General features: G+C 56.1%; 65 protein-coding genes, 1 tRNA gene and 1 rRNA gene (1 of these 67 only partly in view). 37 read left to right on the top strand and 30 right to left on the bottom strand.

Going from position 1 to position 54840, the window contains the following annotated elements; genetic code table 11:
* On the top strand, positions 1–124 hold the end of the coding sequence (locus HXY31_RS04455) for an NAD(P)-dependent alcohol dehydrogenase (RefSeq protein WP_292640156.1). It extends 923 nt beyond the left edge of the window; 124 of the gene's 1047 nt are visible here — the last part of the coding sequence; the start codon falls outside the window, past its left edge; it ends in the stop codon at positions 122–124.
* On the opposite strand, the gene HXY31_RS04450 is transcribed toward HXY31_RS04455, so the two are convergent.
* Complete coding sequence (locus HXY31_RS04450) at positions 125–898, bottom strand: CBS domain-containing protein (RefSeq protein WP_292640173.1); 774 nt, start codon at positions 896–898, stop codon at positions 125–127.
* 98 nt (positions 899–996) lie between these two features.
* On the opposite strand from HXY31_RS04450, the gene HXY31_RS04445 reads away from it, so the two are divergent.
* Positions 997–1458, top strand: a complete 462-nt coding sequence (locus tag HXY31_RS04445; RefSeq protein WP_292640153.1) for a cupredoxin domain-containing protein — start codon at positions 997–999, stop codon at positions 1456–1458.
* Here HXY31_RS04445 and HXY31_RS04440 read toward each other — a convergent pair.
* From HXY31_RS04440 to HXY31_RS04425, 4 genes are read right to left on the bottom strand one after another with little or no spacing between them, the layout of a single operon-like run.
* The gene (locus tag HXY31_RS04440; protein ID WP_292640150.1) at positions 1455–1967 is read right to left on the bottom strand and encodes an RDD family protein; all 513 of its coding nucleotides are present in this window, start codon (positions 1965–1967) and stop codon (positions 1455–1457) included. The two genes, HXY31_RS04445 and HXY31_RS04440, sit on opposite strands and share 4 nt — an antisense overlap.
* 42 nt (positions 1968–2009) lie before the next feature.
* Positions 2010–2693, bottom strand: coding sequence for a VIT1/CCC1 transporter family protein (locus HXY31_RS04435; RefSeq protein WP_292640148.1), 684 nt, complete (start codon positions 2691–2693; stop codon positions 2010–2012).
* Positions 2694–2732: 39 nt separating this feature from the next.
* Entirely contained in the window at positions 2733–4055 is a 1323-nt protein-coding gene (locus tag HXY31_RS04430) for an APC family permease (RefSeq protein ID WP_292640145.1), read from the bottom strand.
* Positions 4052–4474, bottom strand: a complete 423-nt coding sequence (locus tag HXY31_RS04425; RefSeq protein ID WP_292640142.1) for a universal stress protein — start codon at positions 4472–4474, stop codon at positions 4052–4054. Before HXY31_RS04425 ends, HXY31_RS04430 begins: the two co-directional genes overlap by 4 nt.
* Before the next feature lie 97 nt (positions 4475–4571).
* On the opposite strand from HXY31_RS04425, the gene HXY31_RS04420 reads away from it, so the two are divergent.
* The 4 genes from HXY31_RS04420 to HXY31_RS04405 all read left to right on the top strand — a co-directional run bounded on the left by HXY31_RS04420 (position 4572) and on the right by HXY31_RS04405 (position 6633).
* Positions 4572–5120 (top strand): CBS domain-containing protein, encoded by a 549-nt coding sequence (locus tag HXY31_RS04420; RefSeq protein WP_292640138.1) that lies wholly within the window; start codon positions 4572–4574, stop codon positions 5118–5120.
* 1 nt (position 5121) lies between these two features.
* Complete coding sequence (locus tag HXY31_RS04415; protein ID WP_292640135.1) at positions 5122–5571, top strand: universal stress protein; 450 nt, start codon at positions 5122–5124, stop codon at positions 5569–5571.
* Between the two features lie 36 nt (positions 5572–5607).
* Complete coding sequence (locus tag HXY31_RS04410; RefSeq protein ID WP_292640132.1) at positions 5608–6195, top strand: hypothetical protein; 588 nt, start codon at positions 5608–5610, stop codon at positions 6193–6195.
* 96 nt (positions 6196–6291) lie between these two features.
* Positions 6292–6633 (top strand): nuclear transport factor 2 family protein, encoded by a 342-nt coding sequence (locus tag HXY31_RS04405; protein ID WP_292640129.1) that lies wholly within the window; start codon positions 6292–6294, stop codon positions 6631–6633.
* On the opposite strand, the gene HXY31_RS04400 is transcribed toward HXY31_RS04405, so the two are convergent.
* Entirely contained in the window at positions 6630–7088 is a 459-nt protein-coding gene (locus HXY31_RS04400; RefSeq protein WP_292640126.1) for a universal stress protein, read from the bottom strand. The two genes, HXY31_RS04405 and HXY31_RS04400, sit on opposite strands and share 4 nt — an antisense overlap.
* A gap of 97 nt (positions 7089–7185) precedes the next feature.
* On the opposite strand from HXY31_RS04400, the gene HXY31_RS04395 reads away from it, so the two are divergent.
* The gene (locus tag HXY31_RS04395; RefSeq protein ID WP_292640123.1) at positions 7186–7464 is read left to right on the top strand and encodes a hypothetical protein; all 279 of its coding nucleotides are present in this window, start codon (positions 7186–7188) and stop codon (positions 7462–7464) included.
* Here the strand turns inward: HXY31_RS04395 and HXY31_RS04390 are convergent.
* A complete protein-coding gene (locus HXY31_RS04390) occupies positions 7461–7910 on the bottom strand; it encodes a hypothetical protein (protein ID WP_292640121.1) in 450 nt (149 codons plus the stop codon). The genes HXY31_RS04395 and HXY31_RS04390 overlap by 4 nt on opposite strands.
* A 168-nt stretch (positions 7911–8078) precedes the next feature.
* Between HXY31_RS04390 and HXY31_RS04385 the strand changes: the two genes are divergently transcribed.
* Positions 8079–8237 (top strand): hypothetical protein, encoded by a 159-nt coding sequence (locus tag HXY31_RS04385; RefSeq protein ID WP_292640118.1) that lies wholly within the window; start codon positions 8079–8081, stop codon positions 8235–8237.
* On the opposite strand, the gene HXY31_RS04380 is transcribed toward HXY31_RS04385, so the two are convergent.
* The gene (locus HXY31_RS04380) at positions 8238–8675 is read right to left on the bottom strand and encodes a CBS domain-containing protein (RefSeq protein WP_292640116.1); all 438 of its coding nucleotides are present in this window, start codon (positions 8673–8675) and stop codon (positions 8238–8240) included.
* 93 nt (positions 8676–8768) lie between these two features.
* Here HXY31_RS04380 and HXY31_RS04375 point away from each other — a divergent pair, with 93 nt between their 5' ends.
* The gene (locus HXY31_RS04375; protein ID WP_292640113.1) at positions 8769–9197 is read left to right on the top strand and encodes a hypothetical protein; all 429 of its coding nucleotides are present in this window, start codon (positions 8769–8771) and stop codon (positions 9195–9197) included.
* Between the two features lie 134 nt (positions 9198–9331).
* Here HXY31_RS04375 and HXY31_RS04370 read toward each other — a convergent pair whose 3' ends face one another.
* Both HXY31_RS04370 and HXY31_RS04365 read right to left on the bottom strand, forming a co-directional pair.
* On the bottom strand, positions 9332–10129 hold the full coding sequence (locus HXY31_RS04370; protein WP_292640110.1) for a PAC2 family protein: 798 nt from the start codon (positions 10127–10129) through the stop codon (positions 9332–9334).
* Between the two features lie 33 nt (positions 10130–10162).
* A complete protein-coding gene (locus tag HXY31_RS04365) occupies positions 10163–10864 on the bottom strand; it encodes an adenylate/guanylate cyclase domain-containing protein (RefSeq protein ID WP_292640108.1) in 702 nt (233 codons plus the stop codon).
* Positions 10865–10981: 117 nt separating this feature from the next.
* Between HXY31_RS04365 and HXY31_RS04360 the strand changes: the two genes are divergently transcribed.
* Complete coding sequence (locus tag HXY31_RS04360; protein ID WP_292640106.1) at positions 10982–11542, top strand: hypothetical protein; 561 nt, start codon at positions 10982–10984, stop codon at positions 11540–11542.
* 4 nt (positions 11543–11546) lie between these two features.
* Here HXY31_RS04360 and HXY31_RS04355 read toward each other — a convergent pair whose 3' ends face one another.
* Positions 11547–11720 (bottom strand): hypothetical protein, encoded by a 174-nt coding sequence (locus HXY31_RS04355; protein WP_292640104.1) that lies wholly within the window; start codon positions 11718–11720, stop codon positions 11547–11549.
* A 121-nt stretch (positions 11721–11841) separates the two neighbouring features.
* Positions 11842–12477 (bottom strand): DUF4443 domain-containing protein, encoded by a 636-nt coding sequence (locus HXY31_RS04350; RefSeq protein WP_292640171.1) that lies wholly within the window; start codon positions 12475–12477, stop codon positions 11842–11844.
* A gap of 116 nt (positions 12478–12593) precedes the next feature.
* Here HXY31_RS04350 and HXY31_RS04345 point away from each other — a divergent pair, with 116 nt between their 5' ends.
* From HXY31_RS04345 to HXY31_RS04300, 10 genes are all read left to right on the top strand, one after another.
* Positions 12594–12809 (top strand): CbtB domain-containing protein, encoded by a 216-nt coding sequence (locus tag HXY31_RS04345; protein WP_292640101.1) that lies wholly within the window; start codon positions 12594–12596, stop codon positions 12807–12809.
* A gap of 12 nt (positions 12810–12821) precedes the next feature.
* A complete protein-coding gene (locus tag HXY31_RS04340) occupies positions 12822–13544 on the top strand; it encodes a CbtA family protein (RefSeq protein ID WP_292640098.1) in 723 nt (240 codons plus the stop codon).
* 31 nt (positions 13545–13575) lie between these two features.
* Complete coding sequence (locus HXY31_RS04335; RefSeq protein WP_292640096.1) at positions 13576–13989, top strand: SRPBCC family protein; 414 nt, start codon at positions 13576–13578, stop codon at positions 13987–13989.
* Positions 13990–13995: 6 nt separating this feature from the next.
* Positions 13996–15231, top strand: a complete 1236-nt coding sequence (locus HXY31_RS04330; RefSeq protein ID WP_292640093.1) for a glycosyltransferase — start codon at positions 13996–13998, stop codon at positions 15229–15231.
* Between the two features lie 75 nt (positions 15232–15306).
* Positions 15307–15612, top strand: a complete 306-nt coding sequence (locus HXY31_RS04325; protein WP_292640090.1) for a DUF4364 family protein — start codon at positions 15307–15309, stop codon at positions 15610–15612.
* Positions 15613–15658: 46 nt separating this feature from the next.
* Positions 15659–16861: a trypsin-like peptidase domain-containing protein gene (locus HXY31_RS04320; RefSeq protein WP_292640087.1), complete on the top strand. Its 1203-nt coding sequence runs from the start codon at positions 15659–15661 to the stop codon at positions 16859–16861.
* 33 nt (positions 16862–16894) lie between these two features.
* Positions 16895–18064: a 7,8-didemethyl-8-hydroxy-5-deazariboflavin synthase CofG gene (gene cofG / locus HXY31_RS04315; RefSeq protein ID WP_292640085.1), complete on the top strand. Its 1170-nt coding sequence runs from the start codon at positions 16895–16897 to the stop codon at positions 18062–18064.
* Positions 18048–19298: a 5-amino-6-(D-ribitylamino)uracil--L-tyrosine 4-hydroxyphenyl transferase CofH gene (gene cofH, locus HXY31_RS04310; RefSeq protein ID WP_366933076.1), complete on the top strand. Its 1251-nt coding sequence runs from the start codon at positions 18048–18050 to the stop codon at positions 19296–19298. Before cofG ends, cofH begins: the two co-directional genes overlap by 17 nt.
* Before the next feature lie 47 nt (positions 19299–19345).
* Positions 19346–19479: transfer RNA gene (locus HXY31_RS04305), tRNA-Trp, on the top strand.
* Positions 19480–19667: 188 nt separating this feature from the next.
* On the top strand, positions 19668–20126 hold the full coding sequence (locus HXY31_RS04300) for a hypothetical protein (protein ID WP_292640081.1): 459 nt from the start codon (positions 19668–19670) through the stop codon (positions 20124–20126).
* Here HXY31_RS04300 and HXY31_RS04295 read toward each other — a convergent pair.
* Genes HXY31_RS04295 through HXY31_RS04285 form a run of 3 tightly spaced genes read right to left on the bottom strand, consistent with a single transcriptional unit; the run spans position 20123 to position 22172 of the window.
* On the bottom strand, positions 20123–21319 hold the full coding sequence (locus HXY31_RS04295) for an NAD(P)-dependent oxidoreductase (RefSeq protein ID WP_292640079.1): 1197 nt from the start codon (positions 21317–21319) through the stop codon (positions 20123–20125). The genes HXY31_RS04300 and HXY31_RS04295 overlap by 4 nt on opposite strands.
* Before the next feature lie 38 nt (positions 21320–21357).
* Complete coding sequence (locus tag HXY31_RS04290; RefSeq protein ID WP_292640077.1) at positions 21358–21654, bottom strand: hypothetical protein; 297 nt, start codon at positions 21652–21654, stop codon at positions 21358–21360.
* 50 nt (positions 21655–21704) lie between these two features.
* Entirely contained in the window at positions 21705–22172 is a 468-nt protein-coding gene (locus tag HXY31_RS04285) for a pyridoxamine 5'-phosphate oxidase family protein (protein ID WP_292640075.1), read from the bottom strand.
* 59 nt (positions 22173–22231) lie between these two features.
* Between HXY31_RS04285 and HXY31_RS04280 the strand changes: the two genes are divergently transcribed.
* A complete protein-coding gene (locus HXY31_RS04280; protein WP_292640073.1) occupies positions 22232–22447 on the top strand; it encodes a hypothetical protein in 216 nt (71 codons plus the stop codon).
* On the opposite strand, the gene uvrC is transcribed toward HXY31_RS04280, so the two are convergent.
* The 4 genes from uvrC to HXY31_RS04260 form a co-directional block, all read right to left on the bottom strand.
* Positions 22434–24035, bottom strand: coding sequence for an excinuclease ABC subunit UvrC (gene uvrC / locus HXY31_RS04275; RefSeq protein WP_292640070.1), 1602 nt, complete (start codon positions 24033–24035; stop codon positions 22434–22436). The genes HXY31_RS04280 and uvrC overlap by 14 nt on opposite strands.
* Positions 24032–26887, bottom strand: coding sequence for an excinuclease ABC subunit UvrA (gene uvrA, locus HXY31_RS04270; RefSeq protein WP_292640068.1), 2856 nt, complete (start codon positions 26885–26887; stop codon positions 24032–24034). Before uvrA ends, uvrC begins: the two co-directional genes overlap by 4 nt.
* A complete protein-coding gene (gene uvrB, locus HXY31_RS04265; RefSeq protein WP_292640066.1) occupies positions 26887–28866 on the bottom strand; it encodes an excinuclease ABC subunit UvrB in 1980 nt (659 codons plus the stop codon). The genes uvrA and uvrB overlap by 1 nt, the downstream gene beginning before the upstream one ends.
* A gap of 68 nt (positions 28867–28934) precedes the next feature.
* Positions 28935–29357, bottom strand: coding sequence for a hypothetical protein (locus HXY31_RS04260; RefSeq protein ID WP_292640064.1), 423 nt, complete (start codon positions 29355–29357; stop codon positions 28935–28937).
* A gap of 260 nt (positions 29358–29617) precedes the next feature.
* On the opposite strand from HXY31_RS04260, the gene HXY31_RS04255 reads away from it, so the two are divergent.
* The gene (locus HXY31_RS04255; protein ID WP_292640062.1) at positions 29618–31225 is read left to right on the top strand and encodes an asparagine synthetase B; all 1608 of its coding nucleotides are present in this window, start codon (positions 29618–29620) and stop codon (positions 31223–31225) included.
* Here HXY31_RS04255 and HXY31_RS04250 read toward each other — a convergent pair.
* Positions 31222–31779, bottom strand: a complete 558-nt coding sequence (locus HXY31_RS04250) for a helix-turn-helix domain-containing protein (protein WP_292640059.1) — start codon at positions 31777–31779, stop codon at positions 31222–31224. The two genes, HXY31_RS04255 and HXY31_RS04250, sit on opposite strands and share 4 nt — an antisense overlap.
* Positions 31780–31888: 109 nt before the next feature.
* On the opposite strand from HXY31_RS04250, the gene HXY31_RS04245 reads away from it, so the two are divergent.
* Positions 31889–32215 carry a hypothetical protein gene (locus tag HXY31_RS04245; protein ID WP_292640058.1) on the top strand — a complete coding sequence of 109 codons (327 nt, stop codon included), beginning with the start codon at positions 31889–31891 and terminating at the stop codon, positions 32213–32215.
* Here HXY31_RS04245 and HXY31_RS04240 read toward each other — a convergent pair.
* Positions 32181–32525, bottom strand: coding sequence for a phosphomannose isomerase type II C-terminal cupin domain (locus HXY31_RS04240; RefSeq protein WP_292640056.1), 345 nt, complete (start codon positions 32523–32525; stop codon positions 32181–32183). The two genes, HXY31_RS04245 and HXY31_RS04240, sit on opposite strands and share 35 nt — an antisense overlap.
* A gap of 503 nt (positions 32526–33028) precedes the next feature.
* On the opposite strand from HXY31_RS04240, the gene HXY31_RS04235 reads away from it, so the two are divergent.
* The 5 genes from HXY31_RS04235 to HXY31_RS04215 are packed head-to-tail and all read left to right on the top strand — an operon-like array spanning position 33029 to position 43249.
* Positions 33029–38677: a hypothetical protein gene (locus HXY31_RS04235; RefSeq protein ID WP_292640054.1), complete on the top strand. Its 5649-nt coding sequence runs from the start codon at positions 33029–33031 to the stop codon at positions 38675–38677.
* Positions 38601–39275: an HD domain-containing protein gene (locus HXY31_RS04230; protein WP_292640053.1), complete on the top strand. Its 675-nt coding sequence runs from the start codon at positions 38601–38603 to the stop codon at positions 39273–39275. The genes HXY31_RS04235 and HXY31_RS04230 overlap by 77 nt, the downstream gene beginning before the upstream one ends.
* Before the next feature lie 52 nt (positions 39276–39327).
* On the top strand, positions 39328–40206 hold the full coding sequence (locus tag HXY31_RS04225) for an electron transfer flavoprotein subunit beta (RefSeq protein WP_292640051.1): 879 nt from the start codon (positions 39328–39330) through the stop codon (positions 40204–40206).
* On the top strand, positions 40203–41381 hold the full coding sequence (locus tag HXY31_RS04220; protein WP_292640049.1) for an electron transfer flavoprotein subunit alpha/FixB family protein: 1179 nt from the start codon (positions 40203–40205) through the stop codon (positions 41379–41381). The genes HXY31_RS04225 and HXY31_RS04220 overlap by 4 nt, the downstream gene beginning before the upstream one ends.
* Positions 41378–43249, top strand: a complete 1872-nt coding sequence (locus HXY31_RS04215; RefSeq protein WP_292640047.1) for an FAD-binding protein — start codon at positions 41378–41380, stop codon at positions 43247–43249. The genes HXY31_RS04220 and HXY31_RS04215 overlap by 4 nt, the downstream gene beginning before the upstream one ends.
* Here the strand turns inward: HXY31_RS04215 and HXY31_RS04210 are convergent.
* Positions 43246–43797: a thioredoxin family protein gene (locus tag HXY31_RS04210; protein ID WP_292640044.1), complete on the bottom strand. Its 552-nt coding sequence runs from the start codon at positions 43795–43797 to the stop codon at positions 43246–43248. The two genes, HXY31_RS04215 and HXY31_RS04210, sit on opposite strands and share 4 nt — an antisense overlap.
* Positions 43798–43877: 80 nt before the next feature.
* On the opposite strand from HXY31_RS04210, the gene HXY31_RS04205 reads away from it, so the two are divergent.
* From HXY31_RS04205 to HXY31_RS04180, 6 genes are all read left to right on the top strand, one after another.
* The gene (locus HXY31_RS04205) at positions 43878–44069 is read left to right on the top strand and encodes a hypothetical protein (RefSeq protein ID WP_292640041.1); all 192 of its coding nucleotides are present in this window, start codon (positions 43878–43880) and stop codon (positions 44067–44069) included.
* Positions 44070–44100: 31 nt separating this feature from the next.
* The gene (locus HXY31_RS04200) at positions 44101–44469 is read left to right on the top strand and encodes a hypothetical protein (protein WP_292640038.1); all 369 of its coding nucleotides are present in this window, start codon (positions 44101–44103) and stop codon (positions 44467–44469) included.
* Complete coding sequence (locus tag HXY31_RS04195; protein ID WP_292640037.1) at positions 44462–44821, top strand: hypothetical protein; 360 nt, start codon at positions 44462–44464, stop codon at positions 44819–44821. Before HXY31_RS04200 ends, HXY31_RS04195 begins: the two co-directional genes overlap by 8 nt.
* Positions 44822–44855: 34 nt before the next feature.
* Positions 44856–46193 carry a tRNA (N(6)-L-threonylcarbamoyladenosine(37)-C(2))-methylthiotransferase gene (locus HXY31_RS04190; RefSeq protein ID WP_292640034.1) on the top strand — a complete coding sequence of 446 codons (1338 nt, stop codon included), beginning with the start codon at positions 44856–44858 and terminating at the stop codon, positions 46191–46193.
* Between the two features lie 94 nt (positions 46194–46287).
* Complete coding sequence (locus HXY31_RS04185) at positions 46288–47247, top strand: hypothetical protein (RefSeq protein WP_292640033.1); 960 nt, start codon at positions 46288–46290, stop codon at positions 47245–47247.
* A 32-nt stretch (positions 47248–47279) separates the two neighbouring features.
* Positions 47280–47462 (top strand): hypothetical protein, encoded by a 183-nt coding sequence (locus tag HXY31_RS04180; protein ID WP_292640030.1) that lies wholly within the window; start codon positions 47280–47282, stop codon positions 47460–47462.
* Here the strand turns inward: HXY31_RS04180 and HXY31_RS04175 are convergent.
* The gene (locus tag HXY31_RS04175) at positions 47452–47595 is read right to left on the bottom strand and encodes a hypothetical protein (RefSeq protein ID WP_292640027.1); all 144 of its coding nucleotides are present in this window, start codon (positions 47593–47595) and stop codon (positions 47452–47454) included. The genes HXY31_RS04180 and HXY31_RS04175 overlap by 11 nt on opposite strands.
* A gap of 124 nt (positions 47596–47719) precedes the next feature.
* On the opposite strand from HXY31_RS04175, the gene HXY31_RS04170 reads away from it, so the two are divergent.
* Positions 47720–49555, top strand: a complete 1836-nt coding sequence (locus HXY31_RS04170) for a hypothetical protein (RefSeq protein WP_292640025.1) — start codon at positions 47720–47722, stop codon at positions 49553–49555.
* Here HXY31_RS04170 and HXY31_RS04165 read toward each other — a convergent pair.
* The 4 genes from HXY31_RS04165 to HXY31_RS04150 are packed head-to-tail and all read right to left on the bottom strand — an operon-like array spanning position 49552 to position 51949.
* Complete coding sequence (locus tag HXY31_RS04165) at positions 49552–49935, bottom strand: 50S ribosomal protein L31e (RefSeq protein ID WP_292640023.1); 384 nt, start codon at positions 49933–49935, stop codon at positions 49552–49554. The two genes, HXY31_RS04170 and HXY31_RS04165, sit on opposite strands and share 4 nt — an antisense overlap.
* A gap of 8 nt (positions 49936–49943) precedes the next feature.
* The gene (locus HXY31_RS04160; protein ID WP_292640021.1) at positions 49944–50102 is read right to left on the bottom strand and encodes a 50S ribosomal protein L39e; all 159 of its coding nucleotides are present in this window, start codon (positions 50100–50102) and stop codon (positions 49944–49946) included.
* A gap of 43 nt (positions 50103–50145) precedes the next feature.
* Positions 50146–50586, bottom strand: coding sequence for a DUF6328 family protein (locus tag HXY31_RS04155; protein WP_292640020.1), 441 nt, complete (start codon positions 50584–50586; stop codon positions 50146–50148).
* Between the two features lie 34 nt (positions 50587–50620).
* The gene (locus HXY31_RS04150; protein ID WP_292640018.1) at positions 50621–51949 is read right to left on the bottom strand and encodes an aspartate aminotransferase family protein; all 1329 of its coding nucleotides are present in this window, start codon (positions 51947–51949) and stop codon (positions 50621–50623) included.
* Between the two features lie 77 nt (positions 51950–52026).
* On the opposite strand from HXY31_RS04150, the gene HXY31_RS04145 reads away from it, so the two are divergent.
* Entirely contained in the window at positions 52027–52179 is a 153-nt protein-coding gene (locus tag HXY31_RS04145; protein WP_292640016.1) for a hypothetical protein, read from the top strand.
* Here the strand turns inward: HXY31_RS04145 and HXY31_RS04140 are convergent.
* Positions 52171–52431, bottom strand: a complete 261-nt coding sequence (locus HXY31_RS04140; protein WP_292640014.1) for a hypothetical protein — start codon at positions 52429–52431, stop codon at positions 52171–52173. The two genes, HXY31_RS04145 and HXY31_RS04140, sit on opposite strands and share 9 nt — an antisense overlap.
* A 76-nt stretch (positions 52432–52507) precedes the next feature.
* Between HXY31_RS04140 and HXY31_RS04135 the strand changes: the two genes are divergently transcribed.
* Positions 52508–52960 carry a RidA family protein gene (locus HXY31_RS04135; protein ID WP_292640012.1) on the top strand — a complete coding sequence of 151 codons (453 nt, stop codon included), beginning with the start codon at positions 52508–52510 and terminating at the stop codon, positions 52958–52960.
* Here HXY31_RS04135 and HXY31_RS04130 read toward each other — a convergent pair.
* Both HXY31_RS04130 and HXY31_RS04125 read right to left on the bottom strand, forming a co-directional pair.
* Positions 52957–53919 carry a DHHA1 domain-containing protein gene (locus tag HXY31_RS04130; RefSeq protein ID WP_292640169.1) on the bottom strand — a complete coding sequence of 321 codons (963 nt, stop codon included), beginning with the start codon at positions 53917–53919 and terminating at the stop codon, positions 52957–52959. The genes HXY31_RS04135 and HXY31_RS04130 overlap by 4 nt on opposite strands.
* A 207-nt stretch (positions 53920–54126) precedes the next feature.
* Positions 54127–54840: ribosomal RNA gene (locus HXY31_RS04125) — 23S ribosomal RNA — on the bottom strand; the annotation flags it as partial.

Genomic DNA, 54840 nt, shown 5'->3' with positions numbered 1-54840 from the left:
GCTTGCCAGGCAGGGCAAGGTGAAGCACTCCCTTGCGCCATTCAAGCTGGAGGACATAAACGGCGCAATCGACCAGCTGAAGGCAGGCAAGATAGCCGGCAGAGCCGTGATAACTCCGAACTAGTCACTTCATCACAAGGTCCCACGGCGTCAGTATCTTGTACCCGATGAAAATGCACGGCGTGCAGACATCCGACAGCAGACTTGCCGCAGTGCTTGTGCTCTCATCTGGGTTCATCACCCTGCCCTTGTAGAACTCTATGTGCGACAGAGGAACGTCGTCGAGCGCGGAAAAGCCGCGCTCTTGCACAAGCTGCCTGGCCTCGTGGCTCAGCAGGAACTCGAGCACCCTCCTGTCGTTAATGAAATAAGGGCCGTCCGGGCGCATCGTCACGAGGTTGCGCACGGCCTTGTCGACCATGAACCTCAGGGCTTCCACCACGCCCATATTCTCCTGGACTGCAGTGATCGGGGAAGCCAGCTGAACCGCCTTGCGGGTCTTGTCCGCTATTCCAAGCAGGTCGCGGATTGAAAGCGACGCCACGATCTTGCCGCCTGTGGCAACGGGCATGAACGCAAACCTTGTCTCTGAAAACATGGACAGCGCGTCTTTGAGCGGCGAGTCGGCGTCAAGGGGTTTTTCAAGCGGCTCGCCTATCTCGCCTGCGCTGGCGTCAAGCCACCTTTCTTTTTTCCCAAGTATGTGTTTTGCAAGATGCTTGCCTCCTATCCTGCCAACCAGCCTGCCTGCGTCAAGCACGACCAGCCCATCGGCATAGATCTGGGGTCCCACCGCAAGGAACGTCGCGGCGTGAAAAAGCGAGTCAGCGGGACTGACATAGAGGAGCGGCCGGCGGAATATCTGGGGCGCGGCGGCCTTTATGGAAATGTCCTGCATTTCTACCACGGGGATAGGGTGGGATGATAAACCCTATGAACATTGTGCATTGCACTGCATTCACGCTCCTAATATAGAAAAATAGAGCTTTTCTCCACATGGCAGGAAACGCAATCGCTTATGCGGCAATCGGAATAGCTGCGGCGGCAATCGCCGTGGCGCTGGCCGCATCGGCAAGCATAATGCAGGTGCAGGACCAGATCTCGGGGCTTGTGCCTGCGGCGGCAGAACCGCAGACGCGCGAGTTCTACCTCTTTTCAGAAGTGGACGAGAGCATAAACGAGGACGAGCTGGGGATACCTCCTGACAAGTTCTCCCTTGAAGAGATTACTGTGAACAGGGGCGACAGGGTTGTCATCCACTTTTACAACCTAGAGCCAGAAGAGACGGAGGAAAAGCACAGCTTCACCATGGCAGACCACTACCAGACGCACAACGACGTGGACGCTAGCGACAACAAGACAATAGAGTTCGTGGCAGACCAGAGCGGGGTCTTCCAGTACCAATGCATCTACCACCAGCCGACGATGAGCGGGAACCTCGTGGTTCTCTCACCCTAATCTTTTTTGTAGGTCGTACCAGGCTCGCCGTAGCCTTCCTTTATTTTCACTACAAGTGTGTCGCTTGCGCGGTTGAAGATGCGCTGGCGCCTCTCGTTTGTGAATATCCAGCCGAGGATCACGTCAATCGGCAAAAGAAAAGCCTTGCCAAAGCTCTGGATGGCGACGTTTCTGGTGCTTGCAGGCCTGCCCGCCAGGTCGACTGTCTTTATCTTGAGCACCATCTTGCCTATCGACTGCCCCCGCGTGGACTCGAAGAACGTCCAGTACGCGAAAAACACGGTGCTTGTTATGGCATAGCTCACAGGTCCATTGAACGGCCCGGGGCCAAACCAGCGGTCAATCCTGTCAAAGTCGGCTGTGAACCAGAACGGGAACGCCGCTGCCGCAAAGACGGCGCCGAGCGCGACCTGGACTATGATAAAGTCGATGAGCCACGCAAAGAACCTGTCGCTCCAGCTGGCAAGCAGTATCTCCTGGTTTGAACTTGCAGGCGCCTCCGAAGACATACGGCTGATATTGGCGTCCCGACCTTATAACAAGTGCGGACGCTATATCAGCTGGTTCAGAAGGTAGCCTGCCACAAACGCCACGACTGCGGCAATCCCGCCCACCGCAAGCGTGCCGGCGCCCGACCGTACAAGCGACTTTTGCAGTATCCTGCCCTTGACCGCGCCAATGGTGAAAAACGCGACCCCTGTGAACACCGACGAGTACACGAAAGCATCCACCGCGGTGGCAATCGCGCCGAGCGCGTACATCGCCATGAAGGGCACAAGCGGGATGACGCCAATCGCGTTGAACGCTGCAAATGTCGTAACGGCAGTGTCCCTGGGCCTCCTTGCGTCGTCTATCAGTCCAAGCTCCTCCTTCATCATCGTGTCGACCCACACCTTGCGTCGGGACGTTATTATGCGCACTATTTCTTCGAGTATCTCGTCCTTGAACCCCTTGCTGGCATAGATGTCGCGGATCTCCTGCCGCTCCTGGTCTGCCAAGTTGTCTATCTCCCACTCTTCGCGCTGGCGCGCCCGCTCGATGTACTCTTTCTGCGACTTTGTCGCCAGATAGTTCCCGATTGCCATCGAAAAGCCGTCGGCAAAGAGGTTTGCAAAGCCCAGGATGAGCACTATTGCCGGCGAAAGCGACGCGCCGACGACGCCGGCGACCACTGCAAAGGTCGTGACCGCACCGTCGGTTGCCCCGTACACAAAGTCTTCAAGGGACCACTTCATGCTGCGCTCCTGTAGTTTGGCGTAAAGGCAAGATAAACACTACCTCTTCGGCCTGTAGAATAAGACTGCCGAGCCTGCAGCCGCGACACCTGCGGCGGCTGTCATCCAGTCAAACTGGGTGAGCATCCAGAGGGAGGTGGCAAGGCCGAGGCCTGCCAGGATGGGGAACCTGCCTATTGTGCCGGGGGTCCGAAAGGGCCTCTCCAGATCCGGCTTTTTGTACCTCAGCCATATGAGGGACAGGTTGACAAGGGTGTAGACCATGAATATGCCAAAGACGGCCACCCTTGCCACTGCATCTATCCTGCCTGACGAAACCGCGACGACTGCCGCCGTCAGGACCATGGCTGCGATGACCGCCCTTGCAGGGGTTCTTGTCTTCGGGTGGATGGTGGAGAGCGAGAAAGGGAGGGCGCGGTCGGCGGCCATGCCAAATATTATGCGCGAGCCGGCCACAAGCAGCATCAGCACCGTGTTGGTGGTTGCAAACAGGCCTATCGATGCAAGCATGATGACGCCGACCCTGCCAAACGCCTTTTCGGCGGCAAAGGCAAGCGGTGCATCAGACTGCGAGAGAGCCTCCCAGCCCACCAGCGCGACTGCGGAGACTGCTACCAGGATGTAGATGACGGTCGTGACTGCGATGGATACTACAAGGGCGACAGGTATGGTCCTTCTGGCATTCTTGGTCTCCTCTGCAATGTTTGCAAGGTTTTCAAACCCAAAGTATGCAAAAAAGATGAGGCCGGCAGCGCCCACTATCGCTCCAAACGCGACCGGGAGCGATGTCACGGACGGCGGCATCTCGTAATAGTCGGTGCTTCCCGGAGAGCCCAGAAACAGGCCGGCGCCTATTATGGTGGCAAGGCCTGCGACCTCGATTATAGCAAAGACTGCGTTAGTCCATGTCGACTCGCGGATTCCGATAAAGTTTACCGCTGACAGGACCGCGACAAGCGCAACGGCTGCAAGCAGGCGGTCTGCCTGGGGAACAAAGCTTGCAAAGTAGCCAGCAAAGCCGATGGCAACGGCGGCTGCAGACACTATTGCAACAAATATGATGAGCCAGCCTGCAACAAACGCAAACAGGTTGCTTCCAAACGCGTTCTTGACAAAGACGTATTCTGCAGCGCTCTTTGGGAACATGGACGAAAGCTCTGCATAGGAAAGGCCGGTGAAAGCCGCTATCGCGGCTGCAAGTGCAAACGAGATCCACGTGGCGTTGCCTGCTATACCTGCGACGTCCCCGATCAGGACGTAAATGCCTGCGCCAAGTATGAGGCCCGTACCGTACATGACGGCTTGAAAAAGCCCGATGCTCTTTCGCAGCTGGGCCCCTGCCGCCGCGGCATTTCTAGTCATTTCACAACCAAGACCGGAACTTTAGAGTTCTGCACGACGGCGCTTGACACGCTCCCAAGGAGCATCCCTTTCACGCCCCCGCGGCCCCTGCTGCCTACCACCACAAGGTCTGCCTCCTCCGCATGCGCGGTTTCAAGTATCACCTTTGCGGGGTGGCCCTTTGCAAGCCTGGTCTCTGCCTTGACGTCCTTCCTGTCGGCCTCATGGGCATAGTCGGCAAGTATCATCTTGGCTTCCCTCTCAAGTATCCTCACAAACCTGGCAGCAGTCTCCTTCCGCTGGCCTACAAGCATGGGCGGCTGGACGACGCACAGCACCACCAGGCTTGCGTTGCTTGCCCTTGCCAATTCTGCCGCGGCGTCAAACGCGCGCCTTGCACACTCTGACCCGTCCACGCCTACGAGTATCCTGGAAAACATCTACGTGCATTACCATCATGTCTTATTTTACGCCTTTGCATATAGTGCATTGCAGTGCACACGCGCACGATATAACGGCCCGCACCAAATAACAGTCATGCAGTCAGACTATCTTGAAAGCAGGGCGGCAGACGCGGCCGAGGAGGCCGTCGTTTTGGACGAGTCAGTCACGGTGGCAGAAGCGGTCAAAGTGATGAGGGAAAAAGACGTTTCAAGCGTGTTTGTCAGCCGCAAGGGCGAAAAGATACCCGTCGGCATCGTGACAGAGCGCGACGTGCTTTACAGGGTGGTTGCGGCAAACATGGGGCCGTTCAAGATAACACTAAAAGATGTCATGAGCTCGCCCCTTGTGACTGTGAGCGACAGCGCGACTGTACGGGACGCGGTGACGCTCATGCGGAGCAAGGGCATAAGGAGACTTCCAGTTATTCGCGCAGGCGAGATGGCCGGCGTCATCACGCTCAAGACCGTGGTAGGCAACATACCGAGCAAGAGCATAGAACTCGCGCACATCGAGGACAAGAAGGCCAAGACTGCCTGCCCTTATTGCGGCTCCAAGTTCGACGACAATGAAGACCTCTCAAAGCACATCGACAGGATCCACCTTGGGAGCGGCCTGCTTGAAGGCGACCTGAGGCAGTGGTGACATGTACAGGAAGATCCTGGTCCCTCACGACGGCTCAAAGTATTCTGCAAGGGCCGCCGAAAAAGCGATGGAGCTTGCAAAGATGTCAGGCGCAAAGATAGTGTTTGTCAACGCGACCGTGCTCCCGTCGCTTGTCTACACGTTCCAAGACGCGGCAAACGCGGCAATAAACGATGCTGCCCAGCAGCTCGTCGAGGCTTCGGAGGACTCGGCTACAAGGATGCTAAAAGAGCAGGTAGCGGCAAGCAAAAAGAAGGGCCTCGAGGCGTCCTTTGTGCACAGGGTGGGCGACCCTGCCCAGGTCATACTTGAGGCTGCAAGGGCTGAGAACGCGGACTTGGTAGTCATGGGGAGCAAGGGGCTTTCCGGCCTCTCAAAGCTCAGGGCGCTTGGGAGCGTGACCCGCAAGGTCACAGAACACTCTCCCTGTCCCGTCCTAATAGTCCACTAAACGCTTTTAACCTACCGTAGGGCAAAATCTGATTGCATGTCAGAGGAAGAAACTCGCCAGCACAAGACCCGCAGCGTCACCTTCAGAGTGGATTCTGCAGTGATAGACGAGATGCAGGCAGAAGCTGACAACCGCGAGATATCGCTCAACGTGCTTGTGAACCAGGTCCTCAAGAGGTACACCGAGTGGGACAGGTTCGAGAACAAGGTCGGTATGATGCCGGTCCCAAAGGCGATGCTCCTTACAATCATCGACAAGTCGATTTCGCTTGCCAAGGAGGAGGGCATAAAGGACATCGCTGCCTATCGTGACGAAATAATCAAGCACGCGGCGCAGATGGCCTTTGAAATAATGAAGGACACGGTGCTCTTCATGAAGAAAAAGTACAACCTCTGGGTGGTGCTCGACGTGCTTGAAGAGTACATGAAAGTCTCTGGCATTCAGGCCGACCACCGCATTGAAGGCTCGCGCAACCACGTGTTTGTGGTCCAGCACGACCTTGGGGAGAACTGGTCGCTTTTCACAAAGGAGCTTTTGAGCCTGATATTTGAAAAGCTTGCCAGCATCAAGGCCGAGATAACAGTCACGCCGAACACGACGGTGGCTACTGTCATCTTTCGATAAACGACATACCCTGCAAGACAGTGCAGACCTAGGGGTTATCTATTCTTAAAGACAACCTTATTCAGGAAGATGCCTCTGACACGCAACATTACCGAAATGAGCAATGAGGAGATAGTGAGGAGATACTTCAAGCTCATCGAATCCAAGAACCTCCCGGACTTGGTTGACATGTTCGATTACGACGCGGTCCTGAAAGAGCCGTTCAGCAAGATGCCCGAGCTTAAAGGGAGATCGGAGATATCCGCGTTCTTGAAGGTCGCGCTCATGGCAAACTCGGACATGCGGCGCAAGCTGGAGGTAAAGTCAAGCGACAAGACCGGCAAGACACGCGCGCTCGTTACGTTTGAAAAGGGGGACAAGCTGAAGGGCCAGTTCACCTTTGACATCGACCCCGTGACAAAAAAGATAAGGGCGCTGAAGATAGAGTTTCTGACCTAGCGGATTATCATCACTGGGCAGTCAGCCGTTTCAGAAACCTTCCTTGCTACGCTTCCAAGCGCCTTTAGCTTGTCTGCTCCTTTCAGCTGTCGGCTTCCTATCACTATCGTGTCTGCCTTGACGTTCCTTGCGGTCTTGACAATCTCGTCTGCAGGCGAGCCTACTCCAAGGACAAAGTCCACCTTGACGCCCTTTTTCCTTACTTCCTCCAGCCTCTTTTTGAGCATCTGCTCTGCGCCTGACTTCAGTATCCTCACAAGCTCTGCCTTTGCGGCTTCAAGCGACGTCCTGTCGCTGATAAAGCCAAGCGTGGCGCTTGGTGGCACGAACCTGCTGTCCACTATGTGCACTATTACCATCTCGGCGCCAAGCGCCTTGGCAAACTCGGTTGCCCTGGCAAGGGCCCTGTCCGACATCTCCGTCCCGTCATGCGGTACTAGAATTCTGCCTGTCATGGCCGGATTTTCGCGAGGCGGGTATTTACGCAAACGGATTGTACTGCAATGCAGTGCAATCTCTGGACTTAATTATCGGGCCTGCCTGATAGAAGGCATGACAGAGTCTCCTGAAAGCCGGGTGGAGCCTTACGAGGGCCTTGACGAGAAGCAGCGCAAGATGACAGGAGAGCCGCTGCCAAAAGCCATCGTGGAAATATGCGACGGGTGCCACTGGTGCGCGACCTGCATAAACCAGAAAGGCGCGCTTGGCAGGTGTCCAATGTGCAACAGGAAAACCTCGACTATAAAGATGGACATAGACGAGGTGTGCTATTTTGAAGAAAAGAACGGCAACGTCACGCTGAGGTTTGAAAGAAAGCTACCTATGCGCTAGTCAAACGCCGTGACCTTGACGGCCCTAATCTGTCCCAGAGGCTCCCTTGAATCGTCCATGTAGTCGTAATAGTTGTAGACCGCCTCGCCGGGCGACTGGAACGATATGACGTCCGTTTCGCCGGGCCTGAGCACCTTTGTCGAAACGCCGACGCCGTCTATGTACAGCATGTGCGGTCTGTCGTCCTCGTTTATCACCGTGAGCTCGAGCGCATAGTCGCCGGTCCGCATTATCATCGTGGGGTTGACCTGCGCTATGCCCTTTATTCCGACAAGCGCGGTCTTGCCGTCGACTTCCCGGAAGGCAAGCGTGTTCTCGGTCTTTTCAGGGAGGAATATCTGCACGTGCCTGACGCCCCCTCCACTCACGACAACGAGCAAGATTGCAAACGCCGCTATGGTGCCTGCTATCGCTATCATCACAAACTTGCCGTCGCTCATCTTCAAGCCCGAAGCCCTGCTCATGTGTGTTCATTCGCGCTTTGCGTATTTAGGGAGCAAGAACGCGTTGCAATGCACTGCATACCCGGCTTTCAAATACAAAACAGCCAAAAGCAAAGCCATGACAAAACTCGACATGGATAGAGCGTTCAGGCTGCAGGGAGCGTGTGCGCCATGACCAGGATGCGCCAGCCCCACAGCTTCCACGAAACCCGGGAGCACCGCCCCGAGACTGCCTGCTCAAAGTGCGGGACAGAGACTCCAAAGGTCTGCGAATGGTGCGGCGCCTGCGAGGCGTGCCACACAGGACCCAGGCAGCAGGAGAGGTTCTGACTATAAGTCAAGCACTGCCTTGAGCGACCCGTAGCGGTTGTAGTCGTCTGCAAGTATCCTGGCGAGCTTTTTGGCAATGTCTGTAGCAGAGATGACACCTGCAAGCGAGCCGTCATCTTCGATGACTGCCAGCCTCTTTATCCTGTTTTTTGCCATCACACTTGCTGCAGTGTCAACAGAGTCGTAGGCCTTGACCGCTATGACCGGCGAGGACATTATCTGCGAGGCAGGGATCTCGCCCGGCTTTCTGTCCTTGGCGGAGACCTTCTTGAGCAGGTCGCGCTCTGTTATGATTCCTGCAGGCTTGCCTTCTGCCGTGATTATGACCGACCCCGTCCTGCTCTTTGCCATCACCTGCGCGACGTCAAGCGCCGTCGGCTTGGACTCCTGCCTTACCGTGACTGCGCCCCTTGTCATTATCTCGCTTACTACGCTCATGCGTCAGAAGGTTCGTCGCATGTTCTTAATATGTGTGCAGAGCACGGCGCTGCGCTCTGCAACCATAAATAGCCAATCGTGCCGAGTCACCCCATGGCCATAGAGTGGGACTCGCTCATAGTCGAGATGGCCATACTTGCCGCGATCATCTACGGCGCGGTATGGCTCGAAATAAACATAGACAAGCGCAAGATCCGCAGGGAGGAAGCTTTAGCCAGACGCCAGATAGTCCAGTTCGTAACAGACGACCTGAACGGCAAGCTGCGCTTCATAGACGAGTCTCTGCAGTACGGCGACTTCAAGCCGTTCTTTACAGACATGTGGGACGCGATACTCCTGGGCGGCAAGCAGACACTTCTGCCGTTCGAGGTATTCAAGAGCCTCCAGCACACGTACTCGTGGATGAAGTACTACAACAACGAGCTGGACCAGAACGGCGGTGGCAAGGACTCCATAGAGACGCTTGCGGAGGTCAAGAGGTCGATAGGCCAGTCGCTCGAGGTGCTTGCAAAGAGCAAGTAATCGATTTTTGACATCCTTGCTTTCCAGTGGAGATGTGCAAAAATGATGCAGCGTGCACCATTTTGAGCACGAAAAAATGGTGCAATTTTAAAATGCGTACATGGGCGTTCTACCGCCATTTCCAATGGAAATAATTACTTGTAGATGCGCTCGGTCTCGGGCCTGACCTCGCCTTTCTCGTACTCCTGTATCATCTTTTGCTGCATCTTCAAGAGCTCTTCGAGGTGCTTCTTTATGGTCTCGGCCTCTGCCTTGAGCTGGCCCGTGTCCACCTTTGCAGCAGGCACTATGGACCCGAGGGCTTCCAGGATTATTGCAGCGCCTCCCGGGTCCGGGACCTCGCCCAGCGACGGCACGAACATGCCCCTGCACGTGATGTTGTTTGCGACGCAGGAGGACAAAAACGCGCCGCCTATTCCTACAACAAACGCCGTCGCAGGAATCCGCGCCGGCCCGTTTTTCTCCACTGCCTCGCTGTCGGCGTTCTGCAGCAAAAAGGCGCTCCTCTGCGTGAGGCTTGAGGGGCTGATGTTTGAAGGGGATATGCCGCCAAGCACGGTGACGTCGGTCGCGCCCTCGCCGGCGAGCCAGTCGATGAGCGCCCTGACTATGGGGCGCACGCCCCTTGCAAGGATGGGCACCTCGCACAGGATGGCGCACACCGTGCCTTTCTGGTTTGCGTATATCCGAAACGGGTGGCGCAGCTTCTTGCCCACAAAGAGGGCGCTTGCCATGATGTATTCAGAGTCCACAAAGGCCACCTGGTGCATCTCCATCTGCTCTATCACGTGGTTGATGCAAATCGAGCCTACCATGCCGTTGTCGGGAAACCCTGCAAGTACCGCGGGCTTTTGGAGCTTTATTTTCGCAGAGCCTATGGGCGTGACGTGGGCGCCCTCGCCGTCGCTCTCTGGGACTCTTCTTTCTGGCACGAGATGTCAGCGGCGCCGAAAATTATAAAGTTTCTATAGCGTCAGGTAGAGCCTGTAGCGCTTCTTGTTCTGGTCCACGTAGGACCACATCGACTCGTCGACGTCGTACTGCACAAACGACTTTGTGACTTCCTGGGGCAGGTTGTCATGCACTGCCTGGCCCATTATTATCCTGTCAACAGGCACGACTGCGAGCATCTTTGCAGCCATGCTGATGCTAGAACCAATGATGTCGATGTGCGAGTTTTCAAGGCTCTTTCCATAAAGCACGACAAGCACGTCGCCAAAGTCTATAGACACCTTTACGCGCAGCTCAGGAAGGCCGTGCGAAAAGAGCGCCGGCGCAATCGCGCTGTGCACGACTTCAAGCATCATCTTGCCGCATTCAAGTGCATGCAGGCATGCCTGCCTGCTGTCGTGCTCTGCCGGGAAAATCGCTATAACTGCGTCGCCCACGTATTTCAGCACGTACCCTCCAAAGTTTGCCACCACCATGCTCATCTCCTGCGAGAAGAGCTGGAGCACAAGCGCCAGCTTGTCAGACGGCAGCGAAAGCGTCAGCCGAGTCGAGCCGTCTATGTCGACGTAAAGCACAGCTACGCTTGTCTTGGAGTTTGCGTGCCTGCGCAGGTAGCGCTTGCACGCAGCTGTCGACAGGTCTATCTGGACGCCCTTTTCTATGGTCTGCACAGCCCTTGCGTGGATCTGCTTCATGTCAAGAGTCGGCGAGATCAATTTGGTGCTTCGAGGTACCTGCGTGCCTGCGAGGGTAAAAAGATTTGGCCGTTGCCTGCAGGGGGCAGGTGTAGAACTTCCACAAGACATATCTCTATGTCAAATGCGTAAAGCGCAATGAAAAACGCCAAACTGGCAGTGGTTCTTGCCCTGAGCACCGTGCTTGTGGCAGGCGTGGTTTTTTCGACGGCGCTTGCGGCAAACGTTGCCGACGCGCAGGGCGACAGGATGAACATGCGCGACCGGATTCACGCCACCGTCAACGACGGGAGGAGGGGCGTGGCAGTCGGCGTGATTTCAAGCGTGCAGACAGACTCGAGCGGAAACGAGTGGCTGGTCTACGGTCCGTGGAGGATGGTGCTCATACCAGCTGCAGACGAGGCGGCAAGCCCGGACATGATCTTCACAAGCGGCTTTACCATGGTGATGAAGGACGGCACAGCAAAGCACAGGCACCAGATATACGACTTTAGCCTGAGCGAGTGGACCGCAGACGAGACTTCTGTGACGTTTGAAGGAACGGCCACTATAACACAGAGAGATGGGCCGGTCGAGGACGTTCCTGTGACCATCAAGATCCTGAACGACAGCGTCGCCGAGATCTCGATAGACACAAGCGTCATAGACCACTTTGGCGAGTCGCCAATCTACGGTATGGTCCTGAGGTCAAACCTCTAGGGGCCTATCCTTCCTTTTTTTCTCTTGCCTTGTCAGCGCCTTTCTGCGCGGCCTCTTTGGCGCCGTCATAAGCCTTGGTTCCAACTTCGGCACCCTTTTCTATCCCCTTCTTGCCAAGCTCCGCGCCCTTTTCGACGCCCTGCTCGGCGGCTTCCTTCAGCTTCTTCAAGAAACCCATAACCCGGAAAGCCCCGTTCAAGTATATTAAATTGAGCGAGATTTTCTCTAGGGTCTTTCTGGTGGTATATAACTATCAGCTTTACCTGCGGCACCCTGCATAAAGAGCAAGGCCCGTGATTCTAGGAGTGCTTTTCATGAGCCGTTATCGTGGCAAGCGCCGCGTCCTTGGCTGCAAGCTCTGCAACTCTGCTATTGTCGGCGCTTCCGATTATTATGGCGTCGCCGTCCTGCGGCCGCAATTTTTCGACCAGCTCCTTGCGCAATGACGGCTCTTTTCTTAGTGGGTCGTGGCTGCTGTCAGGCATCACGAACCTGCCTTCTTTGTACAGGAGGGTCGTCGCGCCCGTGGCGCCCATCCTTATGGCGGCATCGCGCTGCTCCAAGCCTGTTCCCACTGCAAATCCAAATTCTTTGAGCAAAACAGCATAGTTGTGCCTGCCAAGCGCTACCGGCGACCTTGGAAGCGCCATCTCCGCCGGCATCGCAGACATGATGCCCTGACAAACAGCCCTGCCCTTTGCAGTCATGCGCGTCCCGCCGTTTGACGTTTCCACGAGGCCTCTCATCTTCATGTGCTTGACAAGGGTCTTTGCTGCGCCTCCGCCGAGCCCGAGCCTTTTGCACAGCGCGTCGCGGCTTGCACGCCCTTGCTGCTGCATCAGCTGCAGCGCGACGAGGACGTGGACTGCGCCAAACGACAGGAGCCTGCTTGGCGCGTACCTCGTCGCCACCTTTTCAAGCGCCCTGACGTACATGTGCACAATTTTCGTTGCGCGCCGTGCGATTTATTCATTGCACCCGGGTTGGATAAACCGTCCAGTTGGACAAACCATCTCATTATTTATATAACACCGAGATTATCCCGAACTGAATGTCATTTACCGATCAGATTACAAGAGCTGCTGCGGGCGTCCCCAAGATAGCTGTTGGCGTGCTCCTCGGCATACTCGTGCTCGGCGTGTTTGTGATGGGCTTTGACCAGGGCCAGCTTTTCAGTGTGGCGCAGGGCGAGCAGGCGTACGAGGACATGTGGATGCACGAGTTCTACCACGACATGAGACACGCCGCAGGGTTTGCATGCCACTAGGCTGACTGCGGCATGAAGGCCCTCACTTTTATTGCCATCACCCTTTTGTCCGGACTTGTTGCCGGCACCGTTTTAGGACTTGTCAATCAGGGCGTCGTCGAGCCGTACCTAAGCGCCGCAATCGACCTTGAAAACCAGGCCGCCACTGCGGAAGGCGAGATAATCAACCCGTCAGAGTTTGCCACGTACAGGATCTGGCAGAGGTCAGGCAGCATTGCCGCAGGCGCGGTCCTTGGCATGTCGCTTGGCGCGCTGTTTGGAATCGTGTTTGCCTACGGCCGCAATGCGCTCCCGGGCTCTACCAACCTACAAAAGGCTCTTGCGCTTGCAGGCATTATGTGGCTTGCGCTGTATCTTGTCCCTGCGCTCAAGTACCCCGCAAACCCGCCGGCAGTAGGCGACCCCGAGACGATATACCTGAGGCAGGGCCTCTACATTGCGATAATTGCCATCTCTGGCTTTGCGGCCCTTGCGCTTGGAATCGCATACAAAAAGATGCCTGTAAAGTCGCGCAGATTCCTTGCACCGGCGATATACACTGCAACAGTCGCGGCCGCGTTTTTCGCGCTGCCGGCAAACCCGGACGCGGTGAACGCGCCTGCAGACCTTGTCGGCGCCTTTAGGATTGCGTCGGGCGCGACCATGACTATGTTCTGGCTCGTGCTTGGCACGGTACTCGGTGCACTGTGGGACAGGACAAAGCCCCACGAGGCTGCAAGGATAAAGGCGCTCTAGGCAAATATAGCGGCTGGGGAGAACAACTGGCATGGCTACCGTAAACGTCAGCCGCGAGATTGCAGCACCCCTTGACAAGGTCTGGGCGGTGATATCAGACGTGGACAACGAGGCCCAGTACTGGCACGGCACCAAGGCAGTCAAAAACATCAGCAAGGAGGGCAACGTCATAAAGCGTGAGGTGATAATCGCGTTCAAGGATTCAAAGACGATGCAGACAGTCACGCTCAACCCAAACACTTCGATTGAAACCAAAATAACAGATGGCCCGATAACCGGCACGAGGCTTGTTACCCTGAACGGTTCTGGGAACAAGACAAGGGTCGATGTCGTATGGGATTTCAAGCTGGGGGGATTTTTAGGGATGTTTTCGGGCATGGTGAAAAAGCACATCAACGAAGGGACCGAGCAGGCGCTTGAGCGCATAGCCAAGGCAGTAGAATAGCGGGACATGGAACCAGCGCTCGACCTGGGCATAGCCACAGTCAATATCGCCCTTGCAGCAATCCTTGCAGGGATATTTGGCGTGTGGGTCTACTTCCTTGCCTACATGTCAAAGTCGTTCCGGCTTGCGCCAAAGTTAGAGTCGTTTGACCGCAGGGCAGGTGTCGGCCACCCCAAGGTGAGCGTGATACTCCCGGCAAGAAACGAGGAAAAGTACATCGCAAGGTGCCTCGACACGCTCCTTGCGCAGGATTATCCAAACTTTGAGGTGATAGCGATAAACGACGGCTCGACTGACAGGACCGGCGAGATAATCGAGCGCTACGCAAAAAAAGACAGGCGCGTCGTTCATGTCGACACGCCGCCAAAGCCGGAGGGCTGGGCCGGCAAGAACTGGGCGTGCGTGCAGGGCTACGGCGCTGCGACAGGCGACTATTTGTTTTTCACAGACGCCGACACAGAGCACGAGCCCACGGCCATATCGCTTGCAGTCGGCCACATGCTTGCAGAAAACCTCGACGCGCTGACGGCGATACCCCGGCTTCTCTGCAAGGACCTGTGGACCCGGATAACGCTTCCGGGCCTGTCGACATTTCTGCACACCCGCTTTTCGCCTCTGCGCGTGAACGACCCGGGCAAAAAGACCGGCTACTTTTTCGGCAGCTTTTTTGTAATAACAAGAAAGACGTACGAGGCAGTGGGCACGCACGTCGCAGTCAAGGAGGAGCTCGTCGAGGACGGCGCGCTCGGCTCCCGGGTCAAGGAGGCAGGCCACAGGATGAAGATGGTGAGGGGCGAGAAATACGTCGACGCCGTCTGGGCGCGCGACCTTTCGACCCTCTGGCACGGCCTGCGCCGGCTCGTTATACCGCTCTACCACCAGGACAAACGAGGCGCGCACCTCATAGCCGCAGCGGTGTTTTTCATACTCTTTGCGCCGTTTCTGTTCCTTGCATACTCGCTTCCCGTCCTGGCCCTTGCCGACGGCGGCCTCTCGGCGCCGACGGCAGTTGCGCTAATGACGGTGCAGATGCTGACAATCTCGGCGCTCCTTCTCACGACAGCCGTCCAGAGCAGGTTCGGGGTGTTCCAGAGCCCCGCCTATGCCCTTGGCGCACCTGTAGGGGGCGCTCTCATCTGCCTTGGCTTTGCTTCGGCGATAGTCGATGCACGCAAGAAAGACGCCGTGAGGTGGCGCGACCGGCACTACACCGTCAGCGAAAAACAGAGCTTCATGCGCTAGAATCGAGCTGGAACGCGCGTTCCAATTCAAAATTCCGCCATGCCCCTAATGTAGCTTTGTTCAGTAGTCTACCGCATGGCTACAGAACGCAAGAACAACAGAGGAAGGATCCAGATAATGGGCGACGTGCTCGGCCTGGCTACTGCGGGTATAAAGAAGACCCACATCATGTACAGGGCCAACCTTAGCTACGAGCAGGTGCACGCGTACATTGCGGAGCTGATAGAAAGGGGCATGCTTGAGCAAGCCACCAGCGACGACGGGACGGTCTACAGGGCGACTGAGAAGGGCAGGGCGTTTCTGCACTACTACGGAAGGCTTGTAGAACTTCTCGACATGCCAGTCCCGACAGGACTTGAAGTGCAGTACATCAGCCGCTAGGCCCCGGGAAAAGGATTATTAGCACAAAGGGCGGATTTTCCCCGGGTTGAACAAGGCAATACTCGCGGCAGCGGTAGTCGTTGCTGCGGCGGCCATCTTTTTCGCTTTTTCGCAATTCAACAGCTTTGACTTTGGCACGACACAGCTGCCGGACATTTCAAGCCTCATCAACACGAACACGGGTACAACGCGCGACCAGCTTGACGACGACGCGTTCAGGGTCGGCCGCGTGAGCACCGTCGAGGCGGCAGACCAGGAGCTGACGCTTCCAGACCTCTTTGAGAAGACCGAGAGGTCGGTGGTGCAGGTTACCGCTACAAACGACCCGACGGAGCAGGGCAACCTTGGCACGGGCTTTGTCTATGACGACAACGGCCACATCGTGACAAACAACCACGTCGTTTCAGGAACGCGGAACCTTGCAGTGACATTTTATGACGGCACCGTGTACAGCGCCACTCTGATAGGCACCGACCCGTTCACGGACCTCGTCGTGCTTTACGTCGAGGACGTGCCGGCAGAAAAGCTGGTGCCGCTCCCACTTGCAGACTCGACCAAGATAAGGGTGGGCGAGCAGGTCGCCGCAATCGGCAACCCGTTCGGGCTTTCAAGCTCGATGACTTCGGGCATAATTAGTGGCGTCGGCAGGACGATACCTGCGCAGAACACCGGTTCTTTGCAGTTTTTCATACCTGACATCATCCAGACCGACGCGCCGATAAACCCGGGTAACTCTGGCGGCCCGCTACTCAACACGCGCGGCGAGGTGGTCGGCATAAACACTGCAATCCGGTCGAGCACGGGCGAGTTTGCCGGCATCGGCTTTGCGGTCCCGTCAAACACTATTGCCAAGATAGTTCCGTCGCTCATAGAGACTGGCACGTTCAACCACCCGTGGGTGGGCATTTCAGGCAGGGACATGACGCCCGGCCTTGCAAGCGCGCTCGAGCTTGACGAGCCAAGGGGCGTGCTTGTAGTTGAAGTAGTTGCAGGCGGCCCTGCTGAAAAGGCCGGCCTGAAAGGAGGCGACAACCCGACGAGGATTGAGGGCCAGACGGTGCCACTTGGTGGCGACATCATACTTGAGCTTGACGGCAACCCGATACGGAAACTCGACGACATACTGGTCTACTTGCAGCGCGAAAAGACAGTCGGCGACACGCTGGAGCTGACAATCCTGAGGGACGGCACCGTGATGAACATCGATCTGACGCTTGAGGCAAGGCCAAGCGCGCAGGACACGCCTTAGTGTTTATTAGTGCACCGGCCGTAACAAATCCAGATGTTGGCTGACTCGGCACTGGACAGGGCGCTTGCCAGCCCGGGCTCGCTCACGCGGGAGGACGCCTCCGGGCTGATGTCGTCGTGCCCCACCGCGACGCTTGTTGCAGCAGCGGGAAGGGCCAGGGATTCAACAAGGCCCGGAATTGTCACTTATTCGCGCAAAGTGTTCATCAACCTCGTCAACCTGTGCCGGGACACCTGCTCGTACTGCACATACAAAAAGGAGCCGGGCGACCCGATGCTTTCCATGCTCTCGCCAGAGCACGTGATGGCAATTGCGCAGACAGGCAGGGACGCCCGGTGCACCGAGGCACTCTTTGTTACAGGCGAGCGGCCCGAGCAGAAATACCCCGAGGCGCGGGACTGGCTAAGGTCAATGGGCTACCAGTCAACTGTCGATTACATCTGCGACATCGGCGAGCAGGTGTTGCAAAAGACAGGCCTGCTTCCACATACAAACGCGGGCAGCCTGACAAAGGGCGAGATGGCGCGATTAAAGGAGACAAACGTCAGCATGGGAGTCATGCTCGAGTCGTCGAGCGCACGCCTGATGGGAAAGGGGCTTGCGCACGACGGGGCGCCCAGCAAGAACCCCAAGGTCAGGATAAAGACATTAGAGTCTGCCGGCGAGCTGAAGATACCGATGACCACCGGCGTGCTTGCCGGCATCGGCGAGACTCCCGAAGAGATGGTCGACTCGCTTTTTGTCATAAAAGAGCTCCACGAAAGGCACGGCCACATACAGGAAGTGATACTGCAGAACTTTGAGCCCAAGCCGGAGACCGGCATGGCCGGCTTTCCTTCAACCCCGAAGGAATACTTTATCCGCGCGGTTGCGCTTGCACGCCTCATAATGCCGGGGATGAACATCCAGGTGCCTCCAAACCTCAACCCGGCTATCTATGGGCGATACATCGACGCCGGCATAAACGACTGGGGCGGCATATCGCCTGTGACAATCGACCACGTCAACCCCGAGTTTCCCTGGCCGTCCATAAACGAAGTAAGGCAGGTGACCGAGCAAAAAGGCAAGAAACTTCGCGCAAGGCTGCCTGTCTACCCTGAATTCCTTGAAGGTGGATTTATATCAGAACGGCTGCATGACTACGTCAACTTGCTTTCTGACGATTCAGGCCTTGTCAAGGAGGAGTATGCAAATGGCGCTTGACGCGCTCTTGAAAAGCGCGGACCCGGTAGTCGCGTCGGCGCTTGGCAGGGCGCTTGACGGGAAGGACGTCTCTGTTGACGAGGCAGTCGCGCTGTTTGACAGCACGGGCCTTGAGATGAGCCTGACGGTAGCGGTTGCAGACGAGCTCCGCAAGCGCGCAGTGGGCGACATCGTCACCTATGTCGTGAACCGCAACATCAACTTCACAAACGTGTGCATAAAGCAGTGCGGCTTTTGCGCGTTTTCACGCGACTTTCGCGAAGAGGAAGGCTACTTCCTTCCAAACGAGGAGATTGTAAGGCGCGCCAAGGAAGCAGCATCTCTTGGCGCGACAGAGGTGTGCATACAGGCAGGCCTGCCGCCCAAGATGGACGGCCACCTTTACGTGGACATCTGCAAGGCAGTGAAAAAGGAACTTCCAGACATTCACATCCACGCGTTTTCGCCAGAAGAAGTATTGTACGGAGCAGTGAGGTCCGAGACATCTACAAACGAGTACCTGAAGATGCTAAAAGAGGCAGGCGTTGGCAGCCTGCCCGGCACAGCGGCTGAAATCCTCAACCAGCCTCTGCGCGACATAATCTCGCCTGGAAGGATAAAGGTGGACGAGTGGGTCTCGATAATCAGGCAGGCGCACGCGCTTGGCATACCCACGACATCGACTATAATGTACGGCCACATCGAAAACTCGCAACAAAAGGCGGAGCACATCGCGCTCTTGCGAGACATTCAGAAAGAGACGCACGGCTTTACCGAGTTTGTCCCGCTCAGCTTTGTCCATACGGAAGCTCCGATGTACAGCCACCGCACAGTTGACAACATACGCGCAGGCGCCGACGGCTTTGAGGTGATAAAGATGCACGCAGTGGCAAGGATAATGCTCAACAACCACATACCAAACATCCAGGTGTCGTGGGTTAAAGAGGGTGCAAGGATGTCGCAGCTTTTGCTTGCGGCAGGCGCAAACGACTTTGGAGGCACGCTGATAAACGAGTCGATATCAACTGCCGCAGGCGCGCAGCACGGCCAGCTGATGAGGCCAAAAGAGATACGGCAATTGATTAGGTCTGCCGGCAGGATACCTGCGCAACGTTCGACTTCTTACAAACTATTGAAGGTATACAAAGACGAGGGCGACGACGATGAATCTGCGCTTGACAGCGCCGACCCGTCGCAGTTTGGCTCGTACCAGCAGCTGATAAAGCTGGATAAGTTCCGCTTCAAGAAACAATAAACTTATACAGACATCTTGGCGCTATCAAAAACACGGTGCCACTTTGTGGGGTCGTAGCGAAGCCAGGCATCGCAACGGGCTCCAGATCTAACGCATGGGCTAGTTAGAGCAAGAAACCCGTGGGTCAAGGGTTCAAATGATTGCGGCGTTCGCCGCGTCAGGACAAATCCCTTCGGCCCCACTTTATTTCAAACACTGCAAGCAGACCCGCAGCTGCAACACTCCTTCTGGCAGCCGCTCTTGCCGTGGTAGCCGTACTCGTGGTTGCACAGAGGGCACAGGTCGTGGGAGTCGTAAGACACTGACTCATCATAAGAGCGCGGACTAAAAAACGATGCGCATAAAGCCCCATCACGACAATGACAGCTGTTGCAGCTGGACCGGCGCGTGATTCTCCTCTCAGTCGCGCTGTATCTTGCCCTCAGCATCCCGGTGAGCCTGCTGCACGAAACGGGCCACGTCTACATCTGCACTGCAAACGGCTACCCCTACCGCGTCTGGGTCGACTTTACCGGCGGCCACATGCTCTGCTTTGGGAACCTTGAGGACAACTTTGTCTACAACGCGATGGGCGGGCTGTTCGGCCTTGCAGGCAGCACAGCTCTCATAATCGCGTATTTTGCAAAAAAACACTACGCGCTTTTGGCAGTCGGCCTTGCCTACGCAGTAGATCAGGGCGCCAAGATACTCCTTGAAGGCCTGTATTCTTCGATATACAACTCGGGCGCAATCGACCTCTACATCACTGCATTGCAGGTCGCCTCGTGGCTAGGCTTTATGCTGTATTTTGCAAAAAAGTCGTATGCGGCAAGGCCCGTAAACATCTAGGCCTTTGCAAGGGGCATGCCGTGCGCCCTTGACACCGCCTCGTCAAGTATCATGCCTTGCCTGATGCTCACTGCGCCTGCAAGCCCGTTTTCCATGCTGCCGGCAACAATTGCCTGCACGTACGGCGTTATCGCTGCCGAAAGAGCGCCTGACGCGTAGCGCGGGACTGTCGACGGCATGTTTGGCACGCGAACGAAAATGTTGCCGAAATAGTCGAGCTGCGCCGGGTTCATTATGGTGCCCATGCTTTCAGGCGAGTACCTGCCTGCCTGGTCGATGAAGGGAAAGTTGCCTCCCTGGTCGATGGACACGTCTATTATCACCTTCTTGCGCGTCTCAGATACCTGTTTTAGCACATTTTCGTCGACGACCCTGTCAGCCCTTTCCCTGTCGTAGGTGGCGCCTATAATCACGCTTGCGCCCTTCAGCAGGTCGCTGTCAATTGCCGCAGAAACGGTGCACCTGTTGAGGCCCAGGCTTTGCAGGTGCTTTCTGCGCAAGTCGCGCTTTTCTCCAATCAAAAGTTTTGCGCCTAGCGCGCTGCATATCCTGGCTGCAGACTCGCCGACGTTGCCTCCGCCAAATATCACGACCAGCTTGTCGTGCAAAGAAAGGCTGAGCGCAAGCTCGCCGGCGAATTTCTGAGTCGACGCTATCTGCTCAAAGTCGCCTGCTATCCTTGCCTTCAGCTGGTCAAAGCCGGCCTTCATGCGGAGCGAGCTTCCGTGCCTGAGCACGTGGTTTGAGAAACACCCCGCCCATATCCCCGCAAGCGTGCCTGCTATCCTGCTCATGGGCATCAAAATCGGCGTGTTGCCTTCCGAATCGACCACCTTCTCAAACGAGATGAAAGTCGCGCCGGACCTTGCGGCCGCTTCTGTCATCTCTTTGCTTGACTCAAAGTGGTTGAAGCAAAACACGGTGTGTTTGGGCTCAAGGCGCAGGTGCTCGCCCTTGCTTACCTGGATTTCCTTGACCTTGACTATCAGGTCGGATTTTGCGTAAAGCTCGTCTGCATTTGCAATGGCAGCGCCTGCAGACACGTAATCGTCATCTGAAAACCCGCACTTTGCGCCGGCGCCCGATTCCACTATGACCTTGCTTCCGTGCGAGACTATGGAGGCCACCGAGCGGGGAGTGAGCGAGACCCTGTTTTCGTACTCTTTGAGCTCCTTCGGTACCCCTACTATCAACGCAGGCACTACGACTGGATGTCTATTATGATTTTCCCCTAGTGAACTGCCTTTGTCAGTTCCACCTGCGAGCCAAAGGTGCTGACTGCTTCTGGCAGGCGCGCGGCAATTGCCCTGCGGGCCGAGTCGACAAACACGCGCTCGGGATCACTCTTTTTCAAAAACTTGAAAAGCTTGTTTGAAGGGCCGAGCTTTTCAAAATAAAGCGCCGAGCTCTCCTCGATTATCCTGTCAGCGTCGTCGCACGAGACGCCATTCTTTCTCAGGTGCTGCTCCAGTTTTGCCGCAAAGTGGGCAAAGTGGACCGAGTACGGGTTCTCGTCAAAAGCTGACATCGGCCTTTCCCTTGTTCTCTATATGGTCATGGGTGCATTTTAGTCTTTTATCAGCCCTCTGCAAAGTCCCAGGCGGTGTAGTATTTTGGCGTCAGCTCAAGCACCACCGACACGCCGTTTTTCGCCATGTCGACAAGAGATTTTGCAAGAGGGTGGTCTGTCGACCCAAGATATTTTGTGCATATCTTTTCCACTATGGGCGCGTTTTTCGCCGGGTTTTCAGAAATCGTTGTGTCGGCCTTGCCCTTGACGCACTTGTAGGGGTACTCTTCAGTGTCGATGGAAAAATAGACCCTCGGCTTTCGGCGTATGTTTGCAAGCTTTTTTGCTTCCCTGCCAGTGTCAAAGTAGATCTTTTGCGCCGTTTTGTCATATAGAAACCACACCGGCTGTATAACGGGATCGCCCTTCTCGTCTATTGTTGCTATCTGGAGGTTCAGCTTGCTCTCAAGGAACCTGTTGACGTCGTCTTCGGTCATCGCCCTGCCCATGTCGGGCATGCCTCTTAGAATCTTCATGATCCAGATATCGCGGATTTTGATATAAAGTTTAAGACTGTGGATGCGTGAACTAGCCTATGGTCGAAAAGAACCCCGCGGCGCCTGATTTCATGCTCTGGCCGCTGGTGGCAGGCAAGGTCGCCGGCGACATGGCCCTGTCCGCGTCGCTCTTTGCCGCAAGGATGGTGCAGATAGCGCTTGAATCCGCAGACACGGCTGTCACAAAATACATCGAGCTTACAGAGCAGGAGATAAAGCGCGCCCAAAAGCGCGAAAGCGTCAAGGTCGAGTGAGCTTTCTGAGGCTCCTGTTGTATGCGAGCCCGAACCTGTGCGCCTCGTCCCTTGCGTGCTGCAGCATCCTGAGCGCCGGGCTCCTCCTCGGCAGGACAAGCGGCTCGCCTGCGCCCTGCACGTAAATCTCCTCGTTTTCCTTTGCAAGGCTGATGCACGGCAGGCTTGAAAGACCAATGCCTGCAAGCGCGCCGGCAGCCGCAGCAAGCTGACCCTTGCCACCGTCGATGACGACGAGATCAGGCATGTCGCCTGACAGGTACCGGCGCCGGACTATTTCCCCTATCATCGCAAAGTCGTCCTGGCCCTTCACGGTCTTTATCCTGAACTTGCGGTAGCCGTCCTTGTCTGGCTTGCCGTTTGAGAACCTGACGCTTGAGCCCACTGCAATGTCGGTGCCAAGGTTTGAAATGTCAAAACAGTCTACCACTTCTGGCATCGACGAGAGCGAAAGCGCCTTGCGGAGCTCGACCACCGCAGGCGCATAGCCCCGCTCGACGTACATCTCGATGTTTCGCATCACAAGCTCCATCAGCCTGCGGCGCTCGCCTGACTCTGCCTGCGTTATGCGCACCCTGTGCCCCGCCAGCCTTTCAAGCGACTCTTCAAGGACAGCCTTGGAGTCTGGCTCCTCGCTTGCGTATATCACGTGCGGTATTGCAGGCGACGACGAGTAGTACTGCAAAAGAAAGTTTGAAAACGAGTTGTCTGCAAGCGTCTCAAACTCGAACTTTTTCCTGTCAGATATCACGCCCCTGCTCCGCTTGAGCGCCATCACGTGCGCCATCCCCTTCTTTACGTCACGGACTATGCCGACGTACTCCTCGTCGGGGCTCTTGCTAGCTTTTTCCATCTTTTGCCTTATGCGCAGGTTGTCAAGCCTGTAGAGCGTGTCGCGGATCTCCTTTGCCCGCTCGTAGTCGCCAAGGTCAGACGCCTGCCTCATCTCTGTTTCCATCTGGCGCGCAAAGCGCTCGACGCTGCTCTTGCCGTCAAGTATGTCGCGCAGCGCGTCCACGCCTTCCATGTACTTTTCCCGCGTCACGTTTGCGATGCAGGGCGCGTCGCAGTTTTTGATAAAGTACTGCAGGCACGGCACCTTTGGGAGGCGGTTGCATATCCTTACCTTGAACAGCTTGCGCAAGAGTCCGACTGTCAAATACCGGGAAGTGCCGCGCACAAACGGGCCGTATATCCTGCCCTTTGGGCCCTGGAACTCTCCGCCTCTGTTCCTGCGCGCGACCAGGAGCCGCGGGAATGGCTCGTCTGTTATCTTCAAGTAAGTATACCTGCTGTTGTCCTTGAGCTCTATGTTGAACGCCGGCCTGTAGCGCTTTATCAGGTTGGACTCGAGCAGGAAAGCCTCTGTCTCGTTGTCGGTAACAACAAACTCGACGTCGGCGATGCTCTCTACAAGCCTCGCTGTCTTTAGATCCAAATCGCGCTTTACAAAATACGAGCCGACGCGCTTGCTCAGGTCCTTGGCCTTTCCGATGTAGATTATTTTTCCGTGGCCGTCTTTCATCAGGTACACGCCGGGCTCCCGGGGGATCCTCTTTTCCCTGAGGGCCGCAGTCGAAAGCGTCATTGCCTGCGCCGCACCATCTTCTGGTCGACTGCCAGTTTCGGCTTTAGGTACTGGCCAGTGTAGCTTGACGGGTGCTCGCTTATCCTCTCCGGCGTGCCTTCTGCCACTATCCTGCCGCCGTTTTCGCCTCCTTCCGGCCCGAGGTCGACAATCCAGTCTGCAGACGCAATGACGTCAAGGTTGTGCTCGATAACTATGATGGTGTTGCCAAGCTCCACCAGCCTCTTTAGCACGTGCAATAGTTTGCTCACGTCGGCAAAGTGCAGGCCCGTCGTCGGCTCATCCAGTATGTAGACTGTTTTTCCTGTGTCGCGCCTTGACAGCTCTGCAGCAAGTTTTATCCTCTGGGCCTCCCCGCCTGACATAGTCGTGGCAGGCTGGCCCAGGCGCAGGTAGCCAAGCCCCACGTCGTTTAGCGTCTGCAGCTTTTTCGTTATCGCAGGTATGTTTGAAAAGAACTCGAGCGCCTCCTCGATTGTCATGTCCAGGACTTCAGAAATTGTCTTGTTCTTGTACTTTATCAAGAGCGTCTCTGAATTGTAGCGCTTGCCCTTGCACTCGTCGCAGGTTACGTACACGTCGGGCAGAAACTGCATCTCTATCTTTTTCACGCCGCCTCCTTCGCAGGCCTCGCACCTGCCCTCCGACACGTTGAACGAGAACCTGCCTGCAGAATAGCCCATCTCCTTTGCCCTCGGGGTCTTGGCGAACAATTCGCGTATAGGCGTAAACGCATTCACATAGGTCGCGGCGTTTGACCTCGGCGTCCTGCCTATCGGCGACTGGTCGATGCCAATCACCTTGTCAACGTGCTCAAGCCCGGAAATCTTGCCGTGCTTGCCCGGCCTCTCCTTTGCGCCGTAAAAGTGGGAAGCAAGCGCGTTGAATAGTATGTCGTTTACAAGTGTCGACTTGCCCGAGCCCGACACGCCTGTAACTACTGTCATGCAACCAAGCGGGAACTTGGCGTCTATCGACTTTAGGTTGTTCTCGGCCGCGCCGTGCACCGTCAGCCACTTTGACGGCTTTATCCTCTGGCTTGTGTGTATCACCACCTGGTCGCCGCGCAAAAACGCGCCGGTGACAGACGCAGGGCTTGACATGATGTCCTGCAGAGTCCCGCTTGCCACTATCTGGCCGCCGTGTATGCCGGCGCCCGGCCCGATGTCCACCACCCAATCGGAACTTCGGATCACTTCCTCGTCGTGCTCGACTACGATGAGCGTGTTGTCAAGGTCGCGCAGCTTTTTCAGCGTGTCAATGAGTCGCGTGTTGTCTCGCTGGTGCAGGCCTATCGTGGGCTCGTCCAAGACATACAGCACTCCGGTGAGGTTTGAGCCAATCTGGGTGGCAAGCCTTATCCTCTGCGACTCGCCTCCGGAAAGAGTCGCGCTCATCCTGTTCAAAGTCAGGTAGTTCAGCCCGACGTTTCGCAAAAACTCGAGCCTTGAAACTATCTCCTTCAAGATGGTGCGGGCGATGAATCGCTCGGTGTCTGTCAGGCTCACCGACTGGAAAAAGCTGAAGCACGTGTCTATCGAAAGGTCGCACACCTCCATTATTGATTTACCGCCAATTTTCACGGCAAGGGCCTCCTCGCGCAGGCGCCTGCCGTTGCAGCGTTCGCAGTGGCGCTCGCGCATGAACTGCATCAGGTCCTCGCGCTTGCTCTCAGACTCGGTCTCGCGGTACGTGCGCTCGAGGTTCGGTATCACGCCCTCAAAAGTCCCGCGGTACTCCCACCTGCTGTCAGAGTATTTCGACTCGTACTTGAAGTGGATGTCCTCGTCTGTGCCGTACAGGATGATTGCAAGCTGCCTTTCAGTCATCTTTGAAATCGGCGTCGAAAGGTCAAAGCCGAACTTGCGGCCGACGTCCTTTAGCATTGATGCGCGGAAAGTCGCAAAGTGGCCGGTCCACGGCTTGATTGCGCCTTCAAGTATGCTCTTTTGCCTGTCTGGGATTATGAGGTCGGGGTCGAACTCTATCTTTATTCCAAGGCCGTTGCACTGGGGGCACGCGCCAAAGGGCGAGTTGAAGGAGAACGTGCGGGGCTCTATCTCGCCTATCGACAACTCGCAGTGCGGGCACGCGTTTTTCTGCGAGAACATCGCGTCCTTGCCGTCGACTGACACTACAACAGTGCCGCCTCCTGCCTTGAGCGCCGACTGGATGGAGTCAAAGAGCCTGCTCTTTTCCTCTGCAGACGGTCTGAGCCTGTCGACAATCACTTCAATAGTGTGCTTTTTCTGCTTGTCAAGCCTCGGCAATCTGGGCTTTTCCTCGTCCTCGAGGTTTGTTATCTCGCCGTCAAGCCTTATCCTTGAAAACCCCTGCTGCTTTAGCTCTTCAAACAGTTTTTCGTACGTGCCTTTCTTTGCCTGCACGACGGGCCCCATCACCATCACGTTCCTGCCCTCTGCCATCTTCAGGACCGACTCTGTTATGGAATCAACCGACTGGCTTGCTATCCTGCGCCCGCACCTTGGGCAGTGTGGTATGCCTATCCTTGCGTAGAGCAGGCGCAAATAGTCGTAGATTTCAGTCACGGTGCCCACAGTCGAGCGGGGGTTCTTGCTCGTTGTTTTCTGCTGTATCGAGATTGCCGGCGAGAGCCCGTCTATCGAGTCGACGTCCGGCTTGTCCATGAGTTCAAGGAACTGCCTCGCATAAGCAGACAAGGATTCAACATACCTGCGCTGGCCTTCAGCGTATATCGTGTCAAACGCAAGCGTCGATTTTCCCGAGCCGGAAAGCCCGGTTATGACTACCATCTTGTTCTTTGGTATTTCAAGGCTGATGTTTTTCAGGTTGTGCTGCCTTGCGCCCCTGATTATTATCCTGTCGTGCATCAGGACACCTCCGTCACGGGGTTGGGGTCGCCAAGGGCCTTCTTTATTTTAGCAAGCTTTTCCCTGAACATTATCGCCTTTTCAAACTCCAATTGCTCTGCGTATTTTTTCATCGTCGCCTCCGTCTCTATCGCAAGCCGGACAAGGTCGCGCCGGGGCATAGACTTTGTCTCGACTGCCTCTGCGATTTCTGCAGACGCGCCCTCGGGGACCGGCTTGATGATGGTCCTTGGAGTTATCTTGTTGCGTTTATTGTATGCAAGCTGCCTTGCGCGCCTGCGCTCTGTCTCTTCCATTGCCTCTTTCATCGACTGCGTGACGGTGTCGGAATACATTATCACCTGCCCGTCGATGTTACGGGCGGCCCTTCCAAAGGTCTGGATGAGGCTTGTGGTGTTGCGCAAGAATCCTTCCTTGTCGGCGTCAAGTATTGCCACCAGGGAGACTTCTGGAATGTCAAGGCCTTCGCGCAAAAGGTTGATGCCGACTATTGCGTCAAACTCGCCGAGGCGCAGCTGGCGTATCAGCTCGGTGCGCTCAAGCCCCTCTATCTCGGAGTGAAGGTAGCGCACGCGCACCTCGTTCTTTGCAAGGAACTCTGCAAGGTCCTCTGCCATCCTCTTTGTGAGGGTCGTGACGAGCGTGCGCTGGTCCTTCCTTGCGCGCTTCTTTATCTCTGCGATGAGGTCTTCCATCTGGCCTTTCGTGGGCCTCACCTCTACTTTCGGGTCGACAAGCCCTGTCGGTCTTACAAGCTGCTCTACTACCTGCGCGCTTGAACCTAGTTCGTACTGGCCCGGCGTCGCAGACACAAACACCACGTTTTTCAGGTACTTTTCAAACTCGGCAAATTTCAGCGGGCGGTTGTCATAAGCACTCGGCAGGCGGAACCCGAAATCTATGAGCGACTTTTTGCGCGTCCTGTCGCCGTTGTACATGCCGTGCAGCTGCGGCAGCGTGACGTGCGACTCGTCTATCACAAGCAAAAAGTCGTCGCCAAAAAAGTCAAGCAGACAGAACGGCGGCTGTCCGGGCGTCCTGCCATCGAGGTGGCGGGAATAGTTCTCGATGCCAGAGCAGTAGCCGAGCTCCTCTATCATCTCAAGGTCATACTTTGTCCTTGATGCAAGCCTCTGCCTCTCAAGCTCCGACGGCAGGCTTGGGAGCCAGTTTTCAAGCTCTTGCTTTATCGACTCTATTGCTCGCACACGTGACTCGTCGGCTGTGATGTAGTGCTTTGCGGGAAATATCCTGACTGCGTTTGCGTCGCGTAGTTTCTTCATGCTGACGTGGTCGTGTATGCTTATGCGCTCTATCTCGTCGCCAAACATCGCGACCCTGATGACGTCGTCGGAATACCCGGGGATGATGTCAATGGTGTCGCCCTTTACCCTGAACGTGCCCGGCACAAGCGCAACGTCGTTTCGCTCATAGCGCGCTTCGATAAGGCTGTGGATGAGCACCTTCCTGTCTATGACGTCGCCTTTTTTCAGCGGTATTGCGGTCTCTTCCCATTCTTTTGGCGAGCCAAGGGAGTAGATGCACGACACTGTTGCGACGATGATTGTGGGCTCGCCTGACATCAGCATGGCAGTTGCCTCAAGGCGCATCCTCTCTATCTTTTCGTTTATCTCGGTGTCCTTTTCTATGTAAGTGTCAGTCTGGGGCAGATAGCTTTCAGGCTGGTAATAGTCGTAAAAGCTGACAAAATAGCCGACATTGTTTTTGGGAAAGAACTCTTTGAACTCTGCGTATAACTGAGCAGCCAGAGTCTTGTTGTGAGATATCACAAGCGTGTTCTTGCCGGTGCGCGCCACCAGGTTTGCGATGGTAAAGGTCTTGCCGCTTCCAGTCACGCCAAGAAGCGTCTGCCTGCCGCCCTTTCTGACACCGTCTGCCAGCTTCTCTATGGCGTCCGGCTGGTCCCCTGCGGGCCTGAATGTGTCTGATATGGAGAAGCTTCTCGGTGCCGAGAGCAAGGGAATTTGTAATTTCAAAAACGCGCATATATTGTTACTCTTGTGCGTTCTGTTAACCTGAAGTTCTTTTAGTCCAGATTTTGATATGTTCCTTCCGCGTCGGGTCCTTCAATATATCCTTCTACACTTGAATGAAGCTCTATCTTCTTGCCTTCTACATCCCTGCATTGTCCCGGCTCCAGGGGCGCGCCATTCTTCACACCGTCAACGTAAATATCGATCCCCACATGGCTCCCCTTAGAGCTACAAATCCTATAGCGTCGATCTGATTTCAAATCTGCTACTACAAATCTGATACAGTAGGTCCATAGAATCCATGAGCCCGGTGAAGCGGCGTTTGTATCATGAGCTATGCTCGGCCCTGTTTGTAATGGGTAGAGAAGCCCTGTCCTGTAAAGCGCCTCACGCAGCTCCTTTCTTGGCTGCCCACTTAATAATTTCATCACTTTCTTGACTTCTGGTTTAATATTGTCCCTATTAGCACCGGACATATTGAGAGATGTATAAAACAATTATAAAAATACTCTCTATATTTGATCTGTTGCCCTGGATGATAAATAACGAGAAATCTGATTTTAGATGACAAAGGGCATTGCATTTTCACGCACGGGCCATGAAAACTCTTTAAAATTATTACGGGGTATACAGTCACGTAAGGCCCGACGAGTCGGGTTTTCGCCTTTACGAGACTGGTGACAGAAAAAAAGTGTGTGGAATTGGAGGAATCATAAGCAAGAGTGGGGAGAACGTCGTGCCACTTGTAGGCATGATGCTTTCTAGGATGGCAAAGCGCGGGCCTGACGGGGCCGGCATCGCTACTGAAAATTCGCTGGTCAGGTCGCCGTCGGTGCAGAGCCTCGACTTTGACGGTGTGAAGGGGAGCAGGGTGCTTGGGCACGCAAGGCTTGCGATAGTGGGCGGGACCTGCGGCTCACAGCCTTTCTGCAGCTGCGACGGCAGGGTGACGCTTGAGCACAACGGCGAGATATACAACTACAAGAAACTAAAGGCCGAGCTTGGCAGTCACAACTTTTCAACCCTGACTGACAGCGAGGTAATAGTGCACATGCTGGAGGAGCGCCTGAAGGCCGGCGCGGGATTCGTGGACGCGATTAAAGACGTCGTTTCAGAGCTTGACGGCATCTATGCGCTTGCAATCCGCGACGAGAAGACCGGCATGATAGCGCTTGTAAGGGACAGGCTCGGCGTGAGGCCGCTCTACTACGGCGAAAACGACTGGTTTGTTGCATTCGCTTCTGAAAGGAAGGGCCTCTGGCAGGTGGGAATACGCGAGCCTACCATGCGCGTCTTGCCCGGCCACGCAATCCTGATAACGCCTGAAGGCCGATTGTCCAAGGTCCAGGTGGCCGGCGCGCCTGCACTCAAAAAGCCTGCATACAGGACGATGAAGTCCGCTGTGGCCGCGTACGAGAAGGCGTTTCTGGCTTCAATGCAAAAGAGGACTGAAGACGTCGACAGGATTGGGATAATATTTTCCGGAGGCATCGACAGCGTGCTTGTCGCGCACGCGGCAAGAAAGATGGTACCAGAGGTAGTCTGCTACACTGCCGGCATGGAAGGCTCGCACGACACTGAATACGCGCGGACAATTGCAGACGAGCTGGGGCTAGAACTTCACGTAAAAGAGCTGACGCAGGACGATGTCGAGCGCCTGATACCGGAGATAATCGACGTGATAGAGGACAACAACGCCGGCCAGGTCGAAGTCGCGCTTCCGGTATACTGCGCGGTGCAGCTAGCAAGCAGGCAGGGCATGAGGATAATGCTGACAGGCCAGGCAGCAGACGAGCTTTTTGGCGGCTACTCGTGGTACGCAGACGTGGCAGAAAAGCAGGGCTACCGCAAACTTCGCGAGCACATGCGCGAGGACCTGATGCTTCTGTACAAGGAGACGCTTGAGAGGGAGGACAAGATAACGATGGCGCACAGCGTGGAGATGCGCGAGCCGTTTTTGGACCCTGGCGTCATCGAGACTTCGATGGAGGTAGACATGCGACTGAACGTGCGCAGAAACGACAGGTTCGGCAAGCGGGTGCACAGGAGGCTTGCGCAAAAGCTCGGGATACCAAAGGACATCGCGTTCAGGGTAAAAGAGGCGGCGCAGCACGGCTCGGGCGTGCACTCTGCAATAGACGCCATAGCAAGAAAGCGCGGCTTTGACGAAAGCGCCGTGACTTCTGGATATCTGAAGATACTGGAATCGCAGGAGCGGGTCGGAAGCTCGCAGAGGTACGGCTACCTCTTTGAGAAGGAGCAAAAGATGTGGATAGCCGAGCCGCACGTCCAGATGTACCTCGACAGCCTCGTAAAGGCCCCGGTTCTTGCCAAAAAGACCTAGCGCTGCTTTGCTACAGGCGCCCTCAGGCTGTGCGCAAGCCACATCGATATGGCCTTGCTGTATATTTCAAAGGCCACGTTTTCGCTGTCGTAGGCGACCTCTTTTTTTGCGTACTGCCTTGCCACTATGACAAGCATCCGCGACAGGCTTGCGGCAAACTCGTTCATCGACTTTGAGTCGCGCACCATCGCGCTCTCTTTCTTGCCCATCAGCGCAAGCGCTGCCCGGGCCCTTTCCAGGCTCAGGGGGTAGAAATACCTCGAAACATCCTTTGGCAGCGCGTCAAGGTCGTAGACAAACATGTATGCAGCAGGCGCAAAGAACTTTTGCATGATGCCGTGCTCCTCCACCTCGCGCCTTGCTATGTTGACAAGGCCTGCCTTCATCAGTATCTTCATGTGGTAGTTGAGCGACGCGTCTGAGAGCCCGAGCCTGTCTGCAAGCTGCGACTGGGTCATCGGCTTTTCGCGCAAAAAGCCGAGAATCGCCCTGCGCATTGGATCGATGAGGACTCGCGCAACCTCGTGGTCGCTGACGATGTAGGCCGCCTTCATGGGATGCTGTGGGTATCCGGTGTCAGGATATAACCTTAGTGCCTGCCGGAAAGGTGCAGAGTGAGCATAACCATTAGATTTATCTAAGCGTTTCTGCCGTAATTTCATAATGGCAGAGCAGATCAGGGAAAATTGCGACCCGCTACTTGTGCAGATAGCAAGGGAGGTCTGCTCAAAGGAGGGACTCGACTTCGAGTCGCTCACGCTCCACCAAGCACGCGGCCTGCTGTACTACTGGTGCTCGACCTGCTCGTGCACGCACCCGCTCACGGATCTTGTGATTGCGCGCAAGAAAAAGGTGTGCACGCACTGCAACACGTCGATAAAGCTCTACGCGACCAGCAACAAGTTTGGCAAGCTTCGGCGCGCCATATTCTTTGAGCACCTGTCAAGGGCTCTGACTAGCGTGCGCGACCAAAATCGTCTTCGAGCCTGACGATGTCGTTTTCGTCAAAGTCGCCAAAGGATATCTCTAGCACTATCCCGTGGGAGCTGAGACCTTCGAGCCTGTGCTTTGCGCCGACCGGTATCTCAAACTCGTCGCCCTCGTTTCCGGTAAAAGTCTCGTCGCCTATCGTGACGCCTATGGGGCCGCGGATTACCTTCCAGAATTCCTTTCTGCGGTTGTGGTACTGGAGGCTGAGCCTGCTTGACGCCTTGACGTACAGGAGCTTGACTGAGCAGGGCTCGTTGTGTACGAACTGCTCAAACCTTCCCCACGGCCTGTGCTCTTCTTTTTTTGTCACCAACATTTTTCACCAAGCCGCTGCCGACAAGCCGCGGGCCTCTGCAGTATCATCGCGCAAATAATTTTAAAGTGTTGTGCGGGCCGCGACCTCTTTTCACCTGTCATTGACTGCTCTTAGCAGCGCTCCAAAGTAGATAAACTTAAGTCCATGCAGGCCATGTCATAACTACCATGGCGAAAAAGAAGGCCGCAAAGAAAAAGTCAAGCAAGAAGAAGTAACGACCGGGCCTGACGGCTCGTGTTATTTTTTTGGACTTTCTGATTGACTGGAAGCGACTGAACGCGGCATCCTGATAGTTGTCAATCCAAGCTACGTACAAAACTTGGTAATTCTTACATTGCTTTTTCATTGGGGATCCTGCAACGCTTCAAAACCCTCTTTTTGCAGCATCGCAGTTGCGCCCCGCCTTTCCTCTGACTGGCTGCAATATCCGCGCTTTGCGTGCAGTGCATTACACAACATTCCTACCCCATATAACCAAAAAGGGCGTAAAACCCCCGTTGGCAGGGCAAGCCAAGCACGTACACTGGCCCCAGAGGTCACAGAGCCAGGGTTTCCTGTGGACAAACATCGCGCTCTACTCGGTGCTTGTCGTGCTATCTGCAGTCGCGGTTCTGAGTTTTCAAGACGCTTATGCGCAGCCTGACAGCCCTGCATCCGACTCTCCGCGGACATTCAGCCGCGGGATTTCTGAATCGCTGTCAGTGACGTCGGCCTTTGGCAGCCCCAGCGCGCCAAACCACTACACACGGACGATGTCAGAGAGCGTTGGCATAACATCCTCTTTCCCCGGTCAGGCCCAGCAGACCGGCATTTCAGCAGGGTCGCCCAAGAATGCGCAGTATACGCCCGGCACAAACCAGCGCGGGGACGAAAGAGCCGGGCTGTCGTTCAAGAACCTTGGCAAGCGCGGCGACCTGGTACGCACAACGACAGGTGGCACCCAGTACCAGGTACTTGAAGCTGCTGTGATAACAACCGCTGCGCGGGACTTTCCAGAGCAGCTGGACAGCCTTGAAAGCGAGTCAGACTCTGACGATAGTAGTTACAGCCAGCAGCTAGCCTGGGCGGAGGGGTACGCAGCCGCGCAGGCAAGTGCGCAGAACGCGGCCATACTTGGAGCTGGAATGTACGGCACTATGCTGGTTGGCGCGTTTCTGGTGGCAGCGGCCCGTTTGCCAGTCGCGGCAAATGAGCGCCGCAAAGTGCTGGTGCTTGTCAGCAAAGTCCGCGGCGTGTCTGGCGCGCAGACGTCTCTTATAATAGTCTTGGCGGCGGTTGCCGCAGGATCGGTTGCGCTTGCAGCCGACCCGTCGGCGGGCCAGGCCTTTGCAGACACTGACAAGGCCGCCATAGTCTACATCGAAGGCTCGACGCCCGTGTATCGCGAGTGGATTCCCTCACCCGGTGGTGGAGGCTCGTGGAGCGGCGCAGTGTCGCTGACTAGCGCTGACAGCACTCTGCTCACTGCCAAAATAGAGTTCAGTCCAGTCTCTTCAAAAAGGGTAATTGTGACTATGGACAATACTGGGCGACTCGACTCGTATGTCTGTTTCAGCGGATGCACGGACACTGCAAACTGGACGTTTACAAACAACTTTGCAGACATAACCACGGCCGCTTCAGTCACCGCTTCCTACCGGCCATGGGACATAGAGTACGAGCACACAAGCGGCGATCTTATGATCGTGTACGACTATGTAGAAAGCGGATCAAGCGCCACGGACGACTTGTTCTACAGGATAATGACCGATTCGCAGACAGCGTTCGGTTCCGAGTCGTCAATCAATGACACAGGGAACACCGCAACTGCCGGCCTCTACTCATTCGTAGCGATGGACTCACAAAAGATATCGGGTTCCGACGAGATGGCGCTAATCGCAGTCGATGCCACAAACGCGGACGCGTCGGCCATCGTCTGGAATGGCAGCAACTGGACCACGCTTCCGCAGACGGAGCTCAGCACTACTGTTAGCATAGCGACTGAGGAGGCGGTGGCAATAGCATACGAGACAAACTCAGGCGACATACTGGTGGTAGCCGGCGAAGGCACGGTTGTCCGACACAATACTTTTTCCAACGCGTCTGACACGTGGGGAATCAGCTCTACGTCGACAGGAAGCTGGGCAGTCGGAACAATAAACTGGCTGAGGCTGGTGCCAGATCCAGGAAGCTCCTCCGATGCGATATTCCTTGGAGGGCTTGGCGGCTCGAGCGATTTAGACTCCGCTTACTGGGGCGGATCTACGTGGACAGACCACGCAGAGCATGACGGAGGCATTACAAACAACGACAAGCGCTACTTTGACATGGTTTGGGACGGAGAGAGCTCTAACGTCGTCATTGCATGGTCTACAGCCACTAATACCATTAGGTTTGTGCGGGGCGACCCCTCGGTGTCAACATTTGGCGGGACAACGGGAGTGGACTCGACCTTCACGGTTGATAATGATGGCTCTGTAGCACAGTGGATAAGGCTTGTATCCAACCCTACAACAGCCGATACCGTCGCAGCGATGGGCCTCCATGTTGACGGAAACGCAGACATCAGTGGAATAAGGTGGGACGGCGGCTCCAACGATCCCGTATCGACAGGGACCGACGACATCACTGCATCTTCGGTCAGCACAACTTGGGAGCCGTTTGACATAGACTTTCAAAAAGTCCCTACAAAAAGAAGTACGGCTGACAGTTTCGCTACTGCCGACGCGATTACAAAACTCTTTAACGCAAATCGCGCCGCTTCGGAGTCTCTGAATGTGGCCTCCGCACCCGCGCGGCTTGCGGTGCTCTCAAGGTCTGCTGAAGAATCGCTTGCCGCCACAGACAGTCTGGCAAGGATGTTTTCCACGTCAAAGTCTGCAAGCGAAACTCTCAACGTTGCAGACTCGCCAGCAAGGGTGCTCCACGCAACACGCTCTGCTTCTGAATCGCTGGCAATAACAGACAGCATTGCAAGGACTGTCTCGCTAGCCCGGTCAATTTCAAGTTCGCTTGCTGTAACCGATGCGCCTTCAAGACAAAAGAAACTTTCAAGGTCAGCCTCAGACGCGCTTGCGGTTTCAGACCTTGCCGCGTACACGAGGCACATCACGAAGTCGCCTTCAGACAGCCTTGGAACAGCCGATGAAATTGCGACAACAAAAGCGCTTACAAAGCAGCTGTCAGATTCGCTGGACGTGGCAGACTCGCCCGACACGACGCTTGCGGCGTCTCGTACAATGGCTGACACAATAGCAGCAGCCGATCAGGCCTCCCGGACTTTTTCAACTTCAAGGTCGCCCTCGGACTCGCTTTCGGTAATTGCCAACCTGGATACCCGAAAGTCCCTGACAAAGTCGATTGCCGACTCGCTTGACGTGTCAGAGAGCGCGGCAAGGACTTATGGCGCGGCAAGGAGCTCGGCGGACAGCCTCTCGGTGACAGACTCGCCGGCCATCACGTCCTCGCATGTCAGGTCGGTGTCCGACTCTCTGGACCTTGCAGACGCGCTCAGGGGACAGCCAATCGCGCTGGGCGTTGCCAACTCGATATCTATTGCAGACGACATTGCAATCGCGGCTAGCAAGGGAACCGCCGACTCACTGTCCGTGTCAGACGCAGTTGCGATGAGGCTCATGCGCACAGTCTCTGACTCGCTTTCGGTAAGCGATGCAGCTGCCCCGTCTACGTCGCGGCCTGTATCGCAGGACCTGGCAGTCAGCGACAACATCTCGTTCTCGGTAACAAGGAGCCTGTCTGATTCTGTGGCAGTAACAGACTCGGCAGCGCGGTCTGCAAACGTGTCAAAGTCGATATCCGACTCGCTTGACATCGGCGTTGCTGCAGGAAGGTCCGTCGCAAGAACAATTGCCGACTCGTTGCTTGTATCTGACTCGATATCGGCATTAAAGACGTTTGGAAGGCTGATAGGAGACTCGCTTGCAGTCTCGGACAGCGCCGGCTGGACCATCATCGCCTCAAGGGCAGTCTCTGACGGAGTGGCAGTCTCTGACGGAATTGCGCGCACGGCCAGCGTTTCCCAAGCAGCCGCCGACTCGCTTTCAGTAGCAGACAGCGTCGTGGCTGCAAGGGCAAACAGCAGATCAATGGCCGAGTCGCTGGCAGTCTCGGACTCTGCGGCGGCATCGCAGGGCTTTGGAAGGTCACTAGCCGACTCGCTTGCAGTCGCCGAGCGGATACAGCCCCCGGTATTTGACAGAGTCACTATAACAGACAGCGTATCTCTCTCGCACGCAAGGTCGCTTTCAGACAGCCTGCAGGCAGGCGACAGCATCCGCGCAAGCCGCCAGGTCACGATAAACGACTCGCTTGCAGTGACGTCGACAATGTTTGTGGCGTGGAGCGGGACGCTCTCCCTTGGCGAGTCGCTTGCGCTTGCAGACGGCCAGTGCCTGCCGACCTCCTGCATCCACAACCTCTCCCTTGGCGAGTCGCTTGCGATGCAGGACCAGTGGGTGCCACCGCCCGGCATGCAGGAAGCAATAGCGATAGCAGACAGTGTCGCCGTCAGCGTGGTGACCGCAGGCCCGGCGGCCGCAGACAGCATTTCGGTGACTGACAGCGTGACTACAATGCTGGAGCTTGTACCACCTGCCGTTCCTGCAGGATGGGGCCTGACAGAGATGCCCAGCGTGACTCTGGCAGGAACCGGCACGTCAGTCGCGCCGCCTGCTGCGCCTGCCCTGCCCGGCACTTATGACGCAAGCGGCGGAGTCGCAGGCATCGTGCAGGGCACCGGCATGCCCGACTACGACGTCGACTCGTCGCTTGCAGGGGCAGACATGACCGGCCAGACGATGGTCATCCCGATGTTCCGGGTGTCTATGAACCCGTCGGCAGACCTGCCGGCGAGAAACGGCCTCCTGACGCCTGTAGTATCGTCGGTGCCTGCAAACACCAGGGTGGCAATACCGGTGGACATTGGCGCCACCGTCGGAGGAGGAGTAACGCACCCCATAGACTGGATGCGCCTGAACTACACTCCAAGCGTCGCCTCCACCGACTTTACGCTACTTGTGAGCATGCTTGACAGCCAGCCTGCCGGCGCGCAGCCGCCTGCAAGCGACACTTACCGGTTCTACCTTGACGTCAGGTGGACTGGCACCTTTGCAGGAGCGCAGAGGCCTTCGGACTCGGCGTTCTATGCAGTCAGGCCGACCTTCACGTTTGCGATAACAGAGGAATGGGCCACGCAGGAGCGCATGACCCGGGACGCAAACGGAGTGCCGATGCTCTCGCTGAGCCTGCTCAACGAGGTGACGGGCCAGTGGGCGCCGGCGGCTGCCGTCGATCACCCGACTGCAAGCGCCGGCGGGCTGTACGTCTACACGGCGCACCTCGACCACTTCTCGACCTATGCAGTCACTGCAAACACCATCCCCGCAGGACGGGGCACAGGCGCGCCCTCTGAAGAGGAGCCCGGGCAGCCAGAAGCCTTTGCGGTGCAGCTTGCAGACTCGCTTGCGGTATCTGACGCGATAAAGGCAGTCCCGATAGAGGTGATAGAAGAGCCTGGAGCCCGCGAATTTGCAGCAAGGATTGCAGACTCGCTTGCCGTGCTTGTCCAGCCCGCGGCGGTAAAGACGTTCACGGTGGGCGAAAAGGTGGGCGTGACAATCACGGTCCAGAGCGTCGAGCGCACCAGCATAGTCCCGCCGCAGGTGACTGCCACGTTCCTGGTAGACGTGGTGAACGGAGGCGAGCGGGCAGAGTCGTTTGAGCTGCTCTTCTCGTACCACGACCAGTCGGGCAAGCTTGCCTACTCGTCGTCGCGCCTTGTAGAGGTGGGGCCGCTTGAAAAGAGCAGGTTCACACTTGACATACCGTTTGACTCGCCCGGCACGTTCCAGGTCAGCATAGAGGCAAGGTCAGTGCCTGAAGGCCGGCTTCTCAGCACCAGCCAGCAGCTGGTGGAGGTGCCGTGGCTTGAGGTCAACCTGTACCTGGTGATACTGGCAGTAGTTGCCGTGCTCGGCGGTTCTGCAGCGGCCCTTCTGTTCTTTGGGCCCGGGTACTTTGCAGGGCGCCCCGGTCAGCAAGTCTTTTCTTTCACCTCTGACAATACAGGGCATGGTCGAGCAGGCAAGCAGGGCCCAGTTCGTGACGTTTCTCGAAAAAGAGGGCCTGAGGATAGACAGTCTGATTGAAGGCGCGGTAGAGCTTGCAGAGGAGGTCCACTCGGGCCTCGTGCGGGAAGACGGCAAGTCGCTGTTTCTAGAGACGCACACGTGGCCGGTCGCTATGGACATGGTCAGACATTACAAAGCAAGCGGCCGCAGCATCACCGGAGTCGAAGTGGCGTCTGCGATACTGCACGACGTGATGGAAGACGACGAGCGCATCCTGAATCTGTACAATGCCAAGTCGTACGGCTTTGACGCGTATTTGCGCTACCGCTTTGGAAGCCGCGTGCACAAAATAGCAAGCGAGCTCAAGATAAAGCCGCTTGAAAATTTTCCAGGCGCAACTGCAGAGGACAAAGTCAGGGCGCGCTTTTGGGACTATTGCGACTTGCTCTGGAAGGCCGACTATGACGTGAAGGCGATCAAGCTTGCAGACAGGCTCAACAACATGGACTTTATCTCCAAGGTGGCAGGGCACCCCAAGTGGAAGCGCTACGTGCGCGAGGCAGAGGACTTTTACCTCGCCTACACCATGATCCCGCCAAAAATGCCTGAATACTACAAGAGTATGCGCTCCTCTTACGAAGAACTAAAGTCGCTTGTGAAAGTGGTCACCGTATAGCACATTCCAAAACCATTTAAAGCCACCAAATGGAAGTAAAGGGCGCAACCAGATGTCAGACCTCAAAGTCGCAGTGATAATCAAGCTTGAACCGGACTTTTCTGAAGGAAACGTCAGCTACAACGCCGACGGCACCTTAAACCGCGCCGAGACAAAGAGCATACTCGGGCCGCACAGCGCAATAGCGTGTCAGGCCGCATTTTATGCCAAGGTCAGGTTCGGCGCGTGGGTCGGAGTCGGAACGATGGGCCCGCCTATAGCAGACGCGGCCCTTGCACAGGCGCAGGCAATATGCGACGCAGACATGCTCCACCTGTACAGCGACAGGTCGTTTGCAGGCGCCGACACACTTGCAACTGCAGAGACCCTTCGCGCCGGCATCGCCAAGATGGACGGCAAGATGGACATCGTCTTCTCGGGCCACCGGGCTTCTGACGGCGAGACCGGCCAGACGGGGCCGCAGACTGCGTGGAAGCTTGGCTTTACATTCCTTGGGCACGTCATAGACTACGATGTTGACATGGACCGGCGCGTGGTGCGCGCAAAGAGGCTGGTCAGCCTGCAGGGCTTTTACGACATCATCGAAGAGGTCGAGGCGCCGCTTCCAGTCTTTATCGCAATAGATCCTTCCTACAAGCCGCATTTCAACACCGTCTCTCAGCGCTTGGCTTTTGAAAAGTACAGCCAGGAAGCGCGCACGCGCGTCGCAAACTCCAAGCAGTATCTAAAGACGTTCAACGCGCAGGAGCTTGGAGTCGACCCCAAGCTGGTCGGGCTTCCCGGCTCGCCCACCATAGTCTACAAGGTGGAAAAGATACCAAAGGCAAAGGCAAGCAGAAAGGCCGAAGTCATTGACGGCTCTAGCAGGGACGAGCTTCGCAGGGTGGCTGCAAAAATCCACGAAGTGCTCGGAGGCATGGTCATCAAATGAAGTACGAGCACCTCTACGTCGTGATAGAGCACGACGCCGGAAAACCAGTCCCAGTCAGCCTGGAGATGCTAGGTGAAGCCCGGCGATTAATGGACGGCTACAACAAGAAATACAACACCGACGAAAAGGTGGTGGCAGTAGTCCTTGGGAGCAACGCGCGCAAGCTCTGCGACGAGCTGATATCCTACGGCGCCGACGCGGTCATATATGCAGAAAGCCCCGAGCTTGAATACACGCGAAATATCGTCGATACCAAGGTCATCAGCAGGATAGCGGCTGACAGGAACCTCGTGCTGAAATTCTCGCCAAAATCAACAGACTTTGCCAAGCCCCGCTACATGTTCTTTGCAGCAGACAACATCGGCCGGCAGCTCTCGTCGACTGTCATGGCAGAGCTTGACTCGGGCCTTGCCTCTGACATCAACAAGCTGGTGATAAGCGACCTCAAGATAATGCACCAGCACAAGACAAAGGGCAAGGAAGAGACGTACGAGCGCACGCTTGAAATGTACAGGCCTGACTTTTCCGGCTTTTTGTGGACCACCATCCTGTGCCTTGACAACCGCAACCCCGACATAGCAAGGGAGTACTACCCGCAGGCCTGCAGCATAATACCCGGCGTGTTTGCGCCCATCGAGCGGGACCAGTCGAGGAAAGGGGTGATTGTGGACTACTCGCCGTCGTTTGATCCCCGCGACCTGCAGGTGAAGGTGATAGGCAGGAAGATAGTGAAGAGCAAGGTCGACTTTGACAGCAAAAAGGCAGTCGTCAGCTTTGGCCGCGGAATCAAGGACGCGCCCGAGCAGAACATCAGGCTTGCTGCCGAGCTTGCAAAAGAGATAGACGCGGAAGTGGGAGTGTCGCTGCCGATATCAAAGAAGCCCTACGCCGTGAGCGAGAGCGCGAGCTCTACCTACATGATCCCCGACAGGGTCGTGGGCACGAGCGGCCGCAAAGTAATCCCTCTGCTGTACGTTGCCGCCGGAATCAGCGGCGCGATGCACCACCTTGCCGGCATGAAAGAGTCGGAATTTGTGATTGCAATAAACCCGGACGAAGAAGCTCCGATAAAAGGCGAGTGCGACATGTTCATCAAGGGCAGGATGGAAGATGTCATCCCGGCGCTCCTAGAAGAGCTCAGGGCGCTCAGGCCAAAAGTGGAGGCCAGAAGATGACAGAGCGCTACGACGTCGCGGTCGTGGGCGGGGGCTCTGCGGGTCTCGCCGCGCTCAAGAGGCTCTCAGACCTTGGCAAGCAGGCAGTCCTGATAGAAGCAGGCAGGCAGGTGGGCACAAAGAACGTGTCCGGCGGCATACTGTATTCGAAAAAGCCGAGGCAGGGCAAGACGCACAACGTCGAGGACCTATACGAGAATTTCGAGAAAGAAGCGCCGGTCGAACGCAAGATAACCCGATACATCCTGCACGCCGCGTCGAAGGACAAAGACTTTGCTATCGACCTTACAAAGGCGCACGAGTACCAGTCAAACTTTGGGTATTCAGTCCTGCTTGGCAGGCTGAACCCCTGGTTTGCAAGGCGCGCAGTCGAAGCCGCAGAAAAGCAGGGCGGAGGCCTAGTGTCAGGCGTGCACGTCAGGTCGGTGGGCTGGAGCGACGGGCGCGCAGTGATAGAGACAGACGAGCTGGAACCTTTTGATGTAAAGGCGGTGATTGCTGCTGACGGCGTAAATTCTGAAATCGCCGAGATGACGGGCGCAAGGAGCAAGTTCACGCCGCAGCAGCTGTACCAGGGCGTCAAGGTCGTCGTGAAACTGCCGGAGCAGATACTTGAGGAGCGCTTTGGCATCGGGCCCGGCGAGGGCGCGGCGCACCTTTTTGCCGGCGACGTGACGCTCGGGCACATCGGCGGCGGATTTCTGTATACAAACCGCGACACGCTGTCAGTCGGCGCCGTCTACCATTTCGACTCGCTTGTCGAAAAGCCTGCAGAACCTTCGGCGCTTGTAAACGCACTCCTGCAAGACCCGCTTGTTGCAGACATGATAAAAGACGAGGTGGCAGTCAAGCAGGAGATAGACCGGGACCTTCCAAAGGAGGAGCAGCTGCGCGCAAGGTTTGCCGTGAGCAAGCTGATAAAGACCTGGAACGAGCTTCGCGATTCCTACTATTCGCCTGCTGCAAGGAGCAAACTTGTCGAGGGCGGGAAATACAAGTCAGATGCTGAGATAAAGTCGCGCCTTGACTTGATAAAGGCAGAGCTTGAGACAAAGTACGGCACGAAATTTGTGACAGACTATGTGGAACTTGAATACTCTACTAAACTCGTGCCGGACGGCAAGCGCTGCGCCATGAAAAAGCCCTACCACAATAACATACTGTTCATAGGCGACGCGGCCGGAAGGGGCGTCTTTATCGGACCGAGGATAGAGGGCCTCAACGTCGGGATTGACGATGCTGTTCGCGCGGCAGATGCAGTCGCAAAGGCTATCGACAGGAACAACTTTGCGCCCGAGTACATGGGCGAGCAGTACGCGCAGGAAGTCGAAAAGAGCCCCTATACGCGTGACATGCGCGAGATAGACAAGGATTACCTGAAGACGTTCCTTGACGCCACAAAGGACGTGCCAAAGGACATCGTCGGCCAGCGCTACGGCGTGGTGTTCAGGCTGATGTCGTCAAGCGCGTTCCGGGGTCTTGCAGTCGGGCTTGCCAACATGCTTGGCTACGACAAGCTCCTGCCCCTTGTAGAATCTGAGGAGACGTACGTACAGGTGCCGATAGAGATAGCCGAGAGGCTTGGAAAGCAGGTGCAAAAGACCTACGAGCCGACGATACCAAGCGTGGCCGAGCGCGTCGCACGTCTCAAATACGACGACGATAGGCAGCCCCACATCCGGGTGCTAGATGCCGAGTCGGAGTTTATGAAGAAACTTGTGACGCTGTGCCCCACAAAGTGCTACAGCCTTGAAGACGGCAAGGTGGTCCTGCAGCACGAGCCGTGCATCGAGTGCGGGACCTGCGCCAGGGAAACGGAGTGGCGCCACCCGCGTGGTGAGAAGGGCGTCGTCTACCAGTACGGCTAGCTCTTCCACTTTATCGAGCAGCCGATGGACGGGTCAAAGTCCTTCTCTATCTTTTTGCCCGCAAGAAGAGCCCTGACGTTGTTTTCCATGACAGGCACCTTGGGCTTTGCCTCCGGCTCCATCGCGTCGTTTATCCTGCCATGGAACACCAGTTTTCCGCTTGCGTCAAGAAGGAACGGGTCCGGCGTGCAGACCGCGCCGTAGGCGCGCGCAACGTCCTGGCTGTCATCTATCAGGTACGGGAAATTGACCCTGTATTCTTTGGCGAACTTGACCATGTTGTCAAAGCCCTCGTCCTGGTAGTTCGGGTCGTTGCTGTTGATGCCGATTATTTGAAGTTCTGACGGCTTGAACTTGGACTGAAGCTCGACTATTTCGTTTATCCTTGCCTTGACAAACGGGCAGTGGTTGCACATGAAAATTACAAGCGTCGACTTGCCCTTGTACTCGGAAAGCGAGTGCATCTTGCCGTCGACGCCCTTGAGCGTAAAGCCGGGCGCCTGCATCCCTGTTTTTAAGACCTGAGGGGAAGAAAGTGTTCTTGCCATGCCCTCTGAAAGCCTGCGAGATGTTATATTTATTGCGACGCGGGATTAGGGTTAATAGAACAAACCGCCAAGTACTTGCAATGGCTGCAAAAAAGAGCAGCGCCCTGCCGCTGATCCTTCTGACAGTTTCTTTAGCGTCGATTGCAGTTTCAGCCATTCTCTTGCTCAGCGGGTTCTACTTTTTCTTTTTCTTCATACCGCTCTGGTTCGGCCTGCCGTGGTCGATAAAGAAACTCAGAGAAGAAAAGCAAAAGCTCGAGGACCTGCGCTAACGTATTATAGCGCAGGCGCGCCACGTACCCCGTGTCGATAGACGAGATACTCCAGCTGCCGCAGCGCAAGCTGGTGGTCGCGCAGGCTGATGTCGCGCTTGACAAAAAGTCCCGAAACGAGATTTTCATACTCATGGTGGAAGAGTCGAGGGGCTCTGCAGGGGGAAGGGCTGCAGGCTCCGGCCACAGGAAGATAAGCAAGGTCTACGGCTTTTCCTGCGACGACTCGTGCGAAAAAGTGTTTGAAACCGAAGACCCTGGCAAGGTGGAGCAGTTTGACATACCCTACAGCGCAGTCGCGATGGACATCACGCTCTCAGACGGCAGGCCTTACGTGGTGCAGGGAATAGTCGACCCCGACTTTGTTGCAAGCTACAAGGCGGTGGCAGGCCGTGTCTGACGAGCAGCGTATCGAAGAGACCGCGTCTGCGATTGAAGACCTACTCTACATGGAAGCGATAAGGCTCGAAGGAGAAAAGGCGTCGCTGTCGCCCAAGTTTGAGCTGGTCGCCGCAAACGTCAAGGAGAGCATGAAGCTGACCGCCGCCGACAAAAGCGACGTGATGAAGCTGATGTACTATTCGCTCCTCATATACATGAACGAGTACCTGAAGATGCCAAAGGCGCTCACCATGGCGTTTGGAAACGACATGGAAAACCACCGCGAAAACATGGAGTCCGGCACGCTTGTCACGACTTATGTTGCAGTCCTGTCGGAGATCTGGTCGCAGAACAAGCCGCAAAAGACATGATTTTTAAACCAAGAAAAGCTAACCGCGAGCAGAAATGTACGTCCGCTCGCTCAAGCCCAAGCTGATAGAATCGATAAAGGTCCTGAATAGGCCAAAGGGCAAGGTCTGGCTTGAGGCGTACGGCTGCTCGGCAAGCATGGCCGACTCGGAGATGATAGCCGGCCTGCTAAAGGGCGCAGGCTATGAACTTGCACAGAGCAGAAAAGAAGGCATGGTGAACCTGATAGTCACATGCTCTGTCAAGGACACGACGGAGCACAAGATGGTCCACCGCATAAAACAATTATCAAAAACAGGCAAGCCGCTTGTCGTTGCCGGCTGCCTCCCAAAGGCCGACAGGGCGCTTGTAGAGTCGCTCAACGCCGGCGCGTCATTGATGGGCCCGCATTCGATTGATAAATCGGCAGACGTGGTCGCTTCTGCGCTTTCCGGAAGCAGACTGGTAGCGCTTTCAGACTCCAAGGTTGCCAAGGTCAGCATACCCCGGGTCAGGATAAACCCCGCAGTCAGCATCGTCGAGATTGCAAGCGGGTGCCTGAGCGAGTGCACCTTCTGCCAGACAAAGCTTGCAAAGGGCGAGCTTTATAGCTACCGGCCCGGCGACATCGTCAGGCAGGTGAGGCAGGACGTGGCAGACGGGTGCAGGGAGGTCTGGCTCACGTCTACTGACAGCGGCTGCTACGGCCGGGACCTTGATTCGGACCTTGCAGAGCTCTTGCAAGCGTGCTCTGAGGTTGAGGGAGACTTTAAGATGAGAATAGGCATGCTCAACCCGCAGTACATGCCCGGCATGCTTGGGCGCATGGTGGACGCCTTTGCGAAAAGCGACAAGCTGTTCAGGTTCGTGCACATGCCCGTCCAGAGCGGGAGCGAGCCTGTATTGAGGAAGATGAAGCGGGGCCACACGGCAAGGGTGTTTGCAGACTCGGTGAGGGCGTTCCGTGAGAGGATGCCCGACTTTACGGTGTCGACTGACATCATCGTGGGCTTTCCCGGCGAGACCGAGGAGGATTTTGAGCGCACACTCGACCTGCTGAGGGAGACGGAGCCTGACGTGGTCAACATCTCCCGCTACAGCGCAAGACCCGGGACGGAGGCTGCACGCTCAAAGGGCAGGGTGAAAACCGAGGTGGCAAAGGAAAGGTCAAGGAAAGCCACTGCGCTTGCGCGCAAGATTGCCAAGAAGCGCAACTCTGCCTGGATTGGATGGGAGGGCGAGATAATAGTCGACGAAGTGGGCAAGGTCGCCCAGGGCAGAAACTACGCATACAAGCCGGTGGTGCTGGACGGACCTGCGGAGCTTGGTGCAAAAATCCGCGTGCGCGTTCATGATTTTTCCAGCTTTTCGCTCAAGGCCCGCGCGATCCTGTAAGAGCTCAAAATTGTTAAACCACTGGCGGCCTGTAGCCTACCTCCAAAGCTTTTTAACTTTCGCCAGCTACTGACGACGGGGGAGTACGGGTAGCATGTCTGATCTTCAAATTTCAGGTCCGATTCTAGTCGTGGGCATTGGCGGCGCCGGAGCAAAACTTGCGCGTGAAGCGAAAAAGGCAATCGAGTGCGACTGCCTCATCGTGAGCAACGACAAGCGCGACCTTGCAGACGAGAACTCGGTGTTTGTCAATTCGGGCAAGTACGTCAACCCTTCCACTCTCAAGCTCCGCTCTTTTGCGCAGGGCAAGGCCGACCAGCTGAGGGCCAAGATGGAAGGCTATAGCACGGTCATCGTGATGGCAAACCTGGCAGGCAGGGCCGGCGCGGCGATGGCGCCCATCGTGTGCAACTTGGCAAAGTCTGCAGACACCGTCATTACATTTGCAGTGATGCCCTTTGGCTTTGAGAAAGACCGACTGTTCAACGCCGGCGTGGCTTTAAGGCGCGTCCGGGAATCGTCTCATTCAACCATCGTCATGGACAACGACGCGTTCTTGGACAACAATTCCGATCTCTCAAAGGAGGAATGCTACTCCCTCACAAACAGCGCCATCATAGGCGTCGTCTCGTCGCTCTCGTCGCAGGGTGCAAGGCCGGACATGAACATACTGTGCACGAGCAAGCCCGGCGACTCTGAAACTTCTCTGAGGGACTCTGTCTCGATGCTCTACCAGGACGTGGCAGGGACCGACGCGATAAAGCGCACGGTTCTTTATGTCATGGGCGGCGACAAGCTCCCGATATCGGCTCTCAACCAGCTCGTGTCTTGTGCAAGAGGCATATTCAAGGAAGAGGGCACGACTGAAGTGGCAATGTCGTCGCTTCCGGCTGGCGACGGAGTCAGGGTCAGCCTCGTGGCGTCTGCACCGCAAAAGACGCGCTTTGACGCCTACGACCCGCTTGGCGACATCATCCCGATGGAAAGCCACCTTGACTGGGAAGAGCCCGACTCGGCGCCGGAAATCCAGCTGGCAATCCCGGTAATCGAATAGGTTATTATAACAAAACCTGCAAGCAACCGGCGTTGGAGATCGCCTGCGGCTGCCGGTGCATAGTTTGCAAGAGCCAAAAGCTGACCGGCAACAGCTTCACCGCGCCTGACGGCTACACCGACATTCACCACACCTGCCGGGACTGCGGCGCGCACTTTGACCACCTTGACGGCACCGTGTTTGAAAAGTGCGAGATATGCCACTTCAAGACTTGAAAGAATCTGTCAGCTTTTTGTGGTAGCTGCTCATGCACGGTTTGTTTTCGTCAAGCCTTACCTCTCTCATCTTTTTCCTGTCGTAGATGCTCTGCAAAAACTTGTAGCAGATAGGGCAGACGTCCATGGGCATGCGAAAAGCAATCGCGCGCACCTGTTTTAAATTTTCTGACAATTGTTCTGCAACATTAGGCAGCAGATTTTTCATAGAAGCAAAATCTGTTCTGGATAAATATTCTGCAACTTGTTTACGAGCCGTGAATACTATAAGCATCTCGCAAGGGGTGGTTATCCGAAACCCGCAGGTCAAGGCTATAGCCGACGAGGTCTTCAAGACTTTGCAGCTTGCAATGGACAAGGCAGTGGCGCACCACTTTGAGCCAAAGGCCTACCCTCTTGCGCGAGGCGACTCGTTTGAGCGGCTCTTTCTTGCAAGGTTCAAAGAGCTTCATGCGTACAAGCAACAGGCCGCCCGGACAAAGGTGATGCACAGGATCAAGTCGACACAATCATGGCGAAGGGCCTACTACGGCAGGCTTGCAGCCGTGAACCTAGCTTCGAGCGTGCCTGTGCAAACCCAGGTAGCAAAACTGCCAAAGGCGCGCAGGGGCGTGTCGATGGACGGCCTTGCGGGCTATTACCGCTCGCTTAGCGCGGTCAGGCTGCGCTCTGCAAACGGGGGCTCTAGCCGCGCAGGCGTTGTCAGCGCGGCAATGTCTGCCATGACGCTTGAAGAGTCCGGCGTGGCCGACGTGGCGGCAGCAGTCAAGGAATACGAAAAGCTCCAGGCGATAACAAAAAAGTACAAAGAGCTTGGAGGCGAAAAGGGGTTTCTCGGCCCGCCCGTTTCCGAGGAGCACTGGGCGCCTGACGGGCAGGGACGCTATCGACATTACAAGAACGGCTCTATCTACTGGCACCCCAAGTACGGGGCGCACGAGGTGCACGGGGCAATAAAGGAAAAGTGGAAGGCGACGGGCTGGGAGCAGGGAGTGCTTGGCTACCCAACAACCGACGAGATGAAGACGCCGGACGGCAAGGGCCGGTACAACCACTTCAAGAAGGGGATATTTGCAGAAGGCTCGATATACTGGCACCCCAACCTTGGCGCGTTTGAAGTGCACGGCGGGATAAGGCAGAAATGGAAGAGCCTTGGCTGGGAAAAAAGTTTCCTGGGATATCCCGTCACCGACGAGCTGACGACGCCTGACGGGATTGGCCGGTACAACCACTTCCAGAACGGCTCCATCTATTTCAGCTGGAAGACAGGAGCCCACGAAGTACACGGCGCAATAAGGGAGTTCTGGAAAAACGCCGGCTGGGAGCAGAGTTTCCTGGGCTATCCTGTGACAGACGAGATGGACGCGCCGGACGGCAAGGGCAAGTACAGCAAGTTTCAGGGCGGAACAGTAAGGTGGCACCCGGACGTCGGCGCGTACCTTGGAAGCCCCGACCCTGTCAGCAAGCTCTCGCTCCGGATGATAAAGCTGCACTGCATCGACGAGACAAACGGCGTCGGGGGCAACGAGTACGGCGAGGACGAGATGGCGATAGGCGGCACTCTGGTAGACACATACGGCAACGTCAAGAAGATAAACAAAAAAGATCTCGGCGGCTACTACGACGACGGAAACTGGTCTGACTGGGAGGGCAAGGTGATCTACGAGCTTGACCTGAACCAGACAGACGGGATATGGCCCAAGACCTTCATCGCGACGCTCGTCCTGGTCGAAGTCGACAGCGGCGGCTACACGGAATTTCTGAACAAGATGGCTGACAAGCTAGAGCCGTACGTCAAGCAGAAGGTCAAAGAAGCGGCGATGGTCGGCGGGCAGGGGGTCTCGCCGGGAGTCGGCGGGCTCATCATAGGGTACATCGCCGGCGAGATAGGCGCGTACATCGTCGACAAGATATTCAACGAGATGAGGGACTGGTGGAACGACGACCTGTTCACGCCCTCGACGCTCACGGTCCAGGTGCCGGGTCCCGGCGCGCTGTTTGAAGGCGGAACTTATGACAGCCCTGACTTTTACTGGGACACGTGGGGCCACGGCGGAGAATACGAGTACTGGGTGGACTGGACGGTCCACTAGTCTGCCTTTGGTTCTTTGGTCTCGGCTTTTGCCTCGACCTCTGCAGGTTTTTCAGACGGGGCCTCTGCCTTTGCTTCAGCCGGCTTTTCTTCTGCTGCCGGCGCAGACTCGACGGGCTCCTCGTAAAGCGAGACTGTCACCACGTCGTCCTCGTCTTTTACCATCTTTACCCTGACCTTCCTCGGCGGGTTTGTCTTGCCCCTGCTCCAGACCTGCCTGTTCAGGTCCTGGTCAAGCTTGATGTCGCTTGACTTCATGTGCTTTTCAGCGAATTCGCGGATGATGTTTATCACCCTGTCGGTCCTCTTGTGCTCTGGAGTTATCCATGCCCTTCCGAGGTTGATGGTGTAAACGCGTGTAAGGTTCTCTTCTACTGACATACTATCACCTAGCCGACGTTCACGTCAGACCTGCGCCATATCCTGCGCTTGGGGTTGGTCCTGACCTTCCTCTTTGTCCTGATGATAATCCACGCCGGAACCGGCTGGTTCTGCCTGGTCTTTTTCATCAGTCGCTTCTTGCGCGACGTGTTCTTGCGCGCGGCCATGTACGTTTCATGGATGATTTTTATCCGCCTTTTAAGTGTTGGGCTATTTCCTCATGCGGAACAGCGCATACACGATTATGAAGGGAAACGTGGCCGGCACGAAGGCAAACTCGCCAAGAAGCGAGGACAGGGCTATTGCAAGGCCCAGGTACAGAGTTACTCCTGTCGGCACGAGCCCGAATATTATGAACCTGTGGCTCCTCATCTTGAACTTTTCGATGTCGGTGTACGGGTACTGCAGGTGGTGGTAGATGACCGGCATGGCAAAGAACGACGTTGCCACGGTTATGGAAAACATGGCGACCAGCAGGGCGACCATGTTGACCGTGCTGAGGTTTTCTGGCGGGCTGACAGTTATGTTGAGCAGAAAGCCAAACAATATGCCCGATATGACTATGAGTATGGCGCACTCCCTGAGCACCGTGCCATAGTCCCTGACAAGGTCGTCGTGGCCGTCTTTCACGGCGGTATTTCGCACCGGCATCTAAGAAGGTTTGCGATTGCACTGCAATGCAGTGCTACGTAAAAAGCCCGGCCTGCACGAGCGACTCTGTGGCTGCAAGCAGTTTCTTGACGTCGGGTTCTCCGTGCGCAAACGAAATGGCGCCCATCTTGGTGGGCAAAAAGAATATGCCGTGCTCTGCCATCAGCGCCAGGTGGTATTTTGTCAAAAGCACTCTGTCAGATGTTGCGACGTCTGTCGCGTCTTTCACGTTGTTCTTTGTAAAGTGGGTGAGAAAGAGCGAGTTTGAGCCTGTGACCTGGCACTGTATCCTGGCGTCCGCAAATATCTTTGTCAGGCCTTTTCGCGCCATCTCACCCAGCCTGTCTATCTTGGCGTAGACCTGCCTGTTCTTTGCAAGAAAGTCAAGCGTGGCCCTGCCGGCTACCATCGTGACAGGGTTTGCAGAAAACGTGCCTCCGCCAATCGCACATCTTGTTTCTTTGTCGCGCCTTGCCACCGGGTCTGCAAGGGCCATTATTTCCCTGTCTCCGCAGACGACGCCAATTGGCATGCCGCCGCCGCATATCTTGCCCAGAGTGAAAAGGTCGGGCTCTAGCCCGTACTTGTGCGCTGCGCCCTTGAGCGACAGCCTGAATCCAGTCACTATCTCGTCTAGGATAAAGAGCGCGCCGTTCTTTTTGGCAAACTCTTGCAGGCCTTTCAGGTACCCATCTACAGGGGGTATGCCGCCTGCCCCTCCAAGGAAAGGCTCTATTATGATGCACGCAAGGTCGTCCTTGATGTTTTCAAGCACCTTGAGCGAGCCTTCAAGGTCGTTGAACGGTATCGACTCCACATATTGTTCCTCGTCCTGCACGAGGCCGGGCCCTTCCTCTGCCTCAAACGGATAGTTTACCGTCTGCATTAATGTCGTATTGAAACCGTGCCATCCGCCGATGGCCTTTGCAATCACGCGCCTTCCTGTCTTCGCCCTTGCAAGCCTGACTGCGTACATCGTGGCCTCCGAGCCCGTGCTGCAAAAGCGCATGCTCTCTGCGGCAGGCATTATCTTTTGTATTGCCTCTCCAAGCTCGACTGATGCGTCGTTTGTGACGCCGTAAAGCGTGCCGTTTTTCACCTGCCTTGAAAGAGCGCCTGCAACCGGAGCAGGCGAGTGCCCGAGGATGAGAGCCCAGTGGCCCATCCAGTAGTCCGTATAGGTGTTGCCGTCGGCGTCGCGCAGCTGCTTGCCCCTTGCGCCTGTTGCAAAGAACGGGTACGGCTCGAAATACCTGATGTTGTGGCTGATGCCTCCTGGAAACAGCTTTTGCGCGCGCAAAAAGAGGCGCCTCGACTTGGAAGTCCTGCTCACGTAGCGCCTCAGGTAATCGCCATATTCCACGGCAAGTTGCGTATGGAAATTACGTATAAGCCTTTGTTTCGCTGCGTTTATTTGCCCAGACACTTTCTGATATGGCGATGAACTGCATAAGGTGCCACCACACCCACCAGGCGCACACCGACTCGACAGCTTCTGATTCTCTGCTCAGGGTGGGAAGGTGCTCCGTGCCTGGCTGCGACTGCAATCAGTACGTGGACAAGATTGAAACTATAGACGAGGACCTACTTTAGGTTCCGAAGCGAAGGCGGTATCTGCGCTTCTTCTGGAGTTATTGCAGGAAGCGGCTCAAAGCCGTACTGCTCTCTCAGGGCTGCCTGCTGCTCGATGAGCACCTCGTCAGAGAACTTGGGGCCGATGTAGCCAAACCACATCCAGAGCAGGAAAATGATTGCAAGCGAAACGCCCATCACAAGTACAGACCACGCAACGCCGGTCATCTGGTATCCGCTAGATGGCTTGTCGTGATGAGCGCACATTGCCACCCCTAAATGGAAATGAGGCATTTTAAAAGCATTCGCTTTTTAACAGTAAAATAACTGCGGTTGGGGATAAGGCGCAATGATAGAAGAAAAGCTGTCCTCGCTTGGCATCGCCCTGCCGTCGCCTCCAGCTCCTGCAGGCTCGTACGTGCCTGTCGTCATCTCAGGCAACCTGGCGTTTGTGGCCGGCCAGATACCGCTTGAAGCAGGCCAGGTAAAGTTCAGGGGCAAGGTGGGCAAGGACCTGCCCGTAGAGACGGGCCAGGAAGCCGCCAAGCTGTGCACAATAAACGCGCTTGCGCAGCTCAAAGCGGCGCTTGGAAGCCTTGACAGGATAAAGCGCGTCGTTAAAGTGACAGGGTTTGTCAACTGCGAGCCGTCGTTTGCGGACCAGCCCAAGGTCATAAACGGCGCGTCGGACCTTCTGGTGCAGGTGTTTGGCGAGAAAGGCAAGCACGCCAGGGCCGCAGTCGGCGTCGGCAGCCTGCCGCTCCAGAGCGCAGTCGAAGTAGAGTTTATCGTGGAAATCTAGGCTATCTTGGAGTCGAGAATCTTGATGAACTCGTCCAGCCTGGCCTTTGGCACCACTGCGCCGGAAGCCTTGTCGTGGCCGCCGCCACTTCCCCCAAGCTCCGTCGTTATCTCGTTGACGAGCCTGCCAAGGTGCACCTTGCACTTTTTCGACCCGCGTATAGAGACCACGTACGAGCCAATGTCCTCCTTCAGCTTGTAGACCATCGCAGCCGGCTTGCCGGATGATCCAAGCACGAAATTCACCACCATGCTAGACGACAGGTCGACGGTGCTTGGTGCGTGCGCAAGGTTCTGCAAAGTAACAATGCTTCCCTGGATGGTGTCGACAGCGTTTGCCACCTTTCTGGCATACTTTTCTGCGCGCTCAAATCCTTCCTTGACGTCGTGCGGGTATTTCATCCTGGAAAGGGTGTCGACAATCCTGAACAAAAACTCGTCGTCCTTCTGGCTTGCAGATATCATATAAGACGTTGCAGTTGCCTCTAGCATGAGAAACTGCCTGTCGTAGCGCGGGACCAGCAGCTTTGCCTTTGGTTTTGCCTCCATGTAGTCTGTGAGCGCGCCCATGGCCGCCAAAAACGCGGCGTGCGCCGGCAGCTTGGCTTTGTACTTGCTGTACACCTGCACGCTCGTACATTCTTTTATCGTGTGCACGAGTTTCACGCCTGACTTTTTCAGCGCTTTTTTGATGGCAGGCGATATGTCGTGGTGGTCGATGTAAGTAACATCAGCGTCCTTGGCTATCCTGCCGAGTATCTCTGCAAATTTCTCCTCGTTTCTCTTGGAAAGCCCGAGGTCGCACACAAACAGCTTGCCTATCTTTCTCTCTGCAAGCCTCTCAAGCCTGGGGATGAGCGACGGGTAGTCTGACAGTATTATCGTAGTCGCGTTAAACGCCGCTTTTACAAGGGCCGCCGACACTATGCCGTCGACGTCTTCCTTGTGGGACATGCACACTATTTCCAAAACAGAGTAGCGCCCGCTAGCCGGGATTAATAGTTTGAGAAAAAAGGAAAACGCGACCGCCGTGCACAGGATAGCAGAAAACATCGCCGCAACAGTGGCTTCACGCGTTCTTTGCGTGTTCCGAGGCTGTATAGATGCGTCCATGGCAACGGTGCCGATGGCTATCCACCAACTAAAACCGGTTGCATGGAGCAATCCGGTTCAAGTGCGTTGGGCTGTTGGTGATGGCAGGCTGAACACCTCGCCGAAGCTTGGTGCTTACACCCCCATTCCATCAACGCCATCTTCTATGGCCGCCCTTCTCCTTACGGAAGGCTGTCTTTTCTCGGGAAAGGCTTCGTCCTTAGATGCTTTCAGGACTTATCCTAAGAAGCTTAGCTGCCCAGCTTGCCCTGTCGGACAACTGGTAAACCAGAGGCTTCGCCGCCCTGTTCCTCTCGTACTAGGGGCGACTTCCCCTCAGACAACCACGCCCCTGTCAGGCAGAGACCGACCTGTCTCACGACGGTCTAAACCCAGCTCACGTTCCCCTTTAATGGGCGAGCAGCCCCACCCTTGGCTCCTGCTGCAGAACCAGGATGGGAAGAGCCGACATCGAGGTACCAAACCGCGGGGTCGATGGGAGCTCTCGCCCGCGACGAGCCTGTTATCCCTAGGGTAACTTTTCTGTCACCACCGGCCCCCAATAGTGGGGACACGATGGATCGCTAAGCCCGGCTTTCGCCTCTGTATTCCGTATCATTGGGAATTCAGTCAGACCGGCTTTTGGCTTTGCCCTCACCGGCGGAGTTCTGTCCCGCCTGAGCCGATCTTTGGGCCCCCTCGATACTTTTTCAAGGGGGTGCCGCCCCAGCCGAACTGCCCACCTGCCGCTGTCCCCGTGAGAACGGGTTAGCGATACGGTAATGAATG

Source organism: Nitrososphaera sp., assembly GCF_013388945.1.
Lineage (GTDB): Archaea > Thermoproteota > Nitrososphaeria > Nitrososphaerales > Nitrososphaeraceae > Nitrososphaera.
This window is presented reverse-complemented; position numbering and strand designations above follow the sequence as displayed.

Coding starts and splice junctions, on each gene's coding strand:
- HXY31_RS04360 (WP_292640106.1), top strand. CDS start 10,982: ATGAAAAACGCCAAACTGGCAGTGGTTCTTGCCCTGAGCACCGTGCTT.
- HXY31_RS04205 (WP_292640041.1), top strand. CDS start 43,878: ATGGCTGCAAAAAAGAGCAGCGCCCTGCCGCTGATCCTTCTGACAGTT.
- HXY31_RS04450 (WP_292640173.1), bottom strand. CDS start 898: ATGCAGGACATTTCCATAAAGGCCGCCGCGCCCCAGATATTCCGCCGG.
- HXY31_RS04415 (WP_292640135.1), top strand. CDS start 5,122: ATGTACAGGAAGATCCTGGTCCCTCACGACGGCTCAAAGTATTCTGCA.
- HXY31_RS04250 (WP_292640059.1), bottom strand. CDS start 31,779: ATGAAGGCGGCCTACATCGTCAGCGACCACGAGGTTGCGCGAGTCCTC.
- uvrA (WP_292640068.1), bottom strand. CDS start 26,887: ATGCACGACAGGATAATAATCAGGGGCGCAAGGCAGCACAACCTGAAA.
- HXY31_RS04280 (WP_292640073.1), top strand. CDS start 22,232: ATGGTCGAAAAGAACCCCGCGGCGCCTGATTTCATGCTCTGGCCGCTG.
- HXY31_RS04395 (WP_292640123.1), top strand. CDS start 7,186: ATGACAGAGTCTCCTGAAAGCCGGGTGGAGCCTTACGAGGGCCTTGAC.
- HXY31_RS04355 (WP_292640104.1), bottom strand. CDS start 11,720: ATGGGTTTCTTGAAGAAGCTGAAGGAAGCCGCCGAGCAGGGCGTCGAA.
- cofG (WP_292640085.1), top strand. CDS start 16,895: ATGTTGGCTGACTCGGCACTGGACAGGGCGCTTGCCAGCCCGGGCTCG.
- HXY31_RS04335 (WP_292640096.1), top strand. CDS start 13,576: ATGGCTACCGTAAACGTCAGCCGCGAGATTGCAGCACCCCTTGACAAG.
- HXY31_RS04385 (WP_292640118.1), top strand. CDS start 8,079: ATGACCAGGATGCGCCAGCCCCACAGCTTCCACGAAACCCGGGAGCAC.
- HXY31_RS04160 (WP_292640021.1), bottom strand. CDS start 50,102: ATGGCCGCGCGCAAGAACACGTCGCGCAAGAAGCGACTGATGAAAAAG.
- HXY31_RS04425 (WP_292640142.1), bottom strand. CDS start 4,474: ATGTTTTCCAGGATACTCGTAGGCGTGGACGGGTCAGAGTGTGCAAGG.
- HXY31_RS04440 (WP_292640150.1), bottom strand. CDS start 1,967: ATGTCTTCGGAGGCGCCTGCAAGTTCAAACCAGGAGATACTGCTTGCC.
- HXY31_RS04260 (WP_292640064.1), bottom strand. CDS start 29,357: ATGTCCGGTGCTAATAGGGACAATATTAAACCAGAAGTCAAGAAAGTG.
- cofH (WP_366933076.1), top strand. CDS start 18,048: ATGCAAATGGCGCTTGACGCGCTCTTGAAAAGCGCGGACCCGGTAGTC.
- HXY31_RS04165 (WP_292640023.1), bottom strand. CDS start 49,935: ATGTCAGTAGAAGAGAACCTTACACGCGTTTACACCATCAACCTCGGA.
- HXY31_RS04155 (WP_292640020.1), bottom strand. CDS start 50,586: ATGCCGGTGCGAAATACCGCCGTGAAAGACGGCCACGACGACCTTGTC.
- HXY31_RS04145 (WP_292640016.1), top strand. CDS start 52,027: ATGAACTGCATAAGGTGCCACCACACCCACCAGGCGCACACCGACTCG.
- HXY31_RS04375 (WP_292640113.1), top strand. CDS start 8,769: ATGGCCATAGAGTGGGACTCGCTCATAGTCGAGATGGCCATACTTGCC.
- HXY31_RS04330 (WP_292640093.1), top strand. CDS start 13,996: ATGGAACCAGCGCTCGACCTGGGCATAGCCACAGTCAATATCGCCCTT.
- HXY31_RS04210 (WP_292640044.1), bottom strand. CDS start 43,797: ATGGCAAGAACACTTTCTTCCCCTCAGGTCTTAAAAACAGGGATGCAG.
- HXY31_RS04190 (WP_292640034.1), top strand. CDS start 44,856: ATGTACGTCCGCTCGCTCAAGCCCAAGCTGATAGAATCGATAAAGGTC.
- HXY31_RS04410 (WP_292640132.1), top strand. CDS start 5,608: ATGTCAGAGGAAGAAACTCGCCAGCACAAGACCCGCAGCGTCACCTTC.
- HXY31_RS04220 (WP_292640049.1), top strand. CDS start 40,203: ATGAAGTACGAGCACCTCTACGTCGTGATAGAGCACGACGCCGGAAAA.
- HXY31_RS04185 (WP_292640033.1), top strand. CDS start 46,288: ATGTCTGATCTTCAAATTTCAGGTCCGATTCTAGTCGTGGGCATTGGC.
- HXY31_RS04215 (WP_292640047.1), top strand. CDS start 41,378: ATGACAGAGCGCTACGACGTCGCGGTCGTGGGCGGGGGCTCTGCGGGT.
- HXY31_RS04245 (WP_292640058.1), top strand. CDS start 31,889: ATGGCAGAGCAGATCAGGGAAAATTGCGACCCGCTACTTGTGCAGATA.
- HXY31_RS04340 (WP_292640098.1), top strand. CDS start 12,822: ATGAAGGCCCTCACTTTTATTGCCATCACCCTTTTGTCCGGACTTGTT.
- HXY31_RS04350 (WP_292640171.1), bottom strand. CDS start 12,477: ATGTACGTCAGGGCGCTTGAAAAGGTGGCGACGAGGTACGCGCCAAGC.
- HXY31_RS04290 (WP_292640077.1), bottom strand. CDS start 21,654: ATGTCAGCTTTTGACGAGAACCCGTACTCGGTCCACTTTGCCCACTTT.
- HXY31_RS04405 (WP_292640129.1), top strand. CDS start 6,292: ATGAGCAATGAGGAGATAGTGAGGAGATACTTCAAGCTCATCGAATCC.
- HXY31_RS04325 (WP_292640090.1), top strand. CDS start 15,307: ATGGCTACAGAACGCAAGAACAACAGAGGAAGGATCCAGATAATGGGC.
- HXY31_RS04430 (WP_292640145.1), bottom strand. CDS start 4,055: ATGACTAGAAATGCCGCGGCGGCAGGGGCCCAGCTGCGAAAGAGCATC.
- HXY31_RS04285 (WP_292640075.1), bottom strand. CDS start 22,172: ATGAAGATTCTAAGAGGCATGCCCGACATGGGCAGGGCGATGACCGAA.
- uvrC (WP_292640070.1), bottom strand. CDS start 24,035: ATGACGCTTTCGACTGCGGCCCTCAGGGAAAAGAGGATCCCCCGGGAG.
- HXY31_RS04135 (WP_292640012.1), top strand. CDS start 52,508: ATGATAGAAGAAAAGCTGTCCTCGCTTGGCATCGCCCTGCCGTCGCCT.
- HXY31_RS04380 (WP_292640116.1), bottom strand. CDS start 8,675: ATGAGCGTAGTAAGCGAGATAATGACAAGGGGCGCAGTCACGGTAAGG.
- HXY31_RS04175 (WP_292640027.1), bottom strand. CDS start 47,595: ATGCCCATGGACGTCTGCCCTATCTGCTACAAGTTTTTGCAGAGCATC.
- HXY31_RS04345 (WP_292640101.1), top strand. CDS start 12,594: ATGTCATTTACCGATCAGATTACAAGAGCTGCTGCGGGCGTCCCCAAG.
- HXY31_RS04400 (WP_292640126.1), bottom strand. CDS start 7,088: ATGACAGGCAGAATTCTAGTACCGCATGACGGGACGGAGATGTCGGAC.
- HXY31_RS04420 (WP_292640138.1), top strand. CDS start 4,572: ATGCAGTCAGACTATCTTGAAAGCAGGGCGGCAGACGCGGCCGAGGAG.
- HXY31_RS04435 (WP_292640148.1), bottom strand. CDS start 2,693: ATGAAGTGGTCCCTTGAAGACTTTGTGTACGGGGCAACCGACGGTGCG.
- HXY31_RS04230 (WP_292640053.1), top strand. CDS start 38,601: ATGGTCGAGCAGGCAAGCAGGGCCCAGTTCGTGACGTTTCTCGAAAAA.
- HXY31_RS04225 (WP_292640051.1), top strand. CDS start 39,328: ATGTCAGACCTCAAAGTCGCAGTGATAATCAAGCTTGAACCGGACTTT.
- HXY31_RS04445 (WP_292640153.1), top strand. CDS start 997: ATGGCAGGAAACGCAATCGCTTATGCGGCAATCGGAATAGCTGCGGCG.